General features: G+C 71.5%; 54 protein-coding genes (2 of these 54 cut by a window edge). 31 read left to right on the top strand and 23 right to left on the bottom strand.

The window, feature by feature from the left end:
• The 3 genes from lpxC to recN form a co-directional block, all read left to right on the top strand.
• A protein-coding gene (gene lpxC, locus V5F49_RS08165) for a UDP-3-O-acyl-N-acetylglucosamine deacetylase (RefSeq protein ID WP_394117764.1) crosses the window boundary here: on the top strand, positions 1-336 show its 3' end. It extends 600 nt beyond the left edge of the window; only the last 336 of its 936 coding nucleotides appear in the window; its start codon lies off the left edge, out of view; the stop codon is at positions 334-336.
• 359 nt (positions 337-695) lie between these two features.
• Positions 696-1,550 (top strand): outer membrane protein assembly factor BamD, encoded by an 855-nt coding sequence (locus V5F49_RS08160; RefSeq protein WP_394117807.1) that lies wholly within the window; start codon positions 696-698, stop codon positions 1,548-1,550.
• Positions 1,551-1,556: 6 nt separating this feature from the next.
• Positions 1,557-3,248, top strand: coding sequence for a DNA repair protein RecN (recN, locus tag V5F49_RS08155; RefSeq protein WP_394117763.1), 1,692 nt, complete (start codon positions 1,557-1,559; stop codon positions 3,246-3,248).
• A gap of 274 nt (positions 3,249-3,522) precedes the next feature.
• On the opposite strand, the gene arfB is transcribed toward recN, so the two are convergent.
• Together arfB and olsB are read right to left on the bottom strand one after the other, a co-directional pair.
• Positions 3,523-3,945 (bottom strand): alternative ribosome rescue aminoacyl-tRNA hydrolase ArfB, encoded by a 423-nt coding sequence (gene arfB, locus V5F49_RS08150; protein WP_394117762.1) that lies wholly within the window; start codon positions 3,943-3,945, stop codon positions 3,523-3,525.
• A gap of 53 nt (positions 3,946-3,998) precedes the next feature.
• Positions 3,999-5,132, bottom strand: coding sequence for a l-ornithine N(alpha)-acyltransferase (gene olsB, locus V5F49_RS08145; protein ID WP_394117761.1), 1,134 nt, complete (start codon positions 5,130-5,132; stop codon positions 3,999-4,001).
• A 363-nt stretch (positions 5,133-5,495) separates the two neighbouring features.
• Between olsB and V5F49_RS08140 the strand changes: the two genes are divergently transcribed.
• Complete coding sequence (locus V5F49_RS08140; protein ID WP_394117760.1) at positions 5,496-6,047, top strand: hypothetical protein; 552 nt, start codon at positions 5,496-5,498, stop codon at positions 6,045-6,047.
• A 330-nt stretch (positions 6,048-6,377) separates the two neighbouring features.
• Here the strand turns inward: V5F49_RS08140 and V5F49_RS08135 are convergent, their stop codons facing one another.
• Positions 6,378-7,910 carry a YifB family Mg chelatase-like AAA ATPase gene (locus V5F49_RS08135; RefSeq protein WP_394117759.1) on the bottom strand — a complete coding sequence of 511 codons (1,533 nt, stop codon included), beginning with the start codon at positions 7,908-7,910 and terminating at the stop codon, positions 6,378-6,380.
• A gap of 139 nt (positions 7,911-8,049) precedes the next feature.
• Here V5F49_RS08135 and V5F49_RS08130 point away from each other — a divergent pair, with 139 nt between their 5' ends.
• On the top strand, positions 8,050-8,835 hold the full coding sequence (locus V5F49_RS08130; RefSeq protein ID WP_394117758.1) for a class I SAM-dependent methyltransferase: 786 nt from the start codon (positions 8,050-8,052) through the stop codon (positions 8,833-8,835).
• 6 nt (positions 8,836-8,841) lie between these two features.
• Here the strand turns inward: V5F49_RS08130 and V5F49_RS08125 are convergent, their stop codons facing one another.
• From V5F49_RS08125 to V5F49_RS08080, 10 genes are all read right to left on the bottom strand, one after another.
• Positions 8,842-9,153 (bottom strand): polyhydroxyalkanoic acid system family protein, encoded by a 312-nt coding sequence (locus V5F49_RS08125; RefSeq protein ID WP_394117757.1) that lies wholly within the window; start codon positions 9,151-9,153, stop codon positions 8,842-8,844.
• 555 nt (positions 9,154-9,708) lie between these two features.
• The gene (gene gshB / locus V5F49_RS08120; RefSeq protein ID WP_394117756.1) at positions 9,709-10,653 is read right to left on the bottom strand and encodes a glutathione synthase; all 945 of its coding nucleotides are present in this window, start codon (positions 10,651-10,653) and stop codon (positions 9,709-9,711) included.
• 69 nt (positions 10,654-10,722) lie between these two features.
• Positions 10,723-11,100, bottom strand: a complete 378-nt coding sequence (locus V5F49_RS08115; RefSeq protein ID WP_394117755.1) for a YraN family protein — start codon at positions 11,098-11,100, stop codon at positions 10,723-10,725.
• Complete coding sequence (gene rsmI, locus V5F49_RS08110; RefSeq protein WP_394117754.1) at positions 11,093-12,043, bottom strand: 16S rRNA (cytidine(1402)-2'-O)-methyltransferase; 951 nt, start codon at positions 12,041-12,043, stop codon at positions 11,093-11,095. The genes V5F49_RS08115 and rsmI overlap by 8 nt, the downstream gene beginning before the upstream one ends.
• Before the next feature lie 174 nt (positions 12,044-12,217).
• On the bottom strand, positions 12,218-14,545 hold the full coding sequence (hypF, locus tag V5F49_RS08105; protein ID WP_394117753.1) for a carbamoyltransferase HypF: 2,328 nt from the start codon (positions 14,543-14,545) through the stop codon (positions 12,218-12,220).
• Between the two features lie 4 nt (positions 14,546-14,549).
• Positions 14,550-16,004, bottom strand: a complete 1,455-nt coding sequence (locus V5F49_RS08100) for a nickel-dependent hydrogenase large subunit (RefSeq protein WP_394117752.1) — start codon at positions 16,002-16,004, stop codon at positions 14,550-14,552.
• A gap of 7 nt (positions 16,005-16,011) precedes the next feature.
• Positions 16,012-17,025, bottom strand: a complete 1,014-nt coding sequence (locus V5F49_RS08095; protein ID WP_394117751.1) for an NADH-quinone oxidoreductase subunit B family protein — start codon at positions 17,023-17,025, stop codon at positions 16,012-16,014.
• Positions 17,022-18,413 (bottom strand): sensor histidine kinase, encoded by a 1,392-nt coding sequence (locus V5F49_RS08090; RefSeq protein ID WP_394117750.1) that lies wholly within the window; start codon positions 18,411-18,413, stop codon positions 17,022-17,024. The genes V5F49_RS08095 and V5F49_RS08090 overlap by 4 nt, the downstream gene beginning before the upstream one ends.
• Before the next feature lie 86 nt (positions 18,414-18,499).
• Complete coding sequence (locus V5F49_RS08085) at positions 18,500-19,435, bottom strand: hypothetical protein (protein ID WP_394117749.1); 936 nt, start codon at positions 19,433-19,435, stop codon at positions 18,500-18,502.
• A 120-nt stretch (positions 19,436-19,555) separates the two neighbouring features.
• Positions 19,556-20,221, bottom strand: a complete 666-nt coding sequence (locus V5F49_RS08080; protein WP_394117748.1) for an alpha-ketoglutarate-dependent dioxygenase AlkB family protein — start codon at positions 20,219-20,221, stop codon at positions 19,556-19,558.
• Positions 20,222-20,406: 185 nt separating this feature from the next.
• Here V5F49_RS08080 and V5F49_RS08075 point away from each other — a divergent pair, with 185 nt between their 5' ends.
• Both V5F49_RS08075 and V5F49_RS08070 read left to right on the top strand, forming a co-directional pair.
• Positions 20,407-20,967 (top strand): hypothetical protein, encoded by a 561-nt coding sequence (locus tag V5F49_RS08075; protein ID WP_394117747.1) that lies wholly within the window; start codon positions 20,407-20,409, stop codon positions 20,965-20,967.
• A gap of 104 nt (positions 20,968-21,071) precedes the next feature.
• A complete protein-coding gene (locus tag V5F49_RS08070; protein WP_394117746.1) occupies positions 21,072-21,452 on the top strand; it encodes a VOC family protein in 381 nt (126 codons plus the stop codon).
• Between the two features lie 4 nt (positions 21,453-21,456).
• Here V5F49_RS08070 and pncA read toward each other — a convergent pair whose 3' ends face one another.
• Complete coding sequence (gene pncA / locus V5F49_RS08065; RefSeq protein WP_394117745.1) at positions 21,457-22,119, bottom strand: bifunctional nicotinamidase/pyrazinamidase; 663 nt, start codon at positions 22,117-22,119, stop codon at positions 21,457-21,459.
• Between the two features lie 215 nt (positions 22,120-22,334).
• Between pncA and dnaK the strand changes: the two genes are divergently transcribed.
• Entirely contained in the window at positions 22,335-24,230 is a 1,896-nt protein-coding gene (gene dnaK, locus V5F49_RS08060; RefSeq protein WP_394117744.1) for a molecular chaperone DnaK, read from the top strand.
• 356 nt (positions 24,231-24,586) lie between these two features.
• Positions 24,587-25,726 (top strand): molecular chaperone DnaJ, encoded by a 1,140-nt coding sequence (gene dnaJ, locus V5F49_RS08055; protein ID WP_394117743.1) that lies wholly within the window; start codon positions 24,587-24,589, stop codon positions 25,724-25,726.
• 6 nt (positions 25,727-25,732) lie between these two features.
• On the opposite strand, the gene V5F49_RS08050 is transcribed toward dnaJ, so the two are convergent.
• A complete protein-coding gene (locus tag V5F49_RS08050; RefSeq protein ID WP_394117742.1) occupies positions 25,733-26,710 on the bottom strand; it encodes an NAD-dependent epimerase/dehydratase family protein in 978 nt (325 codons plus the stop codon).
• Between the two features lie 92 nt (positions 26,711-26,802).
• Between V5F49_RS08050 and V5F49_RS08045 the strand changes: the two genes are divergently transcribed.
• From V5F49_RS08045 to V5F49_RS08015, 7 genes are all read left to right on the top strand, one after another.
• Positions 26,803-27,423: a TetR/AcrR family transcriptional regulator gene (locus V5F49_RS08045; protein ID WP_394117741.1), complete on the top strand. Its 621-nt coding sequence runs from the start codon at positions 26,803-26,805 to the stop codon at positions 27,421-27,423.
• Positions 27,424-27,488: 65 nt separating this feature from the next.
• Entirely contained in the window at positions 27,489-28,106 is a 618-nt protein-coding gene (locus tag V5F49_RS08040) for a class I SAM-dependent methyltransferase (protein ID WP_394117740.1), read from the top strand.
• Positions 28,107-28,153: 47 nt separating this feature from the next.
• Entirely contained in the window at positions 28,154-28,726 is a 573-nt protein-coding gene (locus tag V5F49_RS08035; protein WP_394117739.1) for a histidine phosphatase family protein, read from the top strand.
• Positions 28,726-29,427, top strand: a complete 702-nt coding sequence (gene pyrF / locus V5F49_RS08030; protein WP_394117806.1) for an orotidine-5'-phosphate decarboxylase — start codon at positions 28,726-28,728, stop codon at positions 29,425-29,427. The genes V5F49_RS08035 and pyrF overlap by 1 nt, the downstream gene beginning before the upstream one ends.
• Positions 29,428-29,442: 15 nt before the next feature.
• Positions 29,443-30,087, top strand: a complete 645-nt coding sequence (locus V5F49_RS08025) for a DUF1330 domain-containing protein (RefSeq protein WP_394117738.1) — start codon at positions 29,443-29,445, stop codon at positions 30,085-30,087.
• Between the two features lie 36 nt (positions 30,088-30,123).
• On the top strand, positions 30,124-30,939 hold the full coding sequence (gene dapB, locus V5F49_RS08020; RefSeq protein WP_394117737.1) for a 4-hydroxy-tetrahydrodipicolinate reductase: 816 nt from the start codon (positions 30,124-30,126) through the stop codon (positions 30,937-30,939).
• A gap of 15 nt (positions 30,940-30,954) precedes the next feature.
• On the top strand, positions 30,955-31,578 hold the full coding sequence (locus tag V5F49_RS08015; RefSeq protein WP_394117736.1) for a 2,3-bisphosphoglycerate-dependent phosphoglycerate mutase: 624 nt from the start codon (positions 30,955-30,957) through the stop codon (positions 31,576-31,578).
• A 128-nt stretch (positions 31,579-31,706) separates the two neighbouring features.
• Here V5F49_RS08015 and V5F49_RS08010 read toward each other — a convergent pair whose 3' ends face one another.
• The 3 genes from V5F49_RS08010 to V5F49_RS08000 form a co-directional block, all read right to left on the bottom strand.
• A complete protein-coding gene (locus V5F49_RS08010) occupies positions 31,707-32,630 on the bottom strand; it encodes a sugar kinase (protein ID WP_394117735.1) in 924 nt (307 codons plus the stop codon).
• Between the two features lie 208 nt (positions 32,631-32,838).
• Positions 32,839-33,657 (bottom strand): lysozyme inhibitor LprI family protein, encoded by an 819-nt coding sequence (locus V5F49_RS08005; protein ID WP_394117734.1) that lies wholly within the window; start codon positions 33,655-33,657, stop codon positions 32,839-32,841.
• 3 nt (positions 33,658-33,660) lie between these two features.
• A complete protein-coding gene (locus tag V5F49_RS08000; protein WP_394117733.1) occupies positions 33,661-34,848 on the bottom strand; it encodes a pyridoxal phosphate-dependent aminotransferase in 1,188 nt (395 codons plus the stop codon).
• 205 nt (positions 34,849-35,053) lie between these two features.
• On the opposite strand from V5F49_RS08000, the gene V5F49_RS07995 reads away from it, so the two are divergent.
• Positions 35,054-35,227 carry a hypothetical protein gene (locus tag V5F49_RS07995; RefSeq protein WP_394117732.1) on the top strand — a complete coding sequence of 58 codons (174 nt, stop codon included), beginning with the start codon at positions 35,054-35,056 and terminating at the stop codon, positions 35,225-35,227.
• Between the two features lie 653 nt (positions 35,228-35,880).
• Here the strand turns inward: V5F49_RS07995 and modC are convergent.
• From modC to modA, 3 genes are read right to left on the bottom strand one after another with little or no spacing between them, the layout of a single operon-like run.
• Positions 35,881-36,936 carry a molybdenum ABC transporter ATP-binding protein gene (modC, locus tag V5F49_RS07990; RefSeq protein WP_394117731.1) on the bottom strand — a complete coding sequence of 352 codons (1,056 nt, stop codon included), beginning with the start codon at positions 36,934-36,936 and terminating at the stop codon, positions 35,881-35,883.
• Positions 36,933-37,616 carry a molybdate ABC transporter permease subunit gene (modB, locus tag V5F49_RS07985; protein ID WP_394117730.1) on the bottom strand — a complete coding sequence of 228 codons (684 nt, stop codon included), beginning with the start codon at positions 37,614-37,616 and terminating at the stop codon, positions 36,933-36,935. Before modB ends, modC begins: the two co-directional genes overlap by 4 nt.
• A gap of 2 nt (positions 37,617-37,618) precedes the next feature.
• On the bottom strand, positions 37,619-38,284 hold the full coding sequence (gene modA / locus V5F49_RS07980) for a molybdate ABC transporter substrate-binding protein (RefSeq protein WP_509210763.1): 666 nt from the start codon (positions 38,282-38,284) through the stop codon (positions 37,619-37,621).
• Positions 38,285-39,081: 797 nt separating this feature from the next.
• Between modA and V5F49_RS07975 the strand changes: the two genes are divergently transcribed.
• From V5F49_RS07975 to V5F49_RS07925, 11 genes are all read left to right on the top strand, one after another.
• Positions 39,082-39,468 carry a hypothetical protein gene (locus tag V5F49_RS07975; RefSeq protein ID WP_509210762.1) on the top strand — a complete coding sequence of 129 codons (387 nt, stop codon included), beginning with the start codon at positions 39,082-39,084 and terminating at the stop codon, positions 39,466-39,468.
• A gap of 63 nt (positions 39,469-39,531) precedes the next feature.
• Positions 39,532-40,815 (top strand): TolC family protein, encoded by a 1,284-nt coding sequence (locus V5F49_RS07970; protein ID WP_394117728.1) that lies wholly within the window; start codon positions 39,532-39,534, stop codon positions 40,813-40,815.
• Positions 40,812-41,798, top strand: a complete 987-nt coding sequence (ihpB, locus tag V5F49_RS07965) for a divalent metal ion exporter adaptor subunit IhpB (protein WP_394117727.1) — start codon at positions 40,812-40,814, stop codon at positions 41,796-41,798. Before V5F49_RS07970 ends, ihpB begins: the two co-directional genes overlap by 4 nt.
• Entirely contained in the window at positions 41,788-42,174 is a 387-nt protein-coding gene (locus V5F49_RS07960) for a P-II family nitrogen regulator (RefSeq protein WP_394117726.1), read from the top strand. Before ihpB ends, V5F49_RS07960 begins: the two co-directional genes overlap by 11 nt.
• Complete coding sequence (locus V5F49_RS07955; protein ID WP_394117725.1) at positions 42,171-45,374, top strand: efflux RND transporter permease subunit; 3,204 nt, start codon at positions 42,171-42,173, stop codon at positions 45,372-45,374. Before V5F49_RS07960 ends, V5F49_RS07955 begins: the two co-directional genes overlap by 4 nt.
• A gap of 21 nt (positions 45,375-45,395) precedes the next feature.
• Complete coding sequence (locus V5F49_RS07950) at positions 45,396-45,773, top strand: hypothetical protein (protein ID WP_394117724.1); 378 nt, start codon at positions 45,396-45,398, stop codon at positions 45,771-45,773.
• A 187-nt stretch (positions 45,774-45,960) separates the two neighbouring features.
• Positions 45,961-46,290: a hypothetical protein gene (locus V5F49_RS07945; RefSeq protein WP_394117723.1), complete on the top strand. Its 330-nt coding sequence runs from the start codon at positions 45,961-45,963 to the stop codon at positions 46,288-46,290.
• Positions 46,291-46,394: 104 nt separating this feature from the next.
• Complete coding sequence (locus V5F49_RS07940; protein ID WP_394117722.1) at positions 46,395-46,805, top strand: hypothetical protein; 411 nt, start codon at positions 46,395-46,397, stop codon at positions 46,803-46,805.
• A gap of 462 nt (positions 46,806-47,267) precedes the next feature.
• Entirely contained in the window at positions 47,268-47,918 is a 651-nt protein-coding gene (locus V5F49_RS07935; RefSeq protein ID WP_394117721.1) for a peroxiredoxin-like family protein, read from the top strand.
• 3 nt (positions 47,919-47,921) lie between these two features.
• Positions 47,922-48,878: a DMT family transporter gene (locus V5F49_RS07930; protein ID WP_394117720.1), complete on the top strand. Its 957-nt coding sequence runs from the start codon at positions 47,922-47,924 to the stop codon at positions 48,876-48,878.
• A gap of 163 nt (positions 48,879-49,041) precedes the next feature.
• A complete protein-coding gene (locus V5F49_RS07925; RefSeq protein WP_394117719.1) occupies positions 49,042-49,848 on the top strand; it encodes an SDR family NAD(P)-dependent oxidoreductase in 807 nt (268 codons plus the stop codon).
• 194 nt (positions 49,849-50,042) lie between these two features.
• Here V5F49_RS07925 and V5F49_RS07920 read toward each other — a convergent pair whose 3' ends face one another.
• Positions 50,043-51,650 carry an AMP-binding protein gene (locus V5F49_RS07920; protein ID WP_394117718.1) on the bottom strand — a complete coding sequence of 536 codons (1,608 nt, stop codon included), beginning with the start codon at positions 51,648-51,650 and terminating at the stop codon, positions 50,043-50,045.
• A gap of 129 nt (positions 51,651-51,779) precedes the next feature.
• Here V5F49_RS07920 and V5F49_RS07915 point away from each other — a divergent pair, with 129 nt between their 5' ends.
• The 3 genes from V5F49_RS07915 (at position 51,780) to V5F49_RS07905 (ending at position 54,351) form a co-directional block, all read left to right on the top strand.
• Complete coding sequence (locus V5F49_RS07915; protein WP_394117717.1) at positions 51,780-52,511, top strand: enoyl-CoA hydratase/isomerase family protein; 732 nt, start codon at positions 51,780-51,782, stop codon at positions 52,509-52,511.
• Positions 52,512-52,585: 74 nt separating this feature from the next.
• Positions 52,586-53,788, top strand: a complete 1,203-nt coding sequence (locus V5F49_RS07910; RefSeq protein WP_394117716.1) for an ABC transporter substrate-binding protein — start codon at positions 52,586-52,588, stop codon at positions 53,786-53,788.
• A gap of 56 nt (positions 53,789-53,844) precedes the next feature.
• Positions 53,845-54,351 carry a thioesterase family protein gene (locus tag V5F49_RS07905; RefSeq protein WP_394117715.1) on the top strand — a complete coding sequence of 169 codons (507 nt, stop codon included), beginning with the start codon at positions 53,845-53,847 and terminating at the stop codon, positions 54,349-54,351.
• An 88-nt stretch (positions 54,352-54,439) separates the two neighbouring features.
• Here the strand turns inward: V5F49_RS07905 and V5F49_RS07900 are convergent, their stop codons facing one another.
• Positions 54,440-55,286, bottom strand: the 3' portion of a protein-coding gene (locus tag V5F49_RS07900) for an acetyl-CoA C-acyltransferase (RefSeq protein ID WP_394117714.1). 356 nt of this gene lie beyond the right edge of the window; the window shows 847 of its 1,203 coding nt (coding positions 357-1,203); its start codon lies off the right edge, out of view; it ends in the stop codon at positions 54,440-54,442.

Raw genomic sequence — 55,286 nt, 5'->3', positions numbered from 1 at the left:
GCCGCCGGTTATGCCCGCGGCGCGGCCCTGGAGAACACCGTCTGCCTCGATGACACCGGCGTGCTGAATGCCGACGGCCTGCGTTTCGGCGACGAGTTCGTGCGGCACAAGGCCCTCGACGCGGTGGGCGATCTCGCTCTCGCCGGCCTGCCGCTGCTGGCCCGCTACCGTTCCTTCCGCGGCGGCCACAAGCTGAATTTCCAGATGGTCGACGCGCTGCTCGCCGACCGCTCCAACTATGCCATCGTCGAGGCGCCGGCCCGTCCCGTGCGCGAGACCGTGGGTGCCGAGATCGGCGTTGCCGCTCCGGTCCCGGTGTTCGCGCCGGAGGTCTGATCCGCCGCATTTCCGAAGGTGAAGGCAGCGTCCGGCCCCGCCGGGCGCTGTTTTGTTTTCGGCAGATGCCGCAAGGCGTTGCGCGGACGACACGACCCGTGCTCGCGCGTGTCTTCGGCCCGGGGCGGCCACCCCTCCGCCACATTGCCGACTGAAAGCCCCGATACCGCAGAGCATCCGGCAGTTCCGGCCCCGCGATGCGGACGGGAACTGGCGGAGGCGCGGGGGGACCGGGCCGGCGGCCGTGCCGGGACGGGAGTGGGAGAGCGGGGCGGACGGCGGTATGGATCGCCGGATTTGCCTGCCGGCTATCCTCCGGTAAAAAGCGACGCCAACGGGCGGGACGGAAGCTGATCGTGATGCGATTCTTTGACGAGGCCCGGCGTGTGCGCGCCATGATGAGGGCGGGAGGGCTCGCCCTTCTGGTCGCCGGCACGGCGCTGCTCGCCGGCTGCGCGAGCGATAAGGACGACGTGCTGCCGCCCGACGAGCCGGCGGAAAAGATCTACAACGAGGGCCTGACCCTGCTGCGCCGGCAGGAGCCGGAGAAGGCGGCCAAGCGATTCGAGGACGTCGACCGCACCCATCCCTATTCGGAATGGGCCCGCAAGTCGCTCCTGATGACCACCTATTCCTATTTCGAGGCGGGCAAGTACGACGAGGCCATCGGCTCCGGCAAGCGCTACATCGCGCTGTACCCCGGCTCGCAGGATGCGGCCTACGCACAGTATCTCGTCGCCTCCTCGCTTTATGAAAACATTCCCGACGTCACCCGCGACCAGCGCAAGACGCGGCAGGCGCTCGATGCGCTCGAGGATGTGGTGCGCAAGTATCCGAACACGGAATATGCCGCCACGGCCAAGAAGAAGATCGAGGTTGCTCGCGACCAGCTCGCCGGCAAGGAGATGATCATCGGCCGCTACTATCTGGAGCAGCGCAACTACACGGGCGCCATCAACCGCTTCAAGATCGTGGTGACGCAATACCAGACCACCCGGCAGGTGGAAGAGGCGCTCTATCGCCTTGCGGAAGCCTATATGGCGCTCGGCGTGGTCAATGAGGCGCAGACCGCCGCCGCCGTGCTCGCCTATAACTTCCCCGACAGCTCGTGGTATAAGGACGCCTACAAGCTGGTTCAGTCCCGCGGGGCCGAACCGCAGGAGAACAAGGCGTCCTGGATCAGCCAGGCGTTCAAGAAGATGGGGCTTGGCTGACCGTCCATGCTGGCTGCGCTCTCGATCCGGGACATCGTCCTTATCGAGAAGCTCGATCTTACCCTGTCCGAGGGCCTCACCGTCCTCACGGGTGAGACGGGTGCGGGCAAGTCGATCCTCCTCGATGCCGTCTCCCTCGCCCTCGGCGGGCGGGGCGACGGAACGCTCGTGCGTCACGGCCGCCCCAAGGGGCAGGTGACCCTCACCTTCGATCTTCCGGCCGATCATCCGGCCCATGACCTGCTGGCGGCCGCCGAGCTGCCGGACGAGGGGCCGCTCGTCATCCGCCGCATCCAGATGGCGGACGGGCGCACCCGGGCCAGCATCAACGAGGAAGCCGTCAGCGTGCAGACGCTGCGCCAGATCGGCGCGAGCCTCGTCGAGCTGCACGGCCAGCACGACGACCGTGCGCTGGTGGACTCGGCCAGCCACCGCGCCCTGCTCGACGCTTTCGGCGGCCTCTCCGGCGATGCGGCGACGGTTGCCGGTTTATGGCGGACCTGGCGCGACGCCCTCAGTGCCGCCCGCGAGGAGCGCGCCCGGCTGGATGCCGCCGCCCGCGAGGCCGACTACACCCGCCACGCGGTCGAGGAGCTCACCGCGCTCGGCCCCGCGGCGGGCGAGGAGGCGACCCTCTCCGAGCGCCGCACCGGCATGATGCGTGCCGAGAAGATCGCGAGCGACCTCAGCGAGGCGCTCGACGCGGTTGCGGGCGGAAGCTCGCCCGTGCCCTCGCTGGCGGCGGCCGTCCGCCGTCTGGAGCGCCGGGCCGGCGAAGCGCAGGATCTGGTGCGCCCCGCGGTGGAGGCGATCGATCAGGCGCTGGATGCGCTGGAAAGCGCCCGCGCCCACCTGGAGACGGCGCTTTCCGACGCCGCGTTCGAGCCGGCGGAGCTGGAGCGCATCGAGGAGCGGCTGTTCGCCCTGCGCGCCGCCGCCCGCAAGTATGGCGTCGGCGTGGACGATCTGCCGGCGCAGGTGGAGAGGTTCACCGCCGAGCTGGAGCGCCTCGACCGCAGCGCCGCCACCCTCGCAGGCCTGGAGCAGACGGTGGCGCGGGCGGAAGCAGCCTATCGGAGCGCGGCGCGCGCGCTCTCCCGCGCGCGCGCCGCGACAGCCGCCGGGCTCGACACTGCCGTCTCCGCCGAGCTGCCGCCCCTGAAGCTGGAGCGCGCGGCCTTCATCACGCGCGTGACCGGAGAGGCCGATGCCGCCGGCCCCGACGGTTACGATACGGTCGAATTCTGGGTGCGCACCAATCCCGGCACGCGGCCCGGCCCTCTCATGAAGGTGGCGTCGGGCGGCGAGCTTTCGCGCTTCCTGCTGGCGCTCAAGGTGGTGCTGGCCGATCGCGGCTCGGCGCCCACCCTCATCTTCGACGAGATCGACACCGGAGTCGGCGGCGCTGTGGCCGATGCCATCGGCCAGCGGCTGGGGCGCCTTGCGGCGAAGGTGCAGGTGCTTTGCGTCACCCATGCGCCGCAGGTCGCCGCCCGGGCGCGCCACCACCTGCTCATCGCCAAGGCGTCCGAGACCGCCGAAGCCGGCGCGCCGGGACATGACGCCCCCGTCACCACCCGCGTCGCGCCCCTCACGGCCTCCACCCGGCGGGAGGAGATCGCCCGCATGCTGGCCGGCGCCACCGTCACCGCCGAGGCCCGCGCCGCCGCCGATCGCCTGCTGAAAGCCGCGCGCTGAGAAGCAGGCTCCTTCGGGCGGTGGAGCCATGGTCGCGCCGTCGCTCGCATTGAACGCGCGGCGCCTGCGCTCCGGGTGCCTTGTTGGCGGGGCAGTCCACCGCGCGCTCGCAGAGTTTAGGTCCGTCGGCGCTCTCCACCTCTTGCACGCCGCTCCCTTTGCACTCCACCCTGAGGCGAGGGCTGCCGTCCGGCCGGGTGGTAACGCCAGCGTACCGGCTCAGCCGTCGGCCGGCGGGACGCGGCACCGCGACCCCAGCCCGGATCACCGCGGCCTATTCCGCCTGAGGCTTGTCCCGGCGCAGGGATTTCACGGTGCCGCGCCGTTCCTTGGCCGCCAGCCTGCGTTCCTTCGAGGCGAGGGTGGGGCGGGTCGCACGGCGCACCGGCTGGACGATCGTGGCCGCCCGGATCAGCTCCACCAGCCGCTCCACCGCGTCCTCGCGATTGCGCTCCTGGGTGCGGAAGCGCTGCGCCTGGATGACGATGACACCGTCCTGGGTCATGCGCCGCCCGGCGAGCCGCGCGAGCCGGACCTTCACGCCCTCCGGCAGGCTTGGCGAGCGGGCCGCATCGAACCGCAGCTGCACCGCGCTCGCCACCTTGTTGACGTTCTGCCCGCCGGGGCCGGAGGCGCGCACGAAGGCGAACGCGATCTCGTCCTCGGCAATGGCGATGCGGTGGGTGATCTCGATCATGACGGCCCTTTCGGCCGGCAGCATAGGCGCGCCGGCCGCCCGGGAGCCAGCCGTCAGATGGCGTGGCGGTTGGCGGTGGGGCCGAAATGCTCCACGTAGCGCGGGCTCAGCACCGAGACCGGCAGCATGATGAGCACGTCGGTGGTGCCGAACTGGTGGTCCACCACGGCGCCGTCGCCGACGAACCCGCCGAGCCGCAGATAGCCCTTGATGAGCGGCGGCAGTGCCTGCAAGGCGGCCTTGGGCGTGATCTGCGCCTTCGGCATCCGGTCCATGGAGACGTAGCGCGGCTCGATCGCGCGGGCGCGCCACTCCTCGGGCGCCAGCGCGTTGTGGTGCAGGAAGGACAGGGGCAGGGCGAGCGCCTCGGGGTCGGTGCCCTCTAGGCTGGCGCAGCCGAACATCACGTCGATCTTGTTGCGCAGGATGTAGGTCCACACCCCGTGCCACAGCAGCTCGACGGTGCGCTTGTTGCGGTACGGCTTCAGCACGCAGGACCGGCCGAGCTCCAGGAACTTCAGGTCGGGATGGGCGGCGATGATGCCGCTCACGTCGAATTCGCCCTGGGTGTAGAAGCCGCCGTGACGCGCCGCCACGTCCTGCCGCAGCAGGCGGTAGGTGCCGACCACCTTGGGCTTGCGGCGGCCGAGCACGACCTTTCCGGCGTCGTGATCGAGCACGAGGATGTGGTCGCAGATGGCGTCGAAGCTGTCGACGTCGCGCCGCGCGAGCCGAAGGCCCGCGTCCGGGATCGCCGACATCTCCTCGTAGAAGACCTTGTAACGCAGCCGCTGGGCCCGTCGCACCTCCCGCGCCGTGCGGGCGAGGCGCACCTCAAGCGGACCGAGGCGGCCGAGCACCACTGCGTCCGGATCGGGCTGGAAGGCATCCTTGTGGCGGATGCCGGAATAGGCGCGGAAATCCGCCACCAGCTTCTGGGAGGCGGGGAGGGGCGCCTTGGTGCCCAGCGCACGCGGCGCCGTCCGCTCGAACAGCGGGGCGAGCTGCGCCGGCAGGCCGGCGGTGAAGATGCCCTCGCCCTTCCCCAGGCTCGCGGCGTCGCGCCGCGCTGGATCGCCGGAGAAGTCGCGGGCGATATCCTTGGCGAAATCGCGCGCGACATCCATGCCGCGGCCGAACAGCGCCGGCAGGCTGAAACCCGGATCGGATTGCCCCAAACGTTTCATGCAACGACCCCCTCCCCGGGCCGCCGCCTTCGGCGCGCGCGCCTCGACCGGCCTTCGGCGTCGACCGCGCGGACTGTTCCGCGCGTACAATCCAGATGCCGCCTGATGCCTCGCATCCCGGCCCGGGCAACCGGGCGGCCGGATATGAACGTCACCATCACCATAGATTTCCGACGCCCATGTGACAATGGCCGGCGCCCGCGATGGCTCCCCCCGGGACAGCGCCGGGCGAGCAGGCCTTGCGGCGCCCAGGCCTTTGATGCTAGCGCGATTCCGGTGCGGGCGCGGGCTCGCAGGGGGAACATCATGGGCGTGTTTCAGGGAATGCGGGCCGCGGTTCTCGCGGCGGGGATGATCATTGCCATGCCGGCGGTCGTGGCGGCGCAGCCGCGCCCGACGCCGGCCGAGGTGGACCAGGTGCTGGTGCAGGGGGTGGGGCAGGTGACCGTGCTCACCTACAAGGCGCAGTTCGTCTCCGCCGATCCGGCCACCCGGCGCATGGTCCTCGAGACGCCGGCCGGGCGCCGCTGGGCCGTTGTGGCACCGCCGCTGCTGGGCGACCTCAGCTACTTCCGCAATGGCGAGACGCTCATCATCCGCGTCGCGCCCGGCGAGGTCCTCGCCCTCGGCAAGGCGCACCAGGGACGGCCCGGCGAGGTGATGAAGGAGCTGGCGGTCAACGCCGGCCTGCCCGGCTGGCCGGAGGGCTTCGGCGTGCGTGAGGTCACGGTCACCACCATTTTCGTCGATATCAACAAGCAGGCTGGTACGGTCACCTTCGAGGGGCTGGACGGCGTGGTGCGCACGCTCAAGGCGTCGAACGACAAGGTTCTGGCCGACCTCCAGCAGGTCCAGCCGGGCGATCTCGCCCAGATCACCTATCTGGAAGGCCTTTCCGTCAACGCTGTGCGCTGAGGACGGCGCGGCGGGATGCACCGGCGTCCCGCCGCAATCCGGTGCCGCCAGCATTCTGGACCGTGGGTGGCCTCGGTCGTGAGGTTCGCCGCCGACGCCGTACCGAGCAAAAACAGCTGGCGCAGGGCGGTGAACCTGCCTGCGTCGGCCCCGGCACGGCCGGAGCCGATCCCGCAGGCACCTTCCCATGCGCTGCCTTTCCGGACCGGATTTTCCCCGAAGTGGCCGAGCAAGCGCTCGCTGTCTCGGTTGCCCCCGTGCTGAGTGTCGCGGCATCGTGGCCCCGCCAGATCCAGCCAATTCGCTCCGAGCGCAACCCAGCACGTGGGGTCATGCGGCGGCGCGCGGGCGCTCGATGGCGATCCGGTACGCCAGCGCTTCCGCCAGATGGCGGCGCCCGACCTGCTCCGCCCCGTCGAGGTCCGCCAGCGTGCGGGCAACCTTCATGACGCGGTGATAGCCACGCGCGCTCAGCCGCATGGCGTCCGCCGCATCGCGCAGGAGGGCGGCACCGGAGGCATCAGGCACGGCGACCTGGTCGAGCAACGCACCGGACGCGCTTGCATTGGTGCGCACGTCGGCCCGGCCCATGGCCGCATAGCGCTCGATCTGGATGTCGCGCGCCATGGCGACCCGCGCCGCCACCTCGCGGGAGCCCTCTGTCGGGACCGGGAGGACGAGGTCGGACGCCGCCACGGCGGGGACCTCCAGAAAGATGTCGATCCGGTCGAGGAACGGACCGGACAGGCGCGCCTGATACTCGTCCGCGCAGCGCGCGCCGCGCTTGCAGGTGAAGCCCGGCTCGCCCGCGCGCCCGCAACGACACGGGTTCATAGCGGCGATGAGCTGGAAGCGGGCGGGGTAGGTGACGCGGTGGTTGACCCGCGCGATCAGCACCTCCCCGGTCTCCAGCGGCTGACGCAGGGAATCCAAAACCTGGGGCGAGAACTCAGGCAACTCGTCCAGGAACAGGACTCCGTTGTGGGCAAGCGACACCTCCCCCGGGCGCGCCTTCGCGCCACCACCCACCATCGCTGCCATGCTGGCCGAGTGGTGCGGCGCCCGGAATGGCCTGCGATCCATCAGTGCGCCATCCTGAATGGCTCCCGCGACGGACGCGACCATGGAGACATCCAGCATTTCCGCCGGCGAAAGTGGGGGCAATATCGATGGAAGGCGTTGCGCCAGCATGGACTTGCCGGCGCCCGGAGGCCCGATGAACAGCAGATTGTGTCCGCCCGCGGCGGCGACCTCCAACGCGCGCTTTGCGGTCTCCTGACCCTTCACGTCCTTCAGGTCGAGCATGGCCCCTCCCGGCGCCTTCATGCGTGGCTCCGGCCGGCTCATTACCTGCCGGCCTGTCATGTGATTGGCGAGCTGGATCAGCGACTGTGGCGCCAGGATCTCCATATCCGGGCTCGCCCACGCGGCCTCGGCGCCGCATGCGGCGGGACAGATCAGCCCGTGTCCGCGGGCGTTCGCTCCGATGGCGGCCGGCAGGACCCCGGCGACTGCGGCGATGGCTCCGTCGAGCGCGAGCTCGCCCACCACGGTGAACCCGCCAAGCGCATCCGCGGGGATCGCGCCGATGGCGGCCATCAATCCAAGCGCGATGGGGAGATCATAATGCGAGCCCTCCTTCGGCAGATCCGCGGGGGCAAGGTTCACGGTGATGCGGCGGGCAGGGAGCGCGAGACCCGACGCGATCAGGGCTGCGCGCACCCGCTCTTTCGCCTCGCTCACGGCCTTGTCCGGCAGGCCCACGATGGTGAAGGCCGGCAGCCCGGCGGCGACGTGGACCTGAACGTCCACCGGGCGCGCGTCCACGCCCTCGAATGCGACCGTTGCAACCCGCTGGATCACCGTCCCGCTCCTGCCCACTGCCTTGCCACCTACGGTAGCGGTGGAGGACGGATGCCGCAAGAACGAAAGATGAACAATTTTCGCTGGACAGCTGCCGAAGGCTCGGTATCCTTTGTTGCGAACGGTGGAGGCGAGGATCATGACCGGGGCATCGGCGGGGCCGGCGCGCAGCCATGAGGCGCACGTTGCGGACATGTTCGGGCCGCAGGCCGCGGCCTATGTGGCGAGCGCCGTGCATGCCCGCGGCGCCGACCTCGAGGCGCTGGCGGCGCTGGTGGATGAGGTTCGTCCGCAGCGGCTGCTGGACCTCGGTTGCGGCGGGGGGCATGTGAGCTTCACGGCGGCTCCGTTTGCGGCGGAAGTCGTCGCCTACGACCTGTCCGCCGACATGCTCGGCGCCGTGGTCGCGGAGGCTGAGCGGCGCGGGCTGACGAACATCTCGACCGGGCTCGGCGTGGCCGAGCGGTTGCCCTTCGAGGACGCCAGCTTTGATTTCGTGGCGTCCCGCTTCAGCGCGCACCACTGGCGGGACGTGCCGACCGCGCTCGCCGAGGTGCGCCGCGTTCTCCCTGCCGGCGGACGGGCGGTGATGATCGACGTGATCGCGCCCGACTGGCCGGTGGCTGACAGTTTCCTGCAGACGATCGAGCTTCTGCGCGACCCCTCCCACGGGCGGGACTATCGCGAGGCGGAATGGGTCGATGCGGCGGAGACTGCGGGGCTGCGGGTGATGCGGACCGCGCGACGGCGGCTGTTCCTCGAGTTCGCCTCCTGGGTGGCGCGGATCCGGACTCCGGAGCTGCATGTGGCCGCCATTCGCTCCCTCATGGCGGGGGCCAGCCGCGATGTGGTGGAGCATTTCGAGATCGAGGCGGACGGCTCGTTCACGCTCGATACGCTGACGCTGGAGCTGGAGGCAGCATGAGGCGGGCTATTTTTTCTCGATCATGATCCGCCCCTGCCGGGTGATGAGGTCCCGCGCCTTGCGCGCGGCGAGATCGAGCAGGAATGGCAGCTCGACGCTGAGGTGGATGGCGTCGTCGGTGACATCCAGCGTCCCCTGTGCCGTCTGGCCCAGCGCGGCGATCCGGAAGGAGAGGTGGTCGTCCGTCCAGACCTCCTCGAGGATCGAAATGTGGCGCCCGAAACGCTCGCGCACGCCGGTCATGCCGGCCTGGAGGCGTCGTGTGGCTTCGACCTTGCCGAGCTTGTGGGGGATGGAGGTGGTGAAGGGCTGTCCCATGGGCGGTTCCGTTGCAAGGAGGGCAGCGCCGCGGCGGTGGCGGCGGATGGCCGGTGACCCGGTGTCATATGGGGTGTCGCGGTGACTTTCCGTCAATTGCGACGGTAGAGAACCGGGGCTCAAGTGGTGACTTGGGCGGGGGGGAATGGAGTTCCTTTGCCATGGCCTGCCGCAAACGGTGTGGCCGGGGGCGGCGGGGAGAGGGAGGTCGGTCGGTGTTCGCGCCGGCAGCGGTCCGCGAGGCAGCGGATGGGTCGGCGCCGCGAAGGGGGGATCGACATCGGGCAAGCCCGCCGGGTGGGGGCGGGCCGTTGCAGCGGTTCGGCGATCGCGCATAAGCGGCGTCGGGTGCGGCATCCCGAGAGAGGCGCAAACTCCGGGGCAAACAAGAGCTGCGGTGGCTCCATGCAGTGCCAGGCGGGGCCGGAAGGATGCGGACGCGAGCCACAAACGGGATCGTTCGCGCGCCGGACCGGCCGGCGCGCGGTGCCTCCTGAGCGATCATCCGGTCTCCGCGGCCCTGCCCGCGTCTGGGGGCACGGGCCGCATCGGGGATCAGGCCGCGCGTTTCGCCTCGATCCGGTCCCAGATCTGGGCGGCGATGTCGGGGCCGCCCAGCCGCTTGATGGCGCGCAGGCCGGTGGGGGAGGTGACATTGATCTCGGTGAGGTTGCCGTCAATCACGTCGATGCCCACGAAGATGAGCCCCATCCGCTTCAGCGACGGGCCGATGCGGGCGCAGATCTCCAGTTCCCGGTCGGTCAGGTCGGTGGGCCGGGCGGCGCCGCCGCGCACCATGTTGGAGCGCAGGTCCCCTTCGCTCGGCACGCGGTTGACGGCACCGGCCGCCTCCCCGTCCACGAGGATGATGCGCTTGTCCCCGTGCTTCACCTCAGGCAGGAAGCGCTGCACCACCCACGGCTCGCGGAAGGTGGCGGAGAACAGGTCGAACAGCGAGCCGAAGTTCAGGTCGTCCGCGGTCAGGCGGAACACCGCGGCACCGCCATTGCCGTACAGCGGCTTCATCACCACGTCGCCGAACTCGGCGCGGAAGGCCCGGATCTCGGCAAGGTCGCGGGTGATGAGGGTGGGCGGCATGAGTTCAGGGAACTCGGTGACGAAGATCTTCTCGGGCGCGTTGCGGACGTGGGCGGGGTCGTTCACCACGAGCGTGCCGGGATGAATCCGCTCCAGCAGGTGGGTGGCGGTGACATAGGCCATGTCGAACGGCGGGTCCTGCCGCATCAGCACCACGTCCATCTCGCCGAGCGCAATGCGCTGCTTCTCGCCGAGGGTGAAGTGGGCGCCGGCCTCGTCCTTCACCGTCAGCGGCTCGACCGTGGCGAACACCGTGCCGTCGCGCATGGCCATGCGGTCGGGTGTGTAGTGGAACAGGGCGTGGCCGCGCCGCTGGGCTTCCAGAAGCAGGGCGAAGGTGGAATCGCCCGCAATATTGATGGTGGCAATGTGGTCCATCTGGACCGCGACCTTCAGGGCCATGGCAATCTCCCGATGCCCCGCTGGGGCTTCGCCTTATCTATAGGCGCGGCGCGCGCCCCGCTACCTCGCTCAGGCCTCGGCCTCGAACGCGCCGGGCAGGTGTGCGGCGGCTCCGGAGGCCGCGAGCAGCACCACGTCGAAGCGCATGTTGAGGCCGGCCAGATCCGGATGGATCGCGAGAAACGCTTCCGCGGCGGCGGCGATCCGCCGTCGCTGGCGGGGCTGGAGCGAGAAGGCGGCATCGTCCAGACCTGCGCGGAGCTTGACCTCGCAGAACACCAGCAGGTCGTCCTGCCGCGCCACAAGGTCGAGCTCGCCGGCGCCGGTGCGCACGCGCCGCGCGAGAATGGCAAAGCCGTGCGCGGCGAGAAGGTCGGCCGCGCGCTCTTCAGCCGCAAGGCCACGCCGGTGGGCTGCGCGGCGGCGTTCCGTGCCGGTGTCAGTCATCGCCGGGCGGGGTGCGCTCGGTGAGGGCCAGCGCCCGGGCATAGACCTCGCGCTTGGGCCGCCCGGTGACGGCCGCGACGGCGGCCACAGCATCCTTGAGCGAGCGCTCGGCGAGCGCCCGGCGCAGGGCTTCGTCCACCGCATCGTCGCCGGCGGCCTCCTCGAGGGGCGGGCCAACAACCAGCACGATCTCGCCGCGCGGCGGCTCGATGCCTGCGTAATGGGCGGCAAGCGCCGGCAGGTCGCCGCGCCGCACCTCCTCGAACGCCTTGGTGAGCTCGCGGCACACGGCGGCGCGGCGGCCGCCGAGGCGCGCCGCGAGGTCGGCGAGGCTTTCGGCAAGGCGCGGCCCCGTCTCGTAGAACACGAGAGTCGCAGGCACGGACGCCAGTGCCGCGATGCGGTTGGCGCGCTGGCCGGCCTTCGGCGGCAGGAAGCCGTCGAACAGGAAGCAGTCCGTGGGCAGGCCGGCCGCCACCAGCGCCGCCAGCAGCGCCGAGGCCCCGGGCACCGGATGCACCACATGGCCGGCCTCGGCCGCCTCCACCACCAGCTTGAAGCCGGGGTCCGAGACCAGCGGCGTGCCGGCGTCCGAGATCAGCGCCAGCCGGTCGCCGGCGGCGAGGCGGGCCAGCAGCCTCGGCCGGGCGCTGGCGCCGTTGTGGTCGTGATAGGGAACGAGCGGCGTCTCGATGCCATAGCGCTCCAGCAGGCGGCGGGAGATGCGCGTGTCCTCGCAGGCGATCACATCGGCGCCGGCGAGCGTCTCCAGCGCGCGCAGCGTCACGTCCCCGAGGTTGCCGATGGGGGTCGCAACCACATGCAGGCCCGGCGCGAGCGGCGGAGCCGTGACGCGGGTTCCGGCGATGACGAACGCATGGGCGGAGGCGCGGGCGGCGGGCTGTTCGGACGCGGGGGGCGCGGAGCGGTGGGGACTGGTCATGCCTCACCTTAGCCCCGGCCGCGCCGGACGGGAACGGCGCTCGCCCTGCAGCAGGCGCAGATCTGGCGAGGTGACGCAGGCCGACAGCAGGGGCGAGCCTGCTGGACGATGCGTGGTCCTGGATTACGCAGCCGGGTGGCCGGCCGGAACGGGCCGCAACGGCCGCAGGGCGCCTCAAGCCGATGCGGCGCTTGCATGCTCCATGCGGCGCGCGGCGGCAATCACCGCCTGGCCGAAGGCGAGGCCGCCGTCGCCGGCGGGCACCTGGAGCGGCGCCAGCGCGCGCAGGCCCGCGGCTTCCAGCCGCCGCACGGTCGCCTCCAGCAGCAGCGCATTCTGGAACACGCCGCCGCCGAGCGCGACGGCGCCAACGCCTTCGGTCCGCGCGATCCTTGCCGCGACATCGCAGAAGGCCGCGGCGAGCCCGCCGTGGAAGGCCGCGGCCATATCCGCGACGGGCCGGCCGGCGGCAAGGTCCGCCATCATGGCGCGCCAGAGCGGAGCGGGGTCGATTTCCGTGAGGCCGTCCCCGCCCGGCCCGATCGCGAACGGGTAGGGGGCCGCCTCGGCGCCCAGCGCCGCGGCCTCGAGCGCCATGGCGGCCTCGCCCTCATGGCTCAGGCGGGCGGGCGCGAGGTCGAGAAGGCAGGCAGCGGCATCGAACAGCCGGCCGGCGGAGGAGGCGAGGGGCGCGTTGAGGCCGCGGTCGATCATGGCCCTCACGGTCGCCAGCGGCCGGTCCGCGAACAGCGGCGCGAGACGCGCCTCCCGGTCCACCGCGTCGCGTCCCAGCGCCCGGTCGAGATGGGCGGCGAGCACGCGCCACGGCTCGCGGCTCGCCACGTCGCCGCCGGCGAGGGGGATGGACGAGAGCCGGCCCGCGCGCCGGCTGCCCACATAATCGCAGACCAGCACCTCGGCGCCCCAGACCGTGCCGTCGTCCCCCAGCCCAAGCCCGTCGAGGGCGATGCCCACCACCGGCCCGTCGGCGCGGCGCCAGCCGTTCTCCGCCATGGCTGCGGCCATGTGGGCGTGGTGGTGCTGCACCTGCTCCAGCGGCAGCCCGCGCTCTTCCGCCAGCGCGATGCCGAGGCGGGTGGCGCGGTAGCCGGGGTGGGCATCCACCGCCACCACGGCCGGGCTGTGGGAGAAGATGGCGGTGAGGTCGGCGAGCGTCTCCTCGAAGGCGTCGCCGGTGGCCGGCTCGTCGAGGTCGCCGAGGTGATGGGAGAGGAGCGCCCGCGGGCCGTGGGTAAGGCAGACGGCGCTTTTCAGCTCGCCTCCCAGCGCCAGCGCGGGCGGGGCATCGGCGAAGTCTTCCGGCAAGGGGAGCGGCATGGGCGCAAGGCCGCGGCCGCGGCGCATCACCCGCAGGCGGCCAGCGGCGATGCGCGCCACGCTGTCGTCGAGCCGCCGGGCGATGGGGCGGTCGTGCATCAGGAAGGCGTCGACGATGCCGGCAAGCTCGGCGCGCGCGTCCGCATCGCGGAACACCTGCGGCGCGCTGGAGCGGTTGCCGGAGGTCATCACCAGCGGCGCGCCGACGGCGGCGACGAGCAGGTGGTGCAGCGGGGTGTAGGGCAGCATCAGGCCGAGATGGCGTTGTCCCGGCGCGACCCCGGGCGCGAGCGGCGCCTCCGGCAGGAGCGGCAGCAGCACGATGGGCGCGGAAGGATGCTCCAGGCCCGCGCGGGCGGTGGCATCGATGGCGCACAGGCGGGCGGCGGTTTCCATGTCCGCCATCACCGCGAGGGGCTTCGCCGGCCGGTGCTTGCGTGCGCGCAGGGTGGCGACCGCCTCGGCGTTTCCCGCGTCGCAGGCGATGTGGAAGCCGCCGATGCCCTTCACCGCAAGGATGGCTCCCGCCTTCAGCAGGCGGGCGGCGGTGGCGATGGCGTCTTCGCCGGGGGCGGTGTCGGCGCCCTCCAGCCACAGGCGCGGCCCGCACGCCGGGCAGGCGATGGGCTGGGCGTGGAACCGGCGGTCCGCCGGGTCGTCATATTCCGCGCGGCAGGCGGGGCAGAGGGCAAAGCCGGCCATTGTGGTGGCGGGCCGGTCGTAGGGCAGGCCGGTGACGATGGAGAAGCGCGGGCCGCAATCGGTGCAATTGGTGAAGGCGTAGCGGTGGCGGCGGCCGGACGGGTCGGCGATCTCGGCGCGGCAGGCCGGGCAGGTGGCCACGTCCGGCACCACGCCGACGCTGACCGCGCCGGCTCCGCTCTCGACGATGGCGAAACCCTCTGCCGGCACCGGCGCAGGACGGCGGACGATGCGCTCCACCCGCGCCAGCGGCGGCGCCTCGGCGGCGAGGGCGGCGGCGAAGGCGTCCAGCGCTGCCCGGTCGGCCCCGGCGCGCACCAGCACCCGGTCGCCGGCATTGCGCACGTCGCCGCGCACCCCGAGCCTTTGGGCGAGGCGCCAGACGAAGGGGCGGAAGCCCACCCCCTGCACGATGCCGGAGACCTCGATCTCCTCCCCTTCCAGCGGCAAAACCGGCGGCATGGGCTCAGTGCACCGTGCAGACCATGCAGGGGTCGAACGAGCGCACGATGTGCTGCACGCTCACCGGCGTCGTCTCCCCCTGTCGCACCGGCGCGCCCACCAGCGCGGTTTCCAGCGGGCCGGGCTGGCCCACGGCATCGCGCGGGGAGAAGTTCCAGGTGGTCGGGGCGATGATCTGGTAGCGGGCGATGCGGCCGCGCTCCACCACCATCCAGTGGCCGAGGGCGCCGCGCGCCGCCTCGGTCAGGCCGAAGGCGCGACCGGCGGCGGGCAGGTCGCCCTGCGCGCACCAGGGGGCGCCGGGCTGAAGCTCCCGCACCCAGCCTTCCATGGCGATCAGCGTGCGGGCCGTCTCCACCAGCCGGCCCACCACGCGGGAGCGCACGTTGGCGCCTTCCCGGGCGGCAAGGTCGCGGGCGAGCGGATGTCCCGCCACCACCTGCCGGGCGAAGGCGCCGGTCTCGTACGGGCGGCCGGCGAGGCGCGGGGCCTTGCACCAGGTGTAGCCGGTCTCGTCCAGGCCATCCGGCAGGGTGGAGCCCTCGAATGGATGGTGGGGCGCGGAACGCTCCTCCATGCGGGCGAAGCTGTGGTCCTCGGCGATGGCGTCCGGGTCGAGCCGCCCCGGTGCGCCGGCGAAGGTGCCTCCCGCATAGAGCCGGCCCTCGGCCTGCGGGTAGGCGCCGTAGGAGAGAAAGCGGTCGTGGGCGCGGCCGAGCGCGGCAAGGTCGAGGTCGGCGGCGATCTCCAGGAACAGGCGGAAGTCGCCCTCCGGCCCGGCGCGGCGCCAGTCTTCCAGTTCATCGGCGCTGGCGAGGGCGGCCACCTGTTCCAGCGGCGCGCCGTAGAGCCGCTCCTCCAGGTCCGCGCGCACGGCGCCAAGGGTCGCCTGAAGGCGCATGCGCTCGTGCTGGTCGGCACCCTTGGCGACGCCGCCGGGCTGCAATGCCAGCGTGTGCGGCCAGCGGCCGGCGAGCAGGCCCATCACGTGCAGCAGCGTGGCGCGGGTGGCGATCGCCCGGCGCACGCTCTCTCCCTGCGCCGCCTTGAAGCGCCGTGCCGCGGTCGCGAACCACGGCCGGTCCTCGTAGATGGCGCGGGCGAAGTCCGGCATGAAGAAGACATGGAAATGCGTGAGGTGGTCGGCCACGTTCTCGGTGGCGAGGATCAGGTTGGTGGCGATGCGACCGTTGTCGGTGGGCACGATGCCCTGAAGCTCCGCCAGCGCCAGCGCGGCGGCGTGGGACTGGGACACCGAGCAGATGCCGCAGATGCGCGGCGCGATCACCAGCGCATCGCGCGGGTCGCGCCCTTCCAGGATGCGCTCGAAGCCGCGGAACAGGGGGGAGGAGACGAACGCCTCGCGTACCGCGCCGTCCTCGACCTCGAGGCGCACCTCCAGATCGCCTTCCACCCGGTTGAACGGCCCCACCACAAGGCGCTTCGCGTCGCTGCTCATCGGGCGCTCATCGCTTGCGGATGTCCCGGACGGCGGGCGGGGTCACCACGTGGTCGGCGGTGGCGTTGCGGCGCAGGCGCTCGGGCGTGGCCGCCTTGGCCAGCGACGACAGGGCGATGAACCAGGCCTTCGGCATGTCGGTGGGCAGGCCCACGGGAATGCCGCCGATCTTGGGCGTCTCCAGGAACGGATGGCCCGGCTCCTCGAACTCGGGCGCGGTGCAGTTGATGCAGGCGTGGCCGCCGCGGGTGCAGGAGCCCTCGCCATTCCACAGGCGGGTGTTGCAGTCCGCGTGCGCCTGGGTGCCGAGGCAGCCGAGGTGCTCCATCATGCAGCCGAGGTCGCTCATCTTCTCGGCGCTGGCCTTGTACTCGTAATATTCGTTGCGCGGGCAGCCGTGGTGCACGAGGTGGTCGGCATAGAAGCGCGGGCGGCCATAGCGGTCCAGGTCGTCCTCCCGCATCAGGCCGGCGGCGAGCAGCATGAGCGTCTCGGTGACCCAGTTGGGATGGGTCGGGCAGCCGGCCACGTTCACCACCGGCAGGCCGGAGCGGGAGCGGAAATCGGCGCCCAGCGCGCCGCCCGGGCGCCGGCCGTCATATTGCAGGCCGCAGGCGTCGGCGGGATTGCTACCGGCCGCCGTCACCCCGCCATAGGCCGCGCAGGTGCCCACCGCCACCACGCTCTCGGCCACCTGCGCCAGCCGCCGCACCCATTCGATGGTGGGCGTGCCGGTGCCGGCGAGCAGATGGAAGCGCCCGGTGCCGTTGGGGCCGCGCAGCATCGCCCCTTCCACGCACAGGGCATCGAGCCGGATCTCGCCCGACAGCACCGCCTCGAAGATCGCCAGCGCCTCCGCGCCGGTCTCCTCCGAGAGGGTGGGGTGCCACAGGAAGCGGATGCCGGCGCTCGCGAGCGTGGCCGAGAGGTCCGGCGCCTCGGCGCACAGCAGCGACATGGTGCAGCCGCCGCAGCCGCCCGATTGCAGCCACAGCATGGTGAAGGGCGGATGCGCGCTCATGGCCGGCTTCCTTCGGGCGCGGCGGCGGGGAGCACCAGCGAGATCACCGCGCCGCCGCCGGGATGGTTGGCGGCCTCCAGGAAGCCGTCGTGCTCCTCGGCGATGCGGTAGCAGATGGACAGGCCGAGCCCGGTGCCCTTGCCCACCGGCTTGGTGGTGAAGAAGGGATCGAAGATGCGGTCGGCGATCTCGTCCGGGATGCCCGGGCCGCTGTCGCGCACCCGCAGCGCCACTTGCGGTCCGGCGGGGCCTTCCGCGCGCTCGCCGGTGATTTCCAGCTGCCGCACCGGCCGGCCCTCCATGGCGTCCACCGCGTTCTGCACCAGGTTCATCATGACCTGGTGGATGTGGCCGGGATGGCCCGCCACCTCCAGCCCCTCCGGCACCTCCATGCGGATGGCAAGGTCCGGCATCTGGGATTTCGCCACCCAGTCCACCGCCGAGCGGGCGACGCCGGCGAGGTCGAACAGCTCGCGCGCCTCGCGCCGGTCGGAGGAGAAGCGGCGCAGGTCGGCGACGATGTCGCGCACGCGCTCGGCGCCCTCCAGCATGCCGGCGAGGGTGGAGGGGATGTCGGCGAGGGTGCGGTCGATGCGCAGCTCCATGCGCGCCCGGGCGAGGGCTGTGGCATCGGTGCCGGCGTGGACGTGATCGAGGTAGGCGATCAGCCGCTCGGCATAGCGCTTCAGGGCGTGGGCATTGCCGTAGACGAAGGAGATGGGATTGTTCAGCTCATGCGCCACGCCGGCGACGAGGCGGCCCAGAGAGGCCATCTTCTCGGCGTGGACCAGCTGCTGCTGGGTGCGCTTGAGGTGCTCGTGGGCGCGGGCGAGGGCCTCATAGGCGGCGCGCAGCTCGCCGATGGGCCGGCCCACCAGCACGACGCCCACCGCCCGCCCGCGCGGATCGAACCTGAGCGCGCCGTTGACGGAGACCGCCTGCGGCCCGTCCGGCGTGGCGAGGGTGAATTCCCGGTCCGCCAGACGCTGGCGCCGCGCCATGGTGGCGAGCACGTCGGCGGCGGTGGTGGGGGAGGCGGGGTCCAGCAGATCCGCCAGCGGGCGGCCGGTGAGGGCATCGGCGCGCAGGCCGAACACCCGTTCCGCCGCAAGGTTCACCTGCTCCACCCGCCCGGTGAGGTCACAGGCCACCAGCACGTCGGTCATGGAGCCGAGCAGGCCGGCGATGAAGCCCTGCGCCTCCTCGAGCGCGACGTTCTTCTCCTCCAGCTCCACCTGCTGGCGGACGAGCTCGGCGTAGGTCTCGTCCATCTTGCGGATGACCGCGATCCACGCTTCCTCGGCGTCGGCGGCGCCGAAGTCCGGCGTCGCGCCGGGCCGGGGCAGCGCGGGGTCGGGAAGAAGGTCCTTGCCCTCGGGCACGGGCATCGGGCGTTGGTCCTGTGGCGTCGGCCGACGGAAGGCCGGACGGGGAGGTTAATCCCGCCCGCGCCGGGAGCGCAACGCCGTGCCCCTCAGCGCGATTCCACGCCGTCGCGCAGCGCCCGCAGCCGGTCGTAGAGATCGGGGAAGGCGTCGAGCCGGGTGATGCCCACCATGCGGATGTAGGCGGTGGGCCCGAAGCGGATCCACTGCACCACCTTCACCGGCGCATCGGTCTTCACGTCCACGGCGGTGGCCATCACCTCGAACCCGGCCTGCCCGCCGATGCGCTGCGGCTCCGCGCGCTCAAGGCGCAGGTCCTTCAGGCCCGGCAGGGTGGACATGGCGCGCAGGGCGAACTGGCGGCGCTCGTCGTCGCGCGGGGAGCCGCCGGCGACGCTGACCACGAACAGCGGCTGCTCGGCACCGTCGATCACGTCCTTGGGGCCGTCGGTGAGGATGACGGTGGTGCCGGCGATGGTCCGCACCGGGCGGAAGCCCGCGAGGTTGGCGAGCGCGAACGGCAGCGCGCCCACCTGGTCCTGCACCGAGCGCACGGCGATGCTGGCGAAGGCGGCGCGCACGGCCGCGTCGGGATAGGCGGCGGCCTCGGTCTCCGGCACCTGCAGGGTGAGGAGCCCGGTGACGTCGGCGGTGCCCATGAGCAGCACCCATTTGCGCACGGCCACCGGCCCGGCGCTCTGGGTGCCGGTGAGCAGCAGCGCCTTGCCACCCTTGAGCGGGAACGCCTCCCGCTTCTCCAGCGTGATGCCCTTGCCGGCGAGGGCCGCGTCGGTGAAGCCGGCATCGATCTGGTCGTATGCCTCGGCAGGCATGTCGACGATGAGCAGCGAGGCGTTGTGGGTGCGATCCTCGAAGCCAGCGAAGGCGGGGCTCTCCACCATGCCGGGCGGCGGCACGAGCCCGATGGCTGATCCGCGGGGGAAGACAGGCTCGGCGGCGCGGGCGGCGATGGAGGAGGCGAGGACCGAGGCGGCGAGAACGACGGCGGACAGCAACAGGCGCATGAAGCACTCCACGGGAAGCCGGCCGCCCCGCTGGCCGCGGCCTCCCCGATTTCGGGCCGAACGGCCTGCTTGCGGCGACATTCGGGCTTTTCTGTGGGATCCCGCTGGGTCCATGGCGGATCAGGCGGGGGTGACGCGGCGCAAGGTCAGGTTGAGGCGCCCGCCCTCCGCCAGCAGCGAGGAGGTGCCGGCGAGGATGCGGTCGATGCCGTGGAAGGCGAGCCGCCCCGGCCCGCCCAGCACCACGATATCCCCGGAGGCGAGGCGGACCGAACGGGTCGGCCCGCCGCGCGCCTCGCCGCCGACCCGGAACACGGCGGTGTCGCCGAGCGAGATGGACAGCACGGGCGCGGTGAGGTTCGCCTCGTCGCGGTCCTGGTGCAGGCCCATGCGGGCGTCCGCGCCATAATAGTTGACGAGGCAGGCCTCGGGCGGGGCGGCAGGGCCTGCATAAACGTCCCAGAGCCGCGCCAGCGACGGCGGCAGCGCCGGCCAGGGCGCGCGCGTCTGCGGATGGAACGGCTGGTAGCGGTAGCCGGTTGCGTCCGACACCCAGCCGAGCGGACCGCAATTGGTCATGCGCACCGAGAAGGGCTTGCCGGTGCGCGGCATGGTGGGGGCGAACAGCGGGGCGGCGGCGATGACCGCCCGCACCTCCGCGAGCAGCGCGGCCTGCGCTGCCCGATCCAGCGCCTCGCGGTACCAGAGGACGCCCGGGGCGATTTCCAGCCCGCCCGCGGCGTGTCCGCGTCCGGCATCCGGCCGGTGTTCCGAAGTCGTCGCCATCGCCCCGCCGCTCCGATCCTGGCCTTTTGAAGAAGAAATGTGCCGTCAAGCGCGGCATTCGCACGTCGGAAGCCGGGCTTTAATACGGAAGTAACCATATGTTACATCTGATCTTTCGACCAGATCGGAACAAATTGGCGCGCCACGATGTCTGGCTGGAGCTGGGGCACGAAGGAGATGTCGCCATGGTTCCCGTTTCCATGATTCCCGTACCGCCGTCGCGCCCCGGCCGCGCCCGTGCGGCGTCGCGCTCCGCCCGTCTCGTCCTGCGCCTCGGCCTTGCCGCTGCCGCCCTCGTGGCCGGCGCCGGCGTGGCTTCCGCGCAGGCGGTGGTGGCGGTTCCGGGCGGCTATGTGTTCTCCCCGGCCCAGCGCGCCTATGTGGAGGCCTATGTGGTGCGCCATCCCGTCCCGCCAGCGCCCATCCCGGGCGGCTATGTGGCGACCGTGGGCGGCTATGTGCCGGCGGGCGTGCCGCTGCGCACCTTCGACACCTACAACGACGGCTATGCCGATGCCGGCTACGGGGGCGGCTACGGATACGGCGGCGGCTATGGCGGCTACGGCTATGGCGCGCCCTATGGCGGAGCCTACGAGGGCGGCTATCCGGGCGGCTATCAGGGCGGCTATCCGGTGGGCGCGCAGGGCGGTTACGGCCTTGCCGGATACCGCTACGTGGTGATGCCGGGCAACACGGCGGCGGTGGTGGAGCCCACCACCCGCCGCATCATCCTCATCATCGAGTGAGGCACCGCGCGGCGCCGGCGGTTTGCCGCCGTGCGCCGCACGGGCGTTCCGGCCGGGCGCAGAGTGGTGCATAGTCCGCGCCGCCTCATTCGGCAGGAGACGCCATGGCACCGCACGGAAAGTTCTACTGGAACGAGCTTTTGACCGACGACGTGGAAAAGGCGAAGGCCTTTTACGAGGCCACGCTCGGCTGGAGCTTCGTGGCGATGCCCGCCGAGGGCGCCGGAACCTATTACGTGGCCATGCTGGGCGACGAGGCGGTGGCCGGCATGATGGACAAGACCGACATCCTGCCTCCCCACGTGCCGCCCCACTGGTTCAGCTATGTGAACGTCGATGACGTGGACGCGCGGCTGGAACGGCTGGAGGCCGCGGGCGGCACCGTCCTGAAGCCGGCGTTCGACGTGCCGGGCATCGGCCGCATCGCCATCGTCGCGGACGCCACCGGCGCGCCGCTGGGCTGGATGACCGCCGCCGACGCGTAGGCTGCTACGCTCCGAGGTCCAGCGCGCGGAGGCTGCGGACGCCGGCGGCGGCCATGTCCGCCTGCGCCCGGGCGAGGGAGCCGTCGAGGTCGATGGCGCGGCAGGCGTCCTCCACCACGAGGGTGGCAAAGCCGTGCCGCGCCGCATCCACCGCCGACCACGAGACGCAGAAGTCCAGCGCCAGCCCGGCGAGGTACACCGTGTCGATGCCCCGCTCGCGGAGGTATCCGGCAAGGCCCGTGGGGGTGGTGCGATCAGCCTCGTAGAAGGTGGAATAGCTGTCGATGTGCCGGTGATGGCCCTTGCGGACCACCAGCTGCGCGTGGGGCGCCTCCAGCCGGGCGGACAGGCGGGCGCCGATCGAGTCCTGCACGCAATGGACCGGCCACAGCACCTGCGGCCCATAGGGCAGGTCGATGCTCTCGAACGGCGCGCGGCCGGGATGGCTCTCGGCGAAGGAGACGTGGTCCGCCGGGTGCCAGTCCTGGGTGAGCACGACGTTGCGGAAGCCGGCGGCGAGGCGGTTGGCCACCGGCAGCACCTCATGGCCGTCCGGTACCGCCAGCGCGCCACCGGGAAGAAAGTCCACCTGCAGGTCCACCAGCACCAGGACGCTGCGATTGTCGGCGGGCAGGCCGGGCGTGGGGCTGGCGTTCGGGGCGTTCATGGAAGAACCTCGCGCCGGCGTGAAAAAGCGCCGCGGCGCCAGCTAGCACGCCTTGCAGGGCCAAATCACCCCCCCTATATCCGCCTCGATCGTCGTTCGCGACGAACCCCAATTCAATGGTAGGGGGCCGGCGGATCGGCTGCGGGAGGGGCCTGCGGCGATCCCCCGCGGGTGCCGAAAGGGCCCGGTCGGCCTGCCGGCAAGGAGCAAAACATATGGCCAAGATCATCGGTATCGACCTCGGCACCACCAATTCCTGCGTTGCGGTGATGGAGGGGTCTGCCCCGAAAGTCATCGAGAACGCGGAAGGCGCGCGCACCACGCCTTCCATCGTCGCCTTCACGGAGGACGGCGAGCGTCTCGTCGGCCAGCCTGCCAAGCGGCAGAGCGTCACCAATCCCGAGCGGACCTTCTTCGCGGTGAAGCGCCTCATCGGCCGCCGCTATGACGACCCGACCGTCGAGAAGGACAAGAAGCTCGTGCCCTATTCCATCGTGCGCGCCGACAACGGCGACGCTTGGGTGGAATCGGACGGCAAGAAGTATTCCCCCTCGCAGATCTCCGCCTTCATCCTGCAGAAGATGAAGGAGACGGCCGAGTCGTTCCTGGGCGAGAAGGTGGAGAAGGCGGTCATCACCGTCCCGGCCTACTTCAACGACGCCCAGCGCCAGGCCACCAAGGACGCCGGCAAGATCGCCGGCCTCGAGGTGCTGCGCATCATCAACGAGCCCACCGCGGCTGCGCTGGCGTACGGCCTCGACAAGAAGTCGGCCGGCACCATCGCGGTCTATGACCTCGGCGGCGGCACGTTCGACGTGTCGGTGCTGGAGATCGGCGACGGTGTGTTCGAGGTGAAGTCCACCAACGGCGACACCTTCCTCGGTGGCGAGGACTTCGACATGCGCCTCGTCGGCTACCTCGCCGACGAGTTCAAGAAGGAGCAGGGCATCGACCTGCGCAACGACAAGCTCGCCCTCCAGCGGCTCAAGGAAGCCGCCGAGAAGGCCAAGATCGAGCTGTCGTCGGCGACGCAGACCGAGATCAACCTGCCCTTCATCACGGCCGACGCTTCCGGCCCGAAGCATCTCACCATGAAGCTCACCCGCGCCAAGTTCGAGGCGCTGGTGGACGACCTCATCCAGCGGACCGTCGAGCCCTGCCGGCTCGCGCTGAAGGATGCCGGCCTCACCGCCGGGCAGATCGACGAGGTGGTCCTCGTCGGCGGTATGACCCGCATGCCCAAGGTGCAGGAAGTGGTGAAGCAGTTCTTCGGCAAGGAGCCCCACAAGGGCGTCAACCCGGACGAGGTGGTCGCCATCGGCGCCGCCATCCAGGCGGGCGTGCTCCAGGGCGACGTGAAGGACGTGCTGCTGCTCGACGTGACCCCGCTGTCGCTGGGCATCGAGACGCTGGGCGGCGTGTTCACCCGCCTCATCGACCGCAACACCACCATCCCGACCAAGAAGAGCCAGGTGTTCTCCACGGCTGAGGATGGCCAGACCGCGGTGACGATCCGCGTGTTCCAGGGCGAGCGCGAGATGGCGGCGGACAACAAGATCCTCGGCCAGTTCGACCTCATGGGCATTCCCCCGGCGCCCCGCGGCGTGCCGCAGGTGGAGGTGACCTTCGACATCGACGCTAACGGCATCGTGCAGGTCTCCGCCAAGGACAAGGGCACCGGCAAGGAGCAGCAGATCCGCATCCAGGCCTCGGGCGGTCTCAACGAGGCCGACATCGAGAAGATGGTGAAGGACGCCGAGGCCCACGCGGCCGAGGACAAGAAGCGCAAGGCTCTGGTGGAAGCCAAGAATCACGCCGAGGCCCTCGTCCACTCCACCGAGAAGGCCGTCGCCGAGCATGGCGACAAGGTCGGCGCGGCGGAGAAGGGGGCCATCGAGGCGGCGCTCGCCGACCTCAAGTCGACGCTGGAAGGCGATGACGTGGAGGCCATCACGGCCAAGACCAACGCCCTCGCCCAGGCCTCTCTCAAGCTCGGCGAGGCCATGTACGCGGCCCAGCAGGGCGGCGCGGAGCCCGGCGCGGCCAAGAAGGACGACGTGGTGGACGCCGAGTTCACCGAGGTCGACGACGACAAGAAGAAGTCGGCCTGATCTCACGGTAGCGACCGGCGGGCGGCAGCGTCCGCCGGTCTTTTTGCCCGACGCCACGGGCAGGATTTGATTCGTTCGGTTTCAGCCGCTATGCCCGGCCCGTCGCAGGCGCGGCGGAGTGGTCCCGGCAAGGCGCCGGGGGGCCGCAGACAGGCGAGGGCATGTCCGGGTGCGCGTTCCGGCCCGGTCCCCTTCCGCCGGAACGGCTGCCCATCGCCGGAAGGCCCGGGCCGCACCCTCCGTTCGCCGATCGACGCAGGCCCGGCATACCGGCCGGGCGGCAGGTGACAGTGACCGGTCAGAAAGACAGGTCCCGGCGGCCCCAGCGGCATTGACGCGGCAGGTGAAGACAGACGATGGCCAAGCGCGATTATTACGAAACCCTCGGCTGCGACCGCGGCGCCGACGAGACGGTGCTGAAGGCCTCCTACCGCAAGCTCGCCATGAAGTGGCATCCGGACCGCAACCAGGGCGATGCGGAAGCCGAGGTGATGTTCAAGGAGGTCAACGAGGCCTACGAGGTCTTGAAGGACCCTCAGAAGCGCGCCGCCTATGACCGCTTCGGCCATGCCGCGTTCGAGAACGGCGGCGGCGGCCCCGGCTTCGGCAATGATTTCGCCTCCTCCTTCGCCGACATCTTCGACGACCTGTTCGGCGGCGCCATGGGGCGCGGACGGGGCGGTGGCGGCCAGCAGCGGGGCCGTGGCGCGGACCTGCGCTACAACATGGACATCACGCTGGAAGAGGCCTTCACCGGCAAGGCCGCCCAGATCAAGATTCCCACCTCCGTCGCCTGCGAGGCCTGCAACGGCTCCGGCGCCAAGCCCGGCACCCAGCCCAAGGCCTGCCGCAGCTGCGGCGGCGCGGGCAAGATCCGCCATGCGCAGGGCTTCTTCACCCTTGAGCGCACCTGCCCCACCTGCCAGGGCCGCGGCTCGGTGATCGAGGACCCGTGCGGCGCCTGTGGCGGCGCGGGGCGGGTGACGCGCGAGCGCACCCTGTCCGTGCAGATCCCGCCCGGCGTGGAGGATGGTACCCGCATCCGCCTCGGCGGCGAGGGCGAGGCCGGCGTGCGCGGCGGACCGGCGGGCGACCTCTACATCTTCCTCTCCATCGAGCCGCACCCCTTCTTCCAGCGCGAGGGGGCGGACCTCTACTGCCGCGTTCCCATCTCCATGGTCACGGCGGCGCTCGGCGGGCAGGTCGAGGTGCCGACCATCGACGGCGACAAGACCAAGGTGAAGATCCCCGAGGGCACCCAGTCGCAGAAGCGCTTCCGCCTCTCCGGCAAGGGCATGCCCATCCTGCGCGCCCGCAACCACGGCGACATGTATGTGCAGGTGGTGGTGGAGACGCCGCAGAAGCTCACCAAGCGGCAGAAGGAGCTGCTGGCCGAGTTCGACAAGGAAAGCTCCGGCGAGACCCACCCCGAATCCGCCGGCTTCTTCGCCAAGGTGAAGGAGTTCTTCCAGGGCGCCGCCGGCGAAGGGGCGTAAGGGCCGTCAGGCGGCGGCGGATGCTGCCGCCGCCACGCAGCGGGCGATGCCCTCGCCATAGGGCGTCTTCGCCACCGGGCCGATCAGCGCCGTGAGCGCGCTGTCGTCGAACACGACCGGCTCGGTCATCAGGTAGTTCATCTCCACCAGCTCGCGCATCACCGGATCGAACAGGCCGGCGAGGCGCAGCATCGTCTTGCCCGCCACCATCAGCTTCGGCGCCCGGCCCGCGGCGGCGAAAGCGAGGCGTGCCGCTTCCCGGATGGTGATGGTGCCGGCCCCCGCCAGATTGAAGCTGCGGCCGAACGCGCCCTCGTGGGCGATCAGGTCGCGCACCACCGGCCCCACGTCCGGCACGAAGGCGAATTCGTGCGGGGTGTCCAGCGGACCGAGCACGGTGGCGCGCCGTCCGGTGGCCGCGGCCGTGAAGAGGTCCGAGAGCAGGCTGCGTTCCACGCCCGGCCCGTAGAAATCGGGCAGCCGCAGGATGGCGGCGGCGATGTGGCCGGCCGCATGGGCCTCCATCAAGACGTCCTCCTGCTCCCGGCGCAGAAGGCCCTTGCGGGTGTGCGGCGCGCGGGGATGGTCCGGCCCCACGCGCTCGGCCTGCGCCCGGCCGAACGGATAGGCGGTGCCGATCAGCAGCACCCGTTCCACCCCGCTCGCCCGCGCCGCCTCCAGCGTCCGCCGCATGAGCACGGGGTGCAGGTGGAACGCGTCGTAGGGCACGCCCACGAGATAGATCAGGGTGTCGAGGCCCCGGAATGCGCTCGCCATGCCGGCCACTGTATCCGGCGCCCAGACGCGCGGCGTCGCCAGCGGGTTGCCGCCGAACGCCGCCGCCAGTCCGGCCGCCGAGCGGGCGATGGGCGCGAAGGGCGTGGTGGAGGCGGAAAGGGCTGCGGCGATGCTCGCGCCCACGGCCCCGGTGGCGCCCACGAGGCCGATGCGGGGGGCAGTGGCGGCTTGAAGTGACGGTTGCATGGGAGAGAGAGGGGGCACTAGAGTTCTCCTGAACGGTGTTCACTGAACATCGTTCATAAACTGAACGTCGTTCATGTCAAGGGGAGCCGCCCGTGCCCTCAGCCGCCCCGCGCGCCCGCCGCAAGGAAGACGCCCGCGCCCGCATCCTCGCCGAGGCGCGGCGGATCGTGCTCGAGCAGGGGTTCGAGGCGCTGACCATGCGCCGAATCGCCGACGCCGCCGGCTATTCGGCCGGGGCGCTCTACCTGCATTTCGAGAATCGCGACGCCATCGCCCGCGAGCTGGGGGAGAGCGGCATGCGCGGGCTCCTGTCCGGCCTCGCCGCCGCCGCGGCCGCCACGCCGGAGCCGCTGGAGCGCCTGAACGCGCTGGCCCTGGCCTATGTCGCCTTCGCGCGCTCGGAGCCGGACACCTACCGCCTCATCTTCATGGAGGCGGGCTTCGCGGCCAGCGCCCTCGGCGGAAAGGACGAAGCGGGGGCTGCGGCATTTGCGCTCCTGTCGGGCGCCTTCACCGAGCTCGCGGCGGCCGGCCGGCTGCGGCCCGGGAGCGATCCCGGCATGGCCTGCCTGACCTTCTGGACCCTGCTGCACGGCACGGTCAGCCTCAAGCTCACCTGCTCCGCCTTTCTTTCGCCATCGGAGGAGGAACTCCTCGCTGCCGGCCTCGACAGCCTGCTCCACGGCGTGCTGCGCGAGCCCACGAAATCTTGACCCGTTCTGCTTTCCCGTCTAAGCGCCTGATATCCGATCCCCATCGGGCGCTCGAGGTGCCGTTGATGCTCCACTCCCACGACCAGCGCAGCCCGCTTCGCAAGCCCCTGCTCCCGCGGCCCCACCTCAAGGACGAGGTGCGCTTCCTCCAGTCGTGGTTCCAGAATCCGCTCAAGACCGGCGCGGTGGCGCCGTCGAGCCCGGCCCTCGCCAAGATGATGGCGAGCTATCTCGATCCGAAGATGGACGGCCCGGTGATCGAGCTCGGACCCGGCACCGGCCCGGTCACGAAGGCGCTGCTGCAGCGCGGCTTCGCGCCGGAGCGCCTGTTCCTGATCGAGTACAACCCCGAATTCTGCGCCCTGCTGCGCCTGCGCTATCCGGGCGTGACGGTGATCAACGGCGACGCCTACACCCTCGCCAAGACGCTGAAGGACCGCCTGCCCGGCAAGGCCGTGGGCACCATCTCCTCGCTGCCGCTGTTCACCATGCCCGAGAGCGAGCGCCACCGGATGGTGAACGAGGCGTTCGATCTGTCCCATCCCGGCATGCCGTTCGTGCAGTTCACCTATGCGGTGGTGTCGCCGGTGCCGCTGGTGGCTGGCGCCATCGAGGGCAAGCGCTCGCCGCGGGTGTGGATGAACATCCCGCCTGCGCGCGTCTGGGCCTATCGCCGGCCCTGAGAAGATCCGGCCGGGGCGCGCGCCCGGCCCGTGATGCCGGGGCCGCCGTGACCGAATTCCTGTATCTCACCCATCCGCAGGTTGCCGTGGACCCTGCGGTGCCCGTGCCTCGCTGGGGCCTCTCGGCCGCCGGCCGTGCCCGCGCGCGCGCCTTTGCCGCACAGCCGGGCCTCGCCGATTTCCGGCGCATCGTCTCCTCCACCGAGCAGAAGGCCATCGAGACCGCCGCCATCCTCGCCGATGCGCTGGGCCTCGCCGTGGAAGTGCGCGAGCGGATGGAGGAAAACGACCGCTCCGCAACGGGTTACCTGCCGGAAGCGGAATTCCAGAAGATGGCCGATGCCTTCTTCGCGCGGCCGCAGGAAAGCGTGCGCGGCTGGGAGCGGTCCGTGGACGCGCAGGCGCGCATCGTCGCCGCCATCGGGGCCGCGCTGGCCGGGGATGCGCGGCCGACGATCTTTGTGGGCCACGGCGGCGTCGGCACCTTGCTTCTGTGCCATCTGGCGGGCTACCCCATCTCCCGCGTCCACGATCAGCCGCCAGTGGGGGGCGGCTGCTGGTTCCGCGCCGGAGCGGGCCAGCCGCCCGATCGCTGGCGCACCATGGAGGAGGGCGCATGATGCCGATCACCCCGCAGGTCCGCGACCGCCTGATCGTGGCGCTCGACTTTCCCAACGTGGCGGCGGCCGAGGCGCTGGTCTGGCAGCTCGGCGACGTGGTGAGCTTCTACAAGATCGGCCTCGAGCTCTCCATCGCCGGCGGGCTCGACCTTGCCGCCGACCTGATCGGCGCCGGCAAGAAGGTGTTCCTCGACCTCAAGCTCCACGACATCGGCAACACGGTGGAGCGCGCCACCGCCGTGGCGGCCGAGCGGGGCATGCACATCCTCACCGTCCACGCCTACCCGCAGACCATGGCGGCCGCCGCCCGCGGCGCGGCGGGAAGCCCGCTGGAGGTGCTGGGCGTGACCGTGCTCACCTCCTATGACGATGCCGACCTTGCCACCGCCGGATACCGTGACGGGGTGACGGAAACCGTCCGCCTGCGCTCCGGGCAGGCGCGGGATGCCGGCATCGCCGGCGTGATCTGCGCGCCCACCGACGCGGCCATGGTGCGCGGCATCCTCGGCCCCGACCGGCGAGTGGTGACGCCCGGCGTGCGGCCGGCGGGGTCCGCCGTGGGCGACCAGAAGCGCATCGCCACCCCGGCCGAGGCCATCGCCGCCGGCGCCGACCGGATCGTCGTCGGCCGGCCCATCACGGCGGCGGAGGATCCTGTTGCAGCGGCCCAGGCCATCCTGTCCGAGCTGGCCGGCGCCTGAGGGACGGAGGGGGCGATGGCGAAGGGATACTGGTTCCTCAATCTCGATGTGGTGAACCCGGTGGACTACATCAGCTACCGGGACGCCAATGCTCGCTTCGCGGCCGATCACGGCCTGCGCTTCGTCATCCGTGGCGGGGACTTCGAGCATCTCGACGGCATCAAGCGCCATCGCAACGTGCTGGTGGAGCTGCCCTCCTACGAGGACGCCCTGCAGGTCTACGACGCGCCCGCATACCGGCCGGTGCGTCAGCTGCGCGGCTCCACCGCCATCGCCGACCTCGCGGCCGTCGAGGGGTATGAGGGGCCGCAGCCGTCCGCCGCCCCGCCGCCGGAGGGTACGAGCGATCGCCCGCGCGGCTACTGGATGGCCAAGGCGGACGTGTTCGATCCCGCCGGCTTCAAGGACTATCTCGCCGCCCGCGCCGAACCGCTGGCCGCCCACGGCGCCTGGCTGCTGGTGCACGGCGGCCGCCATCAGCTGCTGGAGGGGCTGGGGCGCAGCCTGTACGAGGTGGTGGCGTTCCGCGACGTCGAGACGGCGCGCGCGTGCTTCCACTCCCCCGCCTACCAGCGCGCGCTGGCGATCCGGCAGGCCTCGGCCACGGCCGACGGCGTGCTCGTCTCCGGCTTCACCGGGCACGAGGCCGCGCCCGCCTGACGGCGCGCGGCCCTGCCCTCGCAAGGACAAAGACCCGTGTCTGATCTGCGCATCGTCATCGCCGGGGCCGGCGGCCGCATGGGCCGCGCCCTCATCCGCGCCATCTCCGAGGCCGAGGGCCTCGTGCTGGCGGGGGCGCTGGAATATTCCGGCTCGGCTCACCTCGGCGAGGATGCCGGGCTCATGAGCGCCCTCAAGGCCAACGGGGTGCGCGTGGAGAGTGACGTCGACCCGCGGCTCGACGGCGCCGACGTGGTGATCGACTTCTCCACCCCCGCCGCCACCGTGCGCATGGCCACCCGCCTCGCCGGCACGGGGATCGCCCATGTCATCGGCACCACCGGCTTCTCCGCCGCCGACAATGCCGCCATCGCCGACGCCGCCGGCCGGACCGCCATCGTCAAGAGCGGCAACATGAGCCTCGGCGTGAACCTGCTCGCCGCGCTCACCCGCCGCGTGTCCGCCACCCTCGACGACAGCTTCGACATCGAGATCGTCGAGATGCACCACAACAAGAAGGTGGATGCCCCCTCCGGCACCGCGCTGCTGCTGGGCGAGGCCGCTGCAGCCGGGCGCGGGCGCGAGCTCGACGACTGCTCCGAGCGCGGCCGCGACGGCAATACCGGCGCCCGCAAGCCCGGCGCCATCGGCTTCGCCAGCCTGCGCGGCGGCTCGGTGGTGGGCGAGCACGTGGTGATCTTCGCCGGCCCGTCGGAGCGCATCGAGCTGGTCCACAAGGCCGAGGACCGCATGATCTTCGCCCATGGCGCGCTGACTGCCGCGCGCTGGGTGAAGGGCCGCGCGCCCGGCCTCTACTCCATGGCCGACGTGCTCGGCCTCAGCGATTTCTGAACCCGGAGGCTTTCCATGTCCGACCGTATCCTCGTCCTCGTCCGTCACGGGCAGAGCGAGTGGAACCTGAAGAACCTCTTCACCGGCTGGCGCGATCCCGACCTCACCGAGCAGGGCGTGGCCGAGGCGAAGCGCGCCGGCGCGCTGCTGAAGGCCGAGGGCCTGAAGTTCGACGTGGCCTTCACCTCCGCCCTCAGCCGCGCCCAGCGCACCCTCGGCCTGGTGCTGGGCGAGATGGGCCAGGAGGGCGTGAAGACCTTCAAGGACCAGGCGCTGAACGAGCGGGATTACGGCGACCTGTCCGGCCTCAACAAGGACGACGCCCGCGCCAAGTGGGGCGAGGAGCAGGTGCATGTGTGGCGCCGCTCCTACGACGTGCCCCCGCCCGGCGGCGAGAGCCTGCGTGACACGGTGGCCCGCACGCTGCCGTACTATGTGCAGGAGATCCTGCCCTGCGTGCTGCGCGGCGAGCACACCATCGTGGCCGCCCACGGCAACTCCCTGCGCGCGCTCATCATGACGCTCGAGAAGCTCTCGCCCGAGGGCATCATGAAGCGTGAGCTGAACACCGGCGCGCCCATCATCTACAAGCTGGCCGCCGATTCCACGGTGCTGGAGAAGCGCGACCTCGTGGCGTGACGCCGGAGCGTTCCCCGCTTCACCCAGGCGGGGAACGCTTCCCATGCTCGATGGCGCACGCGGCTGTGGCGCGCGTCTCTCCACCTTCGCCACGCAGGTGATGCGATGCGGAGCGCCGCGTCCGGCGCTCAGTGCGGCCGGGTGCCTGCCTGCACCGCGCGGGGAATGATCGCGCCGCGGTGCATGATGACCTCCGCGGCCAGCCGGTGGCCGGCCAGCGCCGCCGCCTCCGGCGCCGCCCCGCCAAGGCGCGCGGCGAGATAGCCGGCATTGAAGCTGTCGCCCGCGCCGGTGGTGTCCAGCGGTGTCAGCGCCCGTTCCACCGGCACGCTCACGGTGCGCCCGTCCGCATGGACCACGCAGCCGCCGGCGCCGGTCTTCACCACCACCTCGCTGACGCCATAGGTGGTGATGCGCTCGATGGTGGCGAGGGGCGAGGCATCGCCCCACAGGGCCGCCTCGTCCTCGAAGGTGGGCAGGGCCATGGAGGAGCGCTTCAGCGCCTCCGCGAACACGGTGCGGGCCCGCCCGAGGTCGCCGCCCCAGCCGCGCGGGCGGAAATTGCCGTCGAAGATGCGCCGCGCGCCCGCCGCTCCCGCCATCTCCAGCGTCGCCAGGAAGCGGCCGAGGCCCTGGTTGCTGTAGAGCGACAGGGTGATGCCGGAGAAATAGATGGCGCTGCCGCCCACCAGCGCCGCCGCCGCTTCCTGCCAGCCCTCGGCCTCGAACAGGGCGCGGGCGGGGGCGGTGTCGCGCCAATAGTGGAACGAGCGCTCACCGGCATCGTCGGTGGTGATGAGATAGAGGCCCGGCATTTTCCCGCGCGCCCGTTGCACGAGGCTCATGTCCACGCCCTCGGCGGTGCCGAGCGCGATGATCTGCTCGGAGAAGGCGTCATCGCCCAGCGCGGTGGCATAGGCCACCTCGACCCCCGCGCGCGCCAGATAGACCGCCGTATTGAACGTGTCGCCGCCGAAGGCGAGGCCGAAGCGCCCGTCCGCGCCGCGGGCCAGCTCCACCATCACCTCGCCCACGCAGATCACCCTCGACACGCACGCCTCCACCGCTCGCGCCGCCGTTCGGGCCATGCGCCGCGGGAGCCTAGAGCATTTTCAAGCGCAGTGGATACCGCCCCGCATCAGCAAAATGCGCAAACACAACAGTCTAGAGCGATCGCGTGCGCCGGTGCGCGCGGGCACGGTGCGCCCGGACATGGCGTGAGCTCATGGGCGCAGGGCTCCATCGCGAACGCGGGGACCGTCAGTCGACGGCGGGCGGCACCGCGTGGGTCCAGGTGCCGGAGCGGTCCTGTGGTCCCTGCGGCGCGCGCGCGTCGCCGGCCGGCGCGGAGGCGATGTAGCGGGCCCGCAATTCCCCGGCGCGGCGGGTGTTGGCGTCGATGAGGCACAAGGCGCGCTGCTCGAAGTTGCCGATGCCGCGCGGCCCCTCGAACGGGGCGACGCCCTGGCAGTCGAGGTTGCGGAACAGCAGGAAGCGGGATTGCGCCTCGTCTAGCATGGTCTTCCAGCGATTGCGCTGGGTGCCCTGCAGGTCGCCGCGCGCCTCGATGACCGAGAAGGCGTTGGTGAGAGCCGCCTCCATCGCCTGCTCGGAGGTGCGGGTCGCCTCGTAGAGGCAGCGGTTGTACTGCCCGCCGGTGATGCGATCGCGCGGGCAGGCGGGGATGCCCCGCCAGCGCTCCGGGCCCGATGGCGCGACAGCCCGGGCTGCCGGCGGCGCAACGAGCGCCGGTCCGGCGGTCGGCCGCCTGTCGGCCGCATCCGCTGCGGCGCGGGGCGCCGGCGGGCTCGCTGACGGGGCCTCCGCGGGCGTGTCGGGTTCCGGTGGGGGAAGGGCGGTGTCGTCGGTGCCTGGGGTCTCCGGCGCGACGGCCGTGCCGGAGGGCGCCGGATCGTGCGCAAGGGGCGCCATCAGCGCCACCGGCCGCTCCGGCGCGGAGGGCGGGGCGAGGCGCAGCGCCAGCAGCGGCACCACGGCGACGGCGATGAGGGCGAGCGCCAGCAGCCGCCCGCGAGCACGCCCACCCGCGTGCCGGTGCGGCTGCCGGCGCGCCGCCACGCCTCAGGCCACCTTGCGGTTGGCGGCGAGGAAATCACCCATGCGCCCGAGCGCGGCGGTGATGTTCTCACGGGAGTTGGCATAGGACAGGCGCAGGTAGCCCTCGCCATGGACGCCGAAATCCGGCCCGCCGATCACCGCCACGCCGGCCTCTTCCAGGAGCGCGCTGGCGAGCGCCTTGGCGGAGGTCCAGCCGGTGCCGGCGATGTTGGGGAAGGCGTAGAACGCGCCCTTGGGCGTCGCGCAGGAGACGCCGGGCAACGCGTTGAGCCCTTCCACCACCAGCCGGCGGCGGGCGTCGAACTCGGCGGTCATGGCTTCCACCGCATCCTGCGGGCCGTCCAGCGCGGCGATGCCGGCATATTGCGTGGCCGCGTTCACGCACGACCAGGCGTTCACCGCCAGCTTGCGCACCTGATCGTACAGCGGCTGCGGCCAGATGGAGTAGCCGAGCCGCCAGCCGGTCATGGCATAGGTCTTGGACCAGCCGTTGAGCAGGATCAGCCGGTCGCGGATCTCGGGATAGGTGAGCAGGGTGCGGTGCTCTTCCCCGTCGAACACGAAGCGGTCGTAGATCTCGTCCGACATCAGCGCGACGTGGGGATGGTCGGCGAGGCCCTTCACCAGCGCGTCGATCTCCGAGGCGGGCGTGACGCCGCCGGTGGGGTTGGCCGGCGAGTTGATGATGAGGAGCCGCGTGCGCGGCGTGATGAGCGAGAGCGTCTCCTCCGCCGAGAAGGCGAAGCCGTTCTCCTCGCGGATCGGCACCGGAACCGGGGTGGCGCCGGTGTGCTCGATCATGGAGCGGTAGATGGGAAAGCCGGGGTCGGGATAGAGGATCTCCACCCCCGGCTCGCCGAACAGGCGGATGGCCGCATACATGGTGACCTTGCCGCCGGGCACGATCATCACGAGGTCGGGGTCCACCTCCACGCCATAGCGGCGGTTGAGGTCACGGGTGACCGCCTCGCGCAGGGGCAGGATGCCGACGGAGGGCGTGTAGCCGTGCTGGCCGTCACGCAGCGCCTGGATCGCTGCCTCGACGATATGCTCGGGGGTGCGGAAATCCGGCTGGCCGATGCCCAGATTGATGATGGACCGCCCCTGCGCCGCGAGCGCCGTGGCCCGCGCCAGCACGGCGAACGCATTCTCCTCCCCGATGCGGTCGAAGGCCCGGACGGTGGTCAGCATGGCGAAGGCTCTCCCGTGGTGCCGGCCGGGCCGGACTGTTGCTTGCCGCCCTGCGAGGCGGAGTGGGCTGGATCGCTCCCCTGATGGGGGCGGGGTGTTCTGGATAGCACCGATGCGGGCCGGGAGGGGAGGGGCTGCGTCCACCCCGCCTCCGGCGCGGGCGCAGGAACGGCCAAGCTCGCGTTCCCCCGCCCGGGAGGATCGCATGGGTGCGGACGCGCAGAAGACGCAGCTGGCGATGGTGGCGGCGGAAGTGCCGCCGAGCGCCCGCCACTCCAATGATCCCGAGCGTTTCTTCAGCCGCATGGCGCGGCGCGAGAAGCGCGAACTGGGCGACCGCCTCGGTCTCGCCAGCTTCGGCATCAACCTCGCCGGCTGATGCCCGGCGGGGAATCGGCGCTGTTGCGCCGGCGCACGCGGCAGGACGAGGTCATCTGCATCCTCGAGGGCAGCCCACCCTCGTCACCGACACCGGCGAGGTGACGCCCGCGCCCGGCATGTGCGCGGGCTTCCCGGCCGGCGGGGTGGCGCATCAACCGGTGAACCGGACCGACGGCGCCGTCCTTTATCCGGAGATCGGCGACCGCACCCCGGGCGATGCCGCCACCCGCCCCCGCGATGACATCGCCGCCGCGCTGGGGCCGGGCGGCCAATGGATGTTCACGCGCAAGGACGGCACGCCCTGTCGACGGCCCGATGGCGAGGGGCGGTCCTGTGAGGGGTGTCGCATGTCTTCGGCGGGAAGGCGCGAGGGGCGCGGCACCCGACTGTGCGGGCAACGCCACCTTCGCCTTGCCAAGGCGGACAGGCTGGGCAATCGGGAGCGGGGACCGAGCCGGATCGAAATGCGGATCGGATCTTGCCTCGACGGCCTGTCCTGTGAACGCGTCGTGGCAGCCGCGGTCCGGAGCCTCCGGCCCGGCGGCACCGGGTGGTCACGCGGCAGCCACAGCCAGCCGGGCGCCATATCCCCGGGCCCGCGAACAGGCGTTGCCATAGCCGGATGGCGGCCGCAGGCGAGGGTGGGTCCGCCTACAGAACCTGCACGCCGATGGACTTGAACACCGCGAGCACAGGCCGTTCGGGCGCGATGGCGAGCTGCTGCACGGCGTCCGGCGTCAGCTGCGAGAGGAAGAGGGCATCGCCCGCTGTCACCTCGGCCATGGCCATCTTGCCGTCCGGCGTCGCGCGCACGGCCCGGACACGCCCCGGAATGATGTTGTTGGAGCTGATGTGCAGCGGCGCGTCGGTGGCCAGCGCCACCTCGTTGGCCGGCACGCGCACCCTGAGCCGGGTGCCGGGCGCGGCCTCCAGCAGCGGCACCCAGATGGTGACGCCGCCGGCGTCGAGCCGGGTGAGGCCGCGCGCGGCATCGTGGGCTGCCACGGTGGAGGCGATGACCGCCCCCGCCTGGCTGCCGGTCGCGAACGGCAGGTCGGCACGTGCCAGCACCTCGCCCACCGGCCCGTTGGCGGCCACCTTGCCCTTCTCCATCAGCACCAGCGTGTCGGCAAGCCGCGCTACTTCCTCGATGGAATGGGTCACCAGCAGGATCGGAATGTGCATCTCGTCGTGCAGGCGCTGCAGGAAGGGCAGGATCTCGCCCTTGCGCGCCGCGTCGAGGGCCGAGAGCGGCTCGTCCATCAGCAGCAGGCGCGGCTGGCGCAGCAGCGCCCGGCCGATCGCCACCCGCTGGCGCTCGCCGCCCGACAGCTTCTTCGGCCGGCGGTTGAGCAGATGGGCGATGCCGAGCAGCTCCACCGTCTGGTCGAAGTCCACCGGCCCGGCCTCCGCCCGGCGCATGCCGTAGCGCAGGTTGGAGGCCACCGTCATGTGCGGGAACAGGCGGCCGTCCTGGAACACCACGCCGATGCCGCGATCCGCCGGGTGGAGGTCCGAGAGCACGACGCCATCGAGCGCCACCCGCACCTCATCGGCCTTGAGCAGGCCGGCAACCGCCGACATGACGGTGGACTTGCCGCAGCCGGACGGCCCGAACAGGGCGACCACACCAGGCGTGGGCGCCGTGAACTCCACATCGGCGGTGAAGTTCGGAAACGTGTGCTTGAGCAGGACTTCGAGCGTCATGGCCGCAGCTTCTTTCCGACCCATTCGCCGAGCAGCAGCCCGGCCACCGCCAGCACCACCGAGATGAAGGCGAGCTTTGCCGCCGCCTCTTCGCCGCCCGGGGTCTGCAGGGCGGTGAAGATGGCCAGCGGCAGCGTCTGGGTCTGGCCCGGCACGTTGGAGGCGAAGGTGATGACCGCGCCGAACTCGCCCAGGCTCGCCGCATAGGCGGTGATGGCGCCCGAGACGACGCCCGGTGCCATCAGCGGCAGGGTGACGGTCAGGAAGGTGTCGAGGCTCTTGGCGCCGAGGGTGCTGGCGGCATCCTCGAGGCCGCGGTCCACCGTGTCGAGCGAGAGGCGGATGGCGCGGACCATCAGCGGGAATGTCATCACCGCGCATGCCAGGGCGGCGCCGGCGGCGGTGAAGACGAGGCGGATGCCGAACCAGTCGTTCAGCAGCTGGCCCACCGGCCCGCGGATGCCGAACACCACCAGCAGCATCCAGCCCACCACCACCGGCGGCAGCACCAGCGGCAGGTGGACGATGACGTTGATCACCTGCCGGAATGGCAGGCGGCGCCAGCGCAGCAGCAGCGAGACGAGGATGGCGAACGGCAGGCCGAGCGCCACCGCATTGCCGGCGACGACAAGGCTGAGGCGGACCGCCTGCCACTCTTCGGGACTGAGCTCGAATGTCATGCTCAGGGCGCCGTGAAGCCGAAGGACTGGTAGACCTTCATCGCCTCGGGGCCGACCAGGAACGCGAGCAGGGCACGGGCGGCCGGCGTGTCCTGCGCCTTCACGATGACGAACGGATAGGTGACCGGCTCGTGGGATTCCTTCGGGAACACGCCGACGATCTTCACCCGCGTGGAGACCGCCGCATCGGTCTCGTAGACGATGCCGAGCGGCGCCTCGCCGCGCTCCACCAGCAGCATGGCGGAACGCACGCTGTCGGCGCGCGCGAGGCGGTGGTTCAGCGTCTTCCACTGGCCCATCCAGGTCAGGGCCTGCTGGGCGTAGCGGCCCACCGGAACGTGCGCGGGATCGCCGGTGGCAAGCCGCCCGTTGCGGCCGAGCAGGGCGACGATGTCCGTCTTCCTGCCGATGTCCAGCTTGAGCGCGCTGTCCGTGGGCGCGATCAGCACCAGCCGGTTGCCGATGGGCGACACGCGGGTGGACTTCACCAGCAGCCCGCGCTCGATGCCCCAGTCGGCCCAGCGCTCGTCGGCGGAGATGAAGACGCTGGCGCGCCCGCCCTGGTCGATCTGCCGGATCAGGGTGGAAGACGCGGCGAGATTGAACTGCATGGGCGCGTTGCCGCGCGCCACCCACAATTCGTTCACCTGGCGCATCGCATCCGACATGCTGGCTGCGGCGAAGACGGTTTGGGTGGATGTGACGGGCGCGGCGGACGGAGCCGGCCGAACGTCCTCGGCGCGCGCCCATGCGGAAAGCGCCATTGTTGCGATGGCCGCGGCGGCCAGCAGCTTCGACCAGTTCATAGCTCCCCCAAAGCTATATCCAAACAGATATATGACGCTGGCAGATTTGACGGCGTGCCGCAAGCCGCCGTTCGTCGCTGTCCGGCCGCTCTCGCTGCGTCACCGCGAGAGCGGCTGAGCGAAGCCGGACCTTCGGGCCGGGCCCGTCGCGCGCCGTGGCGGAAGGCTTGCGCTCAGCCCGGGCGTGATCCTGTCGCGCGACGATGCGCGTGCCGCGCGTCCGTGATCGGCCGGGGCGCCTCGCGGTCGCGCGCAGCGCCCGCCGGGGTCATCGAGGAGGCGGAGAAGCGCGCGTGCTCGCCTGCGGGCGGTCGATGGCCGCGCCATCCAATGCGCCCGCCGCCGGGTGTCGAGCGTCCAGCCGGCGAATGTCCGGTGTGCGCGGCGCGCGGCCGTCGTTCCGGAGAGAAGCGCGGGCTGGGAATGCGGAGCGATGGCCCGTCCCGGCGGCCCGCACCTGCCGGAGCCGGGCTGGCAAAATCGATCCAGGCAACATCGCTACTGGCAGCATCGTTGGGAAAACGTCGTGTTCCACAAGATGTCTTGCGCGTGTCGGAGCGAGTTTCGGGCAGAAATTCACCGCGTCATCTGGCGTGATCTAAAATGACGCAGCGGCATTGCGCTTGACAATCGTGGCGCCGTTGGGCTCTCTCCCTGCCATGCTCCGATCCTCGGCATGGCACCTCTCCCGCTTCTGGTCACTGGCGCTCCGCCGGTTGATCGCGGCGTGCGTCGTGCTGGCCATCGGAGCGGCGCCTGTCGCCGCGGGGCTCACCCCCCATCATGTGGACGACCTGGACGGACCCGCCTTCGCCATGGCCGGAAGCGGGGTCGTGGCTGCCGCCGTCGCCAAGGATGGGGATGCCGGCGCCGCGAAGCATGTGGTGCCCGCCGCTGACCATGATTGCCATGGCTGCGCCGCCGTACTTCTCCCCTCGGCCTCGCAAACGCGGATTGCCGACGTGGTGGCCGTGCTGGAGGCCGCAAGCCCGGCGCTCGACACCGGTCGCGCCATACCCGCAGATCCTCGCCCCCCACGCGCCTGATCCACTCTGTTCGCGTGCCGATGCGCTGCATCGGCGCACCGCAATCAGAACCTGGATCAGACCATGTCCTCCCGTGCAAACGGGCAGGCTCTGGCGCTCGCGCTCGGGGCAGCCTTCGTGCTGCTGTCCGCGATGGCGAGCCGTGCCGAGAGCCCGCGCCCGCTAACGCTCACCAGCGCCCTCGCCAGCGCCCTCGCCGCCAATCCACGCCTCACCGCGGCGGAGCGGGACATCGGCATGGCCGCCGGCCGTGACCGGCAGGCCGCCGCCCTGCCGAACCCGAACCTGTCGCTCGAAGTGGACAATGCGTTGGGGTCCGGCCCCTATCAGGGCCTCGATCTCGCGGAGCAGACGCTCCAGATCAGCCAGCTGGTCGAGCTGGGCGGCAAGCGGGAGGCCCGGATGGCGGCCTCCGGCGCCGGGATCGGCATCGCCCGATGGGAACGCGAGGCCGTCCGGCTCCAGGTGATGGCGGAAACGACGGCGGCCTTTGCCGGTGTCCTCGGCGCGCAGCAGCGCGTCAACATCCTCCAGGCCCAGGCCGAGGCCATCGCCCGCCTCTCGCCGCTGCTCCAGCAGCGCGTGGAGGCGGGCGCCTCGTCACCGGCAGAAATCTCGCGGGCGCGCGTCGCCGCCGATTTCGCCCGCGTGGAGCGCGATCGCGCCAAGGCGGCCCTCGGCACGGCCCGGCGTGAGCTGGCGCTCCTCATGGGGCTGGGGGCGGCCACCTTCGGACGGGCCACCGGCAACTTCGTCCAGGTGGCGGCGCCGCCGGCCCTGGCGGGCCTGTTGAAGTCCGCGCAGGGCAACCCGCAGCTCACCCGCTTCACGGCGATCCAGGCGCAGCGCCGCGCGGAGCTGCGCTCGGCGGCGGCAAAGTCGGTGCCCGACGTCACTCTGGGCGTCGGCTACCGGCACTATAACGAGACCGCGGACAGCGGGATGATCGTCACCCTGTCGGTCCCCATCCCCCTCTTCGACCGGAACGAGGGGGGCATCAGCGAGGCCAGGGAATCCCTCCTCAAGGCGGAGGCGGAGGAGGCCATCGCCCGCAGCGCGCTGGTGTCCCAGCTCGGGCGCGCGCACGACCAGCTGAAGGCTGCCTATGACGAGGTGGCGCTTCTGCGCGGCAGCACCATTCCCGGCGCGCGCAGCGCCTACGAAGGCGTGGAGGCCGGCTATGGCCAGGGGCGCTACACGCTGCTGGAACTGCTCGACGCGCAATCGGCCCTGACCGACGCATCCCTGCGCGAGCTGGATGCCCTCGTCACCTACCACACCGCGCTCGCGACCATCGAAGGCCTCACCGGCCGGCCCGTCGCCTTTGCCAGGGGAAAATCCAAATGAGCCGCACGGCACGCCGCGACCTGGCGATGCTGCTCATCGGCGTGATGGCCGGAGCAGGTGCCTATTACAGCCTCACCGATCGCCCGCCCGCACTCTCCGGCAGCCATGCGGCCGAAGGCGGGAAGGGCGAGAAGGCGGGCGACGCGCACGGCGAAAGCCATGCCGAGGGGATGGTGGAGCTGGACGACGCCCGGCTCGCCGCCGCCGGCATCGGGCTGGAGACCGCCGGACCCGGCCAGCTGCGCCAGAAGCTGCGTCTGAACGGGCTGGTGCAGACCAACCAGGAGGCGGTCGTGCAGGTCACGCCGCGGTTCCCGGGGATCGTCCGGGACATCCGCAGGCGCATCGGCGACACGGTGGGCAAGGGCGACGTGCTCGCGGTCATCGAGAGCAACCAGTCGCTGACCACCTATGATCTCAGGGCGCCGATCGCCGGCACCGTCGTCGACCGGCAGGTGGCGCTGGGCGAGTACGCATCGGAGCAGAAGCCCGCGTTCGTGGTGGCGGATCTCGCCACCCTCTGGGTCGACCTCTCGGTCTACCGCCGCGATTTCACCAAGGTCCGCGTCGGCGACAAGGTCGCCATCGATCCCGACGACGGCGGTCCGGTGATCCCGGGCGATGTCGCCTATGTCTCACCCATCGGCTCGGCGGACACCCAGTCCGCGCTGGCACGGGTGGTGATCCCGAACGACGGCCTGCGGCTGCGGCCGGGCCTGTTCGCCACCGGCACCATCACGCTGGCGGAGAGGCCCGTGAACCTCGCGGTGCGGCTCTCCGCCGTGCAGGGCGTGGATGGGCGCACCGTCATCTTCGTGCGCAACGGCGATGCCTTCGAGCCGCGCGACGTGGAGCTGGGCGAGCGTGACGGCGAGTGGGTGGAGGTCGTGTTCGGCCTGATGCCCGGCGACGTCTATGCGGCCAAGAACAGCTTCGTGGTGAAGGCCGAGCTCGCCAAGGGGAGCGCCACCCATGAGCACTGATGCACCCGCGCGGGAAGCGCTCAGCCTCGTGACGGCTTTCATCCACCCCCATCTGGAGGCGCGGGTCATCCGCGCGCTGCACGACCTGCCCGAATTTCCCGGCTTCTCCGTCGCCGAGGCGCGGGGCCAGGGACGCGGCCGGGGCTTCGGCGGCACCTATGTGGCAAGCGAGCACGACCTCACCTACCAGCGGCACCTGCGCATGGAAATCGTCTGTCGCGCCGGTGCGGTGGAGGCGGTGATGCAGGCGGTCGCCGACGCCGGCTGGACCGGGCGCCGCGGCGACGGGGTGATCCTGGTGACGCCGGTCATCGACTTCGCGCGCATCCGCGAGCGCGGCGCCGCGACCGGCTCTGACGGGGAGGCGGCGCGATGATCGACGCCATCCTCGCCTTCTCCATCCGCCAGCGCTGGCTGGTGCTGCTGGTCTGCCTCGCGGTGGGGGCGTTCGGTGCCTTCAACTTCACGCGCCTGCCCATCGACGCGGTGCCGGACATCACCAATGTCCAGGTGCAGATCAACACCCAGGCGCCCGGCTTCTCGCCGCTGGAGGTGGAGCAGCGCATCACCTTCCCGATCGAGACCGCCATGGGCGGTCTGCCGGGGCTGCAATACACCCGCTCGCTGTCGCGCTACGGCCTGTCGCAGGTGACGGTGGTGTTCCGCGATGGCACCGACATCTATTTCGCCCGCCAGCTGGTGAACGAGCGCATCCAGCAGGCCCGGGAGCAGCTGCCGGCGGGCGTGGAGACCGCGCCTGGCCCCATCTCCACCGGCCTCGGCGAGATCTACATGTACACGGTGGAGGCCCGGCCCGGCGCCACCAGGCCCGATGGCACGGCCTATACGCCCACCGACCTGCGGACCATTCAGGACTGGATCATCAAGCCCCAGCTGCGCACCGTTCCGGGCGTGGTGGAGGTGAACACCATCGGCGGGTTCGAGCGGCAGTTCCATGTGCTGCCGGACCCGGCCCGGCTCATGGCCTACGGCATCTCGTTCCGCGAGGTGATGGCCGCGCTCGCCGCCAACAACGCCAACGTGGGCGCCGGCTACATCGAGCGCAACGGCGAGCAGTACCTCGTCCGCGCGCCGGGGCAGGTCGCCGACACCGGGGAGATCCGCGAGATCGTCATCGGCGCGCGGGGCGGCACGCCGGTCCGCATCGGCGACATCGCCGACGTGCGGGAAGGGCGCGAGCTGCGCACCGGCGCCGCCACCCTCAACGGCGAGGAGGTGGTGCTCGGCACCACCATGCTGCTGATCGGCGAGAACAGCCGCACCGTCGCGCAACGCGTGGCCGCGCGGCTTGAGGACATCTCCCGCTCCCTGCCGGAGGGCGTCGTGGCCCGCGCCGTCTACGACCGCGCCCACCTGGTGGAAGCCACCATCGCCACGGTGGAGAAGAACCTGCTGGAGGGCGCACTGTTCGTGGTGGTGGTGCTGTTCGTCCTGCTCGGCAATTTCCGGGCGGCGCTCGTCACCGCCTGCGTCATCCCGCTCTCCATGATGCTGACCATCACCGGCATGGTGGAGAACAAGGTCAGCGCCAACCTGATGAGCCTCGGCGCCATCGATTTCGGCATCATCATCGACGGCGCGGTCATCATCGTCGAGAACTGCCTGCGCCTGCTGGCGCAGGAGCAGCACCGGCGGGGCCGGCTGCTGACGCGCGCGGAGCGGTTCGAGACCATCCTCGACGGCGCGCGCGAGGTGATCCGGCCGAGCCTGTTCGGCACCCTCATCATCGCCGTGGTGTACCTGCCGGTGCTCACCCTCACCGGGGTCGAGGGCAGGATGTTCGCGCCCATGGCGATCACGGTGCTGATGGCGCTCGCCGCGGCAGCGCTGTTCTCCATGACGTTCGTGCCGGCGGCGGTGGCGCTGCTCGTCACCGGCAAGGTCTCGGAGCACGAGAACGTCATCATGCGCGCCGCGCGGCGCATCTACACCCCGCTGCTGGATGCCGCCATCCACTTCCGCGCGCTGGTGGCGCTGGGCGCGGCGGGGCTGGTGATCGCCTCCGGCATCGCGGCCGCCCGCATGGGCGGGGAGTTCATCCCGAGCCTCGACGAGGGCGACGCGGCCATCCAGGCGCTGCGCGTGCCCGGCACCAGCCTCACCCAGTCGCTGGACATGCAGCGGGCGCTGGAGACGGCGCTCCTGAAGGTGCCGGAGGTGAAGGACGTGTTCGCGCGCACCGGCACGGCCGAGGTGGCGACCGACCCGATGCCGCCCTCCATCTCCGACGGCTACGTGATGCTGAAGCCGCGCTCCGAGTGGGCCGATCCGGCGAAGCCAAAGAGCGCGGTGATGGAGGACATCGAGAAGGCCGCCGAGCAGGTCGCCGGCAGCAATTACGAGCTGTCCCAGCCGATTCAGCTGCGCTTCAACGAGCTGATCTCCGGCATCCGCTCCGATGTGGGCGTGAAGATCTTCGGCGACGACCTCGACGTGCTGCTGCAGGTGGCGGGGCAGGTGGAAGCGGTGATGCGCACCATCCCCGGCGCGGCCGACGTGAAGAGCGAGCAGGTCTCGGGCCTGCCGGTGCTCACGGTCGCGCTCAACCGGGCCGCCATGGCGCGCTACGGGGTGAGCATCGCGGACGTGCAGGAGCTGATCGGCATCGCCGTCGGGGGGCGCGAGGCCGGCGTGCTGTTCGAGGGAGACCGGCGCTTCGACATCGTCGTGCGGTTGCCGGAGGAGCTGCGCACCGACGTGGAAGCCCTCAGGGACCTGCCGGTTCCGCTGCCTCCCGCCGCCCGCGATCCGGATCGGCCGGTGCCGGCGGCCTGGGCCTCCGGCGGGCAGGCGCAGATGCGTTACGTGCCGCTTTCGGCCATCGCCACGCTCGCCGTCTCGCCCGGGCCGAACCAGATCAGCCGGGAGGACGGCAAGCGCCGCATCGTGGTCAGCGCCAACGTGCGCGAGCGCGACCTCGGCTCGTTCGTCACCGAGGCGCAGCGCCAGGTGGCGCAGAAGGTGAAGCTGCCGGAGGGCTACTGGATCGGCTGGGGCGGCCAGTTCGAGCAACTGGTCTCCGCCACCCAGCGCCTCGCCATCGTGGTGCCGGTCGCGCTGCTGCTGATCTTCCTGCTGCTGTTCATGAGCTTCGGCTCGGTGGCGGATGCGGCGCTCGTCTTCTCGGGCGTCCCGCTGGCGCTGACGGGCGGCATTGCGGCGCTGATGCTGCGCGGCCTGCCGCTGTCGATCAGCGCGGGCATCGGCTTCATCGCGCTGTCGGGCGTGGCGGTGCTGAACGGCCTCGTCATCATCGCCTTCATCCAGCGCCTGCGGGCCGAGGGGCACGACATGCTCGCCGCCGTCCGCGAAGGCGCGCTCACGCGCCTGAGGCCCGTGCTGATGACGGCGCTGGTGGCCTCGCTCGGCTTCGTGCCCATGGCGATGGCGACCGGACCGGGCGCGGAGGTGCAGCGCCCGCTCGCCACCGTGGTCATCGGCGGCATCGTCTCATCGACCATCCTCACCCTGCTCGTGCTCCCCGCGCTCTACGTGCTGTTCCGGCGCGAGAGCCGGCCGGCGCCCGCGCCGGAAGCCGCCCCCGTCCAGTCCTGACACCCCGAACGGAGATCTGCCGTGTTGAAGAGCCTCATCATCGCCGCCAGCCTGGCCTTTGCCGGCCCCGCCCTCGCCCAGCACGCCCATGGCCCCCAGAAGGGGCCGAACGGGGGCCTGATGGAGGACGTGGCGGGCGTGCATGCCGAACTCGTCGTCTCGGGCGAGACCCTGACCTTCCATGTGATCGACGAGGCCGGCAAGCCGATCGATGCCGTCGGCTTCTCCGGCTCGGCGATGGTGGTTTCCGGCGCCGAGCGCAAGACGGTCCAGCTCGTCGCCGCCGGACAGACGCTCGCCGGCAAGGCCCCCGTTCCCCTCGCCAAGGGCAGCGCCGTCACGCTGCTGATCAAGACTCCGGCAGGCAAGTCCGGCCAGGCGAAGTTCACAGCTCCCTGAGCGATCACGGAACGCGCGGCAGGCGCTCGGCAACGGGTAGCCCGGGCCCGGTCTCCTGGGAGCGAGGACCTCCCGGGGGGGCGCCCCGAAAGCCCCGGCGGCAAGCCGTGATGCCGCGGACGGTGCGCGCCGGGGCCGGCGCATGCCGCTCTTCTTGCATTCAACATGAACGACTTGAGATCTATTCATGAAGAGCTTTCCCCTCCCCGCTGCAGGCCTCCCGCTCGCCACGACCGGCATGGGCGCGGGCGCCCCCCGCGCGGCACGCCGGAGCGCCGCGCGGGCCCTGGCCATCGGCGCCGCGGCACTGGCGCTTCTCGTGGTGCCGGCGTCGGCCAGCGAACCGGTCCCCAAGGGCTATCGGGAAGCGCAGCGTCACCATTTTCGGGACGTCCAGCTCGGCGTGCGGCACCCCGCCGTGTCCGCGCCCGGTGCCGGCTCCGCCGTCGAGACGCCGCCGCCGCGCCAGACGCAACCGCAGGGCACGCCGCCCGCCACCGGTGCAGGCGGCAAATGAGCCGGCGCCCGGCGATAAAGTCCATGGTGAAGGCGATGAAACGGTCCGCGCGCGTCCTCCTCGTGTCGGCTCTCCTTCTGGCGGCCGCGGCCGAGGGAACCGCGATGGCGGCAACCGAGCCCGGCGCCGCCGCTTCCCCGACCGAGCTGCGCGCTCAGGCGACGGAGCACCTGAAGTTCCTTTATGCCATGTACTTCGCCATCCGCGGCTGCACCGAGGCTGCGGAAGAGCAGGGCGAGCCGCGCTTCAGGCCCACCGTAAGCTATGCCGAGGCCCAGAGCGTCCTGCGCGCGGCGGACGAGGCTGCCCGCGCCGTCGGCGTGGACGTGGACGCGGCGTGGCTGGAGATGAGCGCGGTCGGCCAGGCGGCCGGAGAGGCGCTGAAGACGCGGGGCGACGGCAACTTCCAGAAATGCCAGCAGAGCGGCATGTTCTTCCGCACCATTACCTCGCGTCTCCAGATGACCATAAGATCCATCAACGGGACGATACCCATCATCCGCAGAGATTATTGATCTGGCCGGCCGCGCCGGTGGCGGCGCTGCCGCTTCGGCCGGACGGAGCCGGATGCCTCGGCAGGAGAACAGGACCACGGCGGGTCGCCTCGCCACGGCTCCGGCAGGCGTTGCCCGACCCCGCCGCCCGGCTCGCGGCGGAGGCCGGGGTGGTCGAGCAAATTTGATGGATCGCGCGCCGTCGCCCAAGCCTGCCCGGGGGCTTCCGGCGGCAGGTCCCCGGTGTCGATCCGGTCGCCCCTGAACGGCCCTCGACACCGCACGGCGCAACGGCCCGCGCGGCCCGCGCCGGCGCGGTGCGCCGCCCCTTGAGCCCATTCTCCCGGCACCCGTTGTTTCCTCCGCCGCCGCGCCCGGCACCTTGCCATGGGCGGTTCGTTCAGACATTTTAGATCGATCGAACTAAAATGGAGTGCTGCCGGTCGCCATCGCGCCGCAGCCGGTAAGATGGAGACATCCGACATGGGGCTCGAGCAGCAGTTGGCCGCGTTCAAGGCCGAGTTCGCGCGTACGGCGCCGGCCGGGCGCGTGGCCCTGTATGAGGCGAAGATCGACGAGCTGCGGGCATCGTTCGCGCTGGAGACGGCCGTGGCCGTGGACGCGCAGGCGCCCGACTTCGAGCTCCCCGGCGCCGATGGCCGCCCGCTGGTGCTGAGCACCCTGCTGCAGTCGGGCCCGGTGGTCCTGACCTTCTACCGCGGCGGCTGGTGCCCCTACTGCAATCTTCAGCTGAAGGCGTATCAGGCGATCCTGCCGGACATCACCGCGCTCGGCGGCCGGCTCGTGGCGGTCTCGCCGCAGCTTCCGGACGGCTCGCTCGGCACTGCGGAGCGCAATGAGCTGACGTTCGATGTCGCCAGCGATGTGGGCAACGCGGTCGCGCGGCGGTACGGGCTCGTCTACCCGCTGGCGGAGGAGCTGCGCGCCGCGCTGCGGTCCAACAATAAGGCGCTGCCCGACATCAACGGCGACGAGAGCTGGGAATTACCGATCCCCGCGACCTATGTCATCGCCCGGGACGGACGGGTTGTCCTCGCCTTCCTCGATGTCGACTACCGCAGGCGGCTGGAACCCGAAGCCGTTCTGGCCGGTCTGCGGTCCGCGGCGGCCTGAGCCGTGCCGGACGGCGACGTCCCCGCAGTGCCGGCGACTTCGGAACGGCTCGCCCGAAGCTCCGGCCCGCGCCTTGCCGGCCTGTTCTGGGCGGCGCTCGCCGTCGCCATCTTCTCCGGGTGGTTCGTGATCACGCGCTTCAGTGTCACCCGGGAGCTGCGCATCTGGGACATCACCGCGCTGCGTTTCGGGATCGGCGCGCTGTTGCTGGCGCCGGTCCTCGTGCGGCGGCGGCGTGCGCTCCTGCGGTCGGCATGGCGCGAGGGGCTGCTGTTCGCCATGCTGTGGGGCCTGCCGTTCGTGCTTCTGGTCGCGCTCGGCCTCAGCCTGACATCGGCCGCCCAGGCGGCGTCGATCGCGCCGACCCTGATGCCGCTCTTCGCCGGCGTCTTCGCCTGGGCGTTCTTCGGCGAGCGCCAGGGCGCGCGGCGCTGGATCGGCTACGCCGCCATCTTCGCTGGCCTGTGTGCCCTCGTCGCTGCCGGCTCCGTGTCCCACGGCCCGCCGAGCCTCGCGGGGCTGGCGTCGCTGGCCGCGGCTGCAGCCATGTGGGCGATCTACACCCTCCTGTTCCGCAGGAGCGGCCTGTCGCCGATCGAGGCGGCGGCCCTGATCTGCTTCTGGTCGGCGCTGATCTTCCTGCCGGCCTATGTCGCGCTCGGCCTGAGCCAGTTCAGCCGCGCCTCGGCCGGGGAGGTCGCCCTGCAGGCGGTCTATCAGGGCGCGCTGATGAGCGGGGTCGCGATCATCACCTTCAACCGGGCGGTGACGCTGCTCGGCGCGGCCGCGGCGGCGGCGATCATCGCGCTGCTGCCGGCCGTCGCCACCGTCATCGCGATCCCGGTTCTGGGCGAGACGCCCTCCTCGGCCGAGTGGGTCGCGATCGCAGCCATCGTCAGCGGCGTGCTGCTGGCCAGCAGCCGGTCGGCCGTCCTGACGGGAGGACCTGCGCCGTCGTGAGGCGGGCGCGATCGCCGGCATCTCCGTCCGCCCCGGCCGTGCGCCCCGGCCGTGCGCACGCGGAGCGGGGGCAGTCGGCAGGAACCATCCCTTCTCGCGGGGGCATGACGCGCCGGCTGGTGCCGTGCCCGTCGCCCCCCTCCCAGCGCAAGGAAACACGGCAATGGAACTTCAAGACAAGCGCGTCCTCGTTACCGGCGGCTCGAGCGGCATCGGGCTCGCGATGGCCCGCCTCCTCGTCGCCTCGGGCGCGAGGGTGGCCATCAGCGGGCGGCGGCTCGACGCGGTGGCTGCGGCGGTGGCGGAGCTGACGTCCGCCGGCGGGCAAGCGTGGGGCATCGTCGCGGACGTGGGCGCCGCGGAAGGGCGCGCGAGGACGCTGGACGAGGCGCTGGCCGCGCTCGGCGGACTCGACATCCTCGTCAACAATGCGGGCGGTGTTCGCGCCGGTCGGCTCGAGGTCATCACGGAGGCGGAGATCGAGGCGATGGTCGCGGTGGACCTGCTGGCGCCGATCCTGCTCACTCGCGCGGCCCTACCGGCGCTGCGCGCCAGCGGCGACGCGACCGTCGTCAACGTGGCGTCGGGCATCGCTCTGATCGGGGCGCCGTTCTACGCGACCTATGCCGCGGTGAAGGCGGGCCTCGCGCGGTTCGGCGAGGCGCTGCGGCGCGAGCTCAAGGGTGAGGGCGTGCACGTGCTGACGGCCTACCCGGGCGGCACCGACACGCCGATGATGAAATCCAACCGGGCGGGGCCGGAGCTCGGCTTCGCCCGCGAGCCGGCGGCCGATGTCGCCGCCGCCATCGTCGAGGGCATCGCGGCGGGCGCCTTCGAGGTGGTCCGCGGCGGCGAGGCGCGGGCGATGATGATCGCGTTGAACCGGGACGACCCCGCCGCCGTGGACGCACGCTTCCTCGGGCTGAAGCCGGCGCTGGAAGAGGCGGTGAGGGACCACTCCGCGCTCTGACGTGGCAGGAGGGGCGCCGCCTCGCCTCTGCCCGGGAATGGCGCCGGTGCGATCCGCCGGCGCCGTGGCCGCTGAAGGTCCGGGGCGCGCCCTGGCAGCGGGCAGGCGCATGCCGTCGCGGGCGACCTTGTGGAGGGGCGGCGTTCCACCGCCTCGTCGGGGGACTTCCGGCGCGGCTGCTCCGGCCTGCGCCGTCAGGCGCCGCGGCCGATGCGGATGCCCGCGGCTTCCCGGTCGAAGGTGTCGGGCGTGACGCCGGCGGCGCGCAGCTCGTGCTTCTGCACCTTGCCGCTCGCCGTCTTCGGCAGCGCCTCCACCTGTCGCACGTAGCGCGGCACCATGTAGTGCGGGATGCCGTCGGCGAGGAAGCGGATCAGCTCCCCGGCATCGAGGCTCGCGCCCTCCACCGGCGTCACGACCACCAGCACCTCGTCCTCGCTGAAGGCGCTCGGGACGGCCACGGCGGCGCATTCCTTGACGGACGGATGGGAGCGCACCTCCGCCTCCAGCGCGAAGGAGGAGATGTTCTCGCCGCGCCGGCGGATCACGTCCTTGAGGCGGTCGACGAAGAAATAGGTCCCGTCGGCGGCGCGGCGGAAGCCGTCACCGGTGTGGAACCAGCCGTTGCGCATGGCCTCGGCGGTGGCGGCGGGATTGTTGTAATAGCCCTTCATCAGCGCCCACGGCCGGTGGGAGCGGATGACGAGCTCGCCGGTCGCGCCCTCGGGCGCCTCCATGTCGTTCTCGTCGACGATGCGCAGCTCGCACCAGGGGCGCGGACGGCCGGCGATGCCCTTCTCCGTCAGGCCCGGGCCGGCGTGGAGCGGGCTCGCGATCTCGGTCATGTTGTAGATGGTCCAGGCCTCCACGCCGAAGCGCTCGGCGAAGGCCGGCCCGTCCTCGCCGAACGGCGTGATGAAGGCGCGACGCAGCGGATGGTCGCGGTCGTCCGCGGCCGGCGGCGCCTTCAGCAGGAAGCTCGCCATCACGCCGAGCAGCAGCACGTAGGTGCAGCCGGTGTCGCGCACGGCGGGCCAGAAATCCTGGGTGCGGAATTCCCGCATCATGCCGATGGAGAGCCCCCGCGCGAGCTGGGCATAGACGTAGAGCGTGGAGCCGCAGTGGAAGATGGGGCCGCAGATCATGCAGCGCGCGTCGTCCGCCACCGCGAAGGCGTCGGGGCCCATGGTGTAGAGCTGGGTGTAGGACGACATCACGCCCTTCGGGTTCCCCGTGGTGCCCGAGGTGTACATGATGGCCTGGGTGTCCCAGGGCTCGATGGGGCGGTCGAGCTCCAGCGCGGCGGGCGGGTCGTCGTCCCTGTCCTCCAGCGCCGCGACGTCGAGGCCGGGAACCGGTTCCGGCGCTCCGCCCACGGTGAGGACGGCCGTGAGCTTGCCCGGCGCCACCTCGCGCAGGCGGGTCAGGAGGGCCGCCTCGGCGATCATCAGCGGGGCATCGGCGTCGTTCAGGATGTGCTCCAGCGGCCGGCCGCGGCTCGCGGTGTTGAGCGGCACGTAGACGGCGCCGAGATAGTTGATGGCGAACCACGTCGCCAGCAGCTCCGGCCCGTTGCCCATGAAGCAGAGCACATGCTGGCCCCGCCGGACGCCGTGACGGGCGAGGGTGCCGGCGCGCCGCCGCACCCGCGCGAGCGTCTCGGCATAGGTCCAGGTGGAGCTGGCGGCGGGCCCAGGCCAGAACTGCACGAACGGCGCTTGCGGGCGGTCTGCCGCGTGGCGCTCCAGCATGGCGCGCAGCACCGCATGCTCGCGCGACAGCGCCGCTTCCCGCTCGCCCATCCTCGTCCTCCCCGTCTTGGTCCGGCGCGTTCGCGACGCCGGTGGAGCCTGTTGCAAAGGCTCCACCCTTATGCAACATACTCAGTAGTATGTAAAGGACGGGCTGTTCCGGGGAGGGCCTGCGACGCCATGAAAATCGTGGAGATCGAACGGGACGGCGCCATCGCCGTGGTGCGCTACGACCGCGGTGGCAAGGCCAATGCGCTGAGCCTCGCCGCCATCGAGGCGCTGACCGCCGCCGCCGCCGAGTTGGAAGCGGACACGGCGGTGCGGGCCGTCGTGCTCGCCGGCACCCCGGACCGGTTCTCGGCGGGCGTGGACCTGAAGGACGACAGCCTCTGGCGGCCGGGCGACGACATTGCTGCGCGCCACCATGCCATGGCCGCCGGCGGGCGCATGTCCGAGCGCTGGCGCCGCCTGCCGCAGGCGGTGATCGCCGCGGTGGAGGGGCCGGCCATCGGCGGTGGCGGCATCCTGGCGCTCGCGGCCGATCTGCGGGTGATGGGGGAGGGGGCCTTCTTCCGCTTTCCCGAGGTGCACCTCGGCATGACCCTCGGCTGGGGCGGCCTGCCGCTGCTCGCGGCCCTCGTCGGGCCCGCCCGCGCCAAGCGGCTCCTGTTCTGCAACGAGACGGTGCCCGCCGCCGAGGCGGTGGCCATGGGCCTTGCCGACAGGATCGCCCCCCAGGGCGCCGCCCTCGACGTGGCGCGGGCATGGGCCGGCGAGATCGCGGCCTGTCCGCCGCTCGCGGTGGCCATGACCAAGCGCGCCCTCGACGCCGCTTCCGGCGGCAACTGGGCCGCCGCCTACGAGGCCGACCAGTTCCTGCTGTCCCGGCTGGTCGCCGAGGCGACCGGCTGAGCCCGGCATCCGCACACGGCAACGACGGCGGGCTCAAACCGCCGCGATTTCAAGCACCCAAGGGAGGAAATCTGATGAAGCGCGGATCTTTCGGCCGCGCCGCTCTGGCGGCGCTCGTCCTGTCGGGCGGCCCGGCGGCGGCGGAGACGTGGCGGCTCGGCGTGCTCACGGACATGTCGGGCATGAACGCGGACCTCGCCGGCCCCGGCTCGGTGGCCGCGGCGAAGATGGCGGTGGAGGATTTCGGCGGCAAGCTGCTCGGCCGCGACATCGAGGTCATCGTCGGCGACCACCAGAACAAGCCGGATGTGGGCGCCTCCCTCGCGCGCAGCTGGATCGACCAGCAGAACGTGAAGGCCATCATCGATGTCCCGACCTCCTCGGTGGCCATGGCCGTGCAGGAGGTGACGCGCAACACCGACACCGCCTTCCTCGTCTCCACCGCCGGGTCCTCGGAGCTGACGGGCAAGGCGTGCTCGCCCTCCACCGCCCACTGGACATGGGACACCTACGCGCTGGCCAACGGCACCGGCCGTGCCATCACCCAGGAGGGCAGCAGGAGCTGGTTCTTCATCACCGTGGACTACACCTTCGGCCATGCGCTGGAGAAGGACACGAGCGAGGCGGTGCGGGCGGCTGGCGGCACGGTCGTGGGCAGCGTGCGGCACCCGCGCGAGACCTCCGATTTTTCCTCCTACCTGCTGAAGGCGCAGGCCTCCGGCGCCAAGGTGGTGGCGCTCGCCAACTCCTCCGGCGACACCATGACCGCGCTGAAGCAGGCCAACGAGTTCGGCATCACCCAGGGCGGCCAGCGCATCGCCGGAATGCTCCTGTTCCTCACCGACGTGCACGCGGTCGGGCTCGATATCGCCAAGGGGCTGACCCTGACGACCGGCTTCTACTGGGACTATGACGACGCCACCCGCGCCTGGTCGCGGCGCTATGCGCAGCGCATGGGCGGGCGGATGCCGACCATGGTGCATGCTGGTGTCTATTCGGCTGTGTCGAACTTCCTGAAGGCGTCGCAGGCGGCCGGCACCGCCTCCGGATCGCAGGTGATGGCCAAGCTGCGCGAGGCGCCCATCGAGGATTTCTTTGCCCGCAACGCCTATCTGCGCAAGGACGGCCGTCTCGTCCACGACATGTATCTGGTCGAGGTGAAGGCGCCGAGCGAATCGAAGGGACCGTGGGACTATTACAAGGTCCTGCGCACCATCCCCGGCAAGGAGGCGTTCCGTCCCGTCGAGGAGAGCGCCTGCCCGCTGGTGAAGGGCTGAGCGGGCACGGGAGGTCGTCGCGGCCTCCCGGCCGTCACTGAAAGGAGGGCTCCGCAATGGGTCAGTCACAGCCGGGGGCCACGGGCTCCGGCCTCGCGATTCTCGCCGAGCGCGTGCGTCCGGAGTGGGTGGACTACAACGGCCACATGGGCGATTTCGCCTACGGCATCCTCTTCTCCGACGCCGCCACCGCCTACATGGAGCGCCTCGGGCTCGACGCGGACTATCGCGCGACGCAGGAGGCGACGCTCTACACCCTCGACAGCCGGATCGGCTACCTGCGCGAATGCCACGAGGGCACGGCGCTGTCGGTGGAGCTGGTGGTGCTGGCGGCGGATGCCAAGCGCATGCACATCCTCATGCGCCTCCGGGATGGAGACGGCGCCGAGCTCGCGCTGTGCGAGCAGGTGCTGATGCACGTGTCCCGGGCGTCCGGCGTGCCACGGTCGGCGCCCTTTCCGGACCACGCGCAGGCGCGTCTTCAGGCTGACGCGGCGGCCCATGCCGCGCTCCCGCGGCCGGACTGGCTGGAGAGGCGCATCGGGCTTCCGTCGCGGGGCTGATCCTACCCCAGGGAAGAGCCCGGCCGTTGCGCGGCCGGGCTGGAGGGCAGGTGGATGAGAGGGCGGGGCCTCGCGGTCCCCGCCGCGTCTAGGCGACCTCGAACAGGCCGGCGGCGCCCATGCCGCCGCCCACGCACATGGTGACCACGACGTAGCGCGCGCCGCGGCGGCGGCCCTCGATGAGGGCGTGACCTGTCATGCGCGCGCCGGACATGCCATAGGGATGGCCAATGGCTATGGCGCCGCCGTTCACGTTCAGCCGCTCGTCGGGGATGCCGAGGCGGTCGCGGCAGTAGAGGAGCTGGGCGGCGAAGGCCTCGTTCAGCTCCCACAGGCCGATGTCGTCCACGCTTAGGCCGTGGCGGGCCAGCAGCTTCGGCACGGCGAACACCGGGCCGATGCCCATTTCCTCCGGCGCGCAGCCCGCCACCGCCATGCCGCGATAGATGCCGAGCGGGGCCAGCCCGCGCCGTTCCGCCGCCTTCGCCTCCATGAGCACGCAGGCGGAGGCGCCGTCGGAGAGCTGGGAGGCGTTGCCTGCGGTCACGAACCGGCCTTCCGCCACCTCGATGCCGCCCTTGAACACCGGCTTCAGCGCCGCGAGTCCCTCGGCGGTGGTGTCGGCGCGGTTGCCCTCGTCGCGGGTGAGGCGCACCGCCTCGCGGCGGGTCTCGCCGGTGGCCCTGTCGGCGACGACCTTCACCGTGTCGAGGGGCGCGATCTCGTCGTCGAAGGCGCCGCGCTCCTGAGCCTGCGCGGTGCGGCGCTGCGACTGGAGGGCGCAGGCATCCTGCGCCTCGCGGGAGATGCCGTAGCGCGCGGCCACGATCTCGGCGGTCTCGATCATGCTCATGTAGGTCGCGGGCACATGGGCGTCGAGCCAGGCGTCGTGCCAGCGGAAGACGTTCATGCGCTCGTTCTGCACCAGGGAGACC

Origin of the sequence: Xanthobacter lutulentifluminis, assembly GCF_043194675.2 — a bacterium.
Lineage (GTDB): Bacteria > Pseudomonadota > Alphaproteobacteria > Rhizobiales > Xanthobacteraceae > Xanthobacter.
Note: the sequence above shows the minus strand (reverse complement) of the source record. Positions and strands in the feature narration are given on the sequence as shown.

What these genes read in the sequence shown, in the direction of transcription:
- V5F49_RS07935 (WP_394117721.1), top strand. Translation starts at nt 47,268, where the DNA reads ATGGGGCTCGAGCAGCAGTTGGCCGCGTTCAAGGCCGAGTTCGCGCGT.
- pncA (WP_394117745.1), bottom strand. Translation starts at nt 22,119, where the DNA reads ATGAACGCCCCGAACGCCAGCCCCACGCCCGGCCTGCCCGCCGACAAT.
- dnaJ (WP_394117743.1), top strand. Translation starts at nt 24,587, where the DNA reads ATGGCCAAGCGCGATTATTACGAAACCCTCGGCTGCGACCGCGGCGCC.
- V5F49_RS07970 (WP_394117728.1), top strand. Translation starts at nt 39,532, where the DNA reads ATGTCCTCCCGTGCAAACGGGCAGGCTCTGGCGCTCGCGCTCGGGGCA.
- V5F49_RS08085 (WP_394117749.1), bottom strand. Translation starts at nt 19,435, where the DNA reads ATGCGCCTGTTGCTGTCCGCCGTCGTTCTCGCCGCCTCGGTCCTCGCC.
- modA (WP_509210763.1), bottom strand. Translation starts at nt 38,284, where the DNA reads ATGTCGGATGCGATGCGCCAGGTGAACGAATTGTGGGTGGCGCGCGGC.
- V5F49_RS08070 (WP_394117746.1), top strand. Translation starts at nt 21,072, where the DNA reads ATGGCACCGCACGGAAAGTTCTACTGGAACGAGCTTTTGACCGACGAC.
- V5F49_RS08050 (WP_394117742.1), bottom strand. Translation starts at nt 26,710, where the DNA reads ATGCAACCGTCACTTCAAGCCGCCACTGCCCCCCGCATCGGCCTCGTG.
- V5F49_RS08040 (WP_394117740.1), top strand. Translation starts at nt 27,489, where the DNA reads ATGCTCCACTCCCACGACCAGCGCAGCCCGCTTCGCAAGCCCCTGCTC.
- V5F49_RS07940 (WP_394117722.1), top strand. Translation starts at nt 46,395, where the DNA reads ATGGCGGCAACCGAGCCCGGCGCCGCCGCTTCCCCGACCGAGCTGCGC.
- V5F49_RS07920 (WP_394117718.1), bottom strand. Translation starts at nt 51,650, where the DNA reads ATGGGCGAGCGGGAAGCGGCGCTGTCGCGCGAGCATGCGGTGCTGCGC.
- V5F49_RS08090 (WP_394117750.1), bottom strand. Translation starts at nt 18,413, where the DNA reads ATGCCCGTGCCCGAGGGCAAGGACCTTCTTCCCGACCCCGCGCTGCCC.
- V5F49_RS07955 (WP_394117725.1), top strand. Translation starts at nt 42,171, where the DNA reads ATGATCGACGCCATCCTCGCCTTCTCCATCCGCCAGCGCTGGCTGGTG.
- V5F49_RS07995 (WP_394117732.1), top strand. Translation starts at nt 35,054, where the DNA reads ATGGGTGCGGACGCGCAGAAGACGCAGCTGGCGATGGTGGCGGCGGAA.
- V5F49_RS08140 (WP_394117760.1), top strand. Translation starts at nt 5,496, where the DNA reads ATGCCGGCGGTCGTGGCGGCGCAGCCGCGCCCGACGCCGGCCGAGGTG.
- V5F49_RS07925 (WP_394117719.1), top strand. Translation starts at nt 49,042, where the DNA reads ATGGAACTTCAAGACAAGCGCGTCCTCGTTACCGGCGGCTCGAGCGGC.
- V5F49_RS08000 (WP_394117733.1), bottom strand. Translation starts at nt 34,848, where the DNA reads ATGCTGACCACCGTCCGGGCCTTCGACCGCATCGGGGAGGAGAATGCG.
- V5F49_RS08115 (WP_394117755.1), bottom strand. Translation starts at nt 11,100, where the DNA reads ATGACTGACACCGGCACGGAACGCCGCCGCGCAGCCCACCGGCGTGGC.
- pyrF (WP_394117806.1), top strand. Translation starts at nt 28,726, where the DNA reads ATGCCGATCACCCCGCAGGTCCGCGACCGCCTGATCGTGGCGCTCGAC.
- V5F49_RS08015 (WP_394117736.1), top strand. Translation starts at nt 30,955, where the DNA reads ATGTCCGACCGTATCCTCGTCCTCGTCCGTCACGGGCAGAGCGAGTGG.
- modC (WP_394117731.1), bottom strand. Translation starts at nt 36,936, where the DNA reads ATGACGCTCGAAGTCCTGCTCAAGCACACGTTTCCGAACTTCACCGCC.
- V5F49_RS07945 (WP_394117723.1), top strand. Translation starts at nt 45,961, where the DNA reads ATGAAGAGCTTTCCCCTCCCCGCTGCAGGCCTCCCGCTCGCCACGACC.
- V5F49_RS07975 (WP_509210762.1), top strand. Translation starts at nt 39,082, where the DNA reads ATGCTCCGATCCTCGGCATGGCACCTCTCCCGCTTCTGGTCACTGGCG.
- olsB (WP_394117761.1), bottom strand. Translation starts at nt 5,132, where the DNA reads ATGAAACGTTTGGGGCAATCCGATCCGGGTTTCAGCCTGCCGGCGCTG.
- V5F49_RS08125 (WP_394117757.1), bottom strand. Translation starts at nt 9,153, where the DNA reads ATGGGACAGCCCTTCACCACCTCCATCCCCCACAAGCTCGGCAAGGTC.
- V5F49_RS08075 (WP_394117747.1), top strand. Translation starts at nt 20,407, where the DNA reads ATGGTTCCCGTTTCCATGATTCCCGTACCGCCGTCGCGCCCCGGCCGC.
- modB (WP_394117730.1), bottom strand. Translation starts at nt 37,616, where the DNA reads ATGACATTCGAGCTCAGTCCCGAAGAGTGGCAGGCGGTCCGCCTCAGC.
- ihpB (WP_394117727.1), top strand. Translation starts at nt 40,812, where the DNA reads ATGAGCCGCACGGCACGCCGCGACCTGGCGATGCTGCTCATCGGCGTG.
- V5F49_RS07905 (WP_394117715.1), top strand. Translation starts at nt 53,845, where the DNA reads ATGGGTCAGTCACAGCCGGGGGCCACGGGCTCCGGCCTCGCGATTCTC.
- V5F49_RS08130 (WP_394117758.1), top strand. Translation starts at nt 8,050, where the DNA reads ATGACCGGGGCATCGGCGGGGCCGGCGCGCAGCCATGAGGCGCACGTT.
- V5F49_RS07960 (WP_394117726.1), top strand. Translation starts at nt 41,788, where the DNA reads ATGAGCACTGATGCACCCGCGCGGGAAGCGCTCAGCCTCGTGACGGCT.
- recN (WP_394117763.1), top strand. Translation starts at nt 1,557, where the DNA reads ATGCTGGCTGCGCTCTCGATCCGGGACATCGTCCTTATCGAGAAGCTC.
- rsmI (WP_394117754.1), bottom strand. Translation starts at nt 12,043, where the DNA reads ATGACCAGTCCCCACCGCTCCGCGCCCCCCGCGTCCGAACAGCCCGCC.
- gshB (WP_394117756.1), bottom strand. Translation starts at nt 10,653, where the DNA reads ATGGCCCTGAAGGTCGCGGTCCAGATGGACCACATTGCCACCATCAAT.
- V5F49_RS08160 (WP_394117807.1), top strand. Translation starts at nt 696, where the DNA reads ATGCGATTCTTTGACGAGGCCCGGCGTGTGCGCGCCATGATGAGGGCG.
- V5F49_RS08080 (WP_394117748.1), bottom strand. Translation starts at nt 20,221, where the DNA reads ATGGCGACGACTTCGGAACACCGGCCGGATGCCGGACGCGGACACGCC.
- V5F49_RS08095 (WP_394117751.1), bottom strand. Translation starts at nt 17,025, where the DNA reads ATGAGCGCGCATCCGCCCTTCACCATGCTGTGGCTGCAATCGGGCGGC.
- V5F49_RS07915 (WP_394117717.1), top strand. Translation starts at nt 51,780, where the DNA reads ATGAAAATCGTGGAGATCGAACGGGACGGCGCCATCGCCGTGGTGCGC.
- V5F49_RS07910 (WP_394117716.1), top strand. Translation starts at nt 52,586, where the DNA reads ATGAAGCGCGGATCTTTCGGCCGCGCCGCTCTGGCGGCGCTCGTCCTG.
- arfB (WP_394117762.1), bottom strand. Translation starts at nt 3,945, where the DNA reads ATGATCGAGATCACCCACCGCATCGCCATTGCCGAGGACGAGATCGCG.
- dnaK (WP_394117744.1), top strand. Translation starts at nt 22,335, where the DNA reads ATGGCCAAGATCATCGGTATCGACCTCGGCACCACCAATTCCTGCGTT.
- V5F49_RS08100 (WP_394117752.1), bottom strand. Translation starts at nt 16,004, where the DNA reads ATGAGCAGCGACGCGAAGCGCCTTGTGGTGGGGCCGTTCAACCGGGTG.
- V5F49_RS08025 (WP_394117738.1), top strand. Translation starts at nt 29,443, where the DNA reads ATGGCGAAGGGATACTGGTTCCTCAATCTCGATGTGGTGAACCCGGTG.
- hypF (WP_394117753.1), bottom strand. Translation starts at nt 14,545, where the DNA reads ATGCCGCCGGTTTTGCCGCTGGAAGGGGAGGAGATCGAGGTCTCCGGC.